Annotated in this window: 54 protein-coding genes (2 of these 54 only partly in view); 31 read left to right on the top strand and 23 right to left on the bottom strand. The window is 71.5% G+C overall.

Going from position 1 to position 55191, the window contains the following annotated elements:
• Nucleotides 1–313 carry the beginning of a DUF4232 domain-containing protein gene (locus ACLQ2N_RS18115; RefSeq protein ID WP_425814147.1) on the bottom strand. 398 nt of this gene lie to the left of the window's left edge, so only the first 313 of its 711 coding nucleotides appear in the window; it begins with the start codon at nt 311–313; its stop codon lies beyond the left edge, outside the window.
• 331 nt (nt 314–644) lie between these two features.
• On the opposite strand from ACLQ2N_RS18115, the gene ACLQ2N_RS18110 reads away from it, so the two are divergent.
• The gene (locus ACLQ2N_RS18110; protein WP_425814145.1) at nt 645–2087 is read left to right on the top strand and encodes a helix-turn-helix domain-containing protein; all 1443 of its coding nucleotides are present in this window, start codon (nt 645–647) and stop codon (nt 2085–2087) included.
• Nucleotides 2088–2129: 42 nt separating this feature from the next.
• Here ACLQ2N_RS18110 and ACLQ2N_RS18105 read toward each other — a convergent pair whose 3' ends face one another.
• A complete protein-coding gene (locus tag ACLQ2N_RS18105) occupies nt 2130–3386 on the bottom strand; it encodes a choice-of-anchor A family protein (protein ID WP_425814143.1) in 1257 nt (418 codons plus the stop codon).
• A gap of 261 nt (nt 3387–3647) precedes the next feature.
• On the opposite strand from ACLQ2N_RS18105, the gene ACLQ2N_RS18100 reads away from it, so the two are divergent.
• Nucleotides 3648–4868, top strand: coding sequence for a phospholipase D-like domain-containing protein (locus ACLQ2N_RS18100; RefSeq protein ID WP_425814141.1), 1221 nt, complete (start codon nt 3648–3650; stop codon nt 4866–4868).
• A gap of 11 nt (nt 4869–4879) precedes the next feature.
• On the opposite strand, the gene ACLQ2N_RS18095 is transcribed toward ACLQ2N_RS18100, so the two are convergent.
• Nucleotides 4880–5296 carry an ATP-binding protein gene (locus ACLQ2N_RS18095; RefSeq protein WP_425814139.1) on the bottom strand — a complete coding sequence of 139 codons (417 nt, stop codon included), beginning with the start codon at nt 5294–5296 and terminating at the stop codon, nt 4880–4882.
• Between the two features lie 186 nt (nt 5297–5482).
• On the opposite strand from ACLQ2N_RS18095, the gene ACLQ2N_RS18090 reads away from it, so the two are divergent.
• Complete coding sequence (locus ACLQ2N_RS18090; RefSeq protein ID WP_425814137.1) at nt 5483–5899, top strand: hypothetical protein; 417 nt, start codon at nt 5483–5485, stop codon at nt 5897–5899.
• Between the two features lie 44 nt (nt 5900–5943).
• On the opposite strand, the gene argS is transcribed toward ACLQ2N_RS18090, so the two are convergent.
• The gene (argS, locus tag ACLQ2N_RS18085; protein WP_425814135.1) at nt 5944–7713 is read right to left on the bottom strand and encodes an arginine--tRNA ligase; all 1770 of its coding nucleotides are present in this window, start codon (nt 7711–7713) and stop codon (nt 5944–5946) included.
• Between the two features lie 131 nt (nt 7714–7844).
• Here argS and lysS point away from each other — a divergent pair, with 131 nt between their 5' ends.
• Complete coding sequence (gene lysS, locus ACLQ2N_RS18080) at nt 7845–9605, top strand: lysine--tRNA ligase (protein WP_425814133.1); 1761 nt, start codon at nt 7845–7847, stop codon at nt 9603–9605.
• A gap of 56 nt (nt 9606–9661) precedes the next feature.
• On the opposite strand, the gene ACLQ2N_RS18075 is transcribed toward lysS, so the two are convergent.
• The 3 genes from ACLQ2N_RS18075 to ACLQ2N_RS18065 all read right to left on the bottom strand — a co-directional run bounded on the left by ACLQ2N_RS18075 (nt 9662) and on the right by ACLQ2N_RS18065 (nt 13041).
• Nucleotides 9662–10975: a DUF2637 domain-containing protein gene (locus ACLQ2N_RS18075; RefSeq protein ID WP_425814227.1), complete on the bottom strand. Its 1314-nt coding sequence runs from the start codon at nt 10973–10975 to the stop codon at nt 9662–9664.
• Between the two features lie 126 nt (nt 10976–11101).
• Complete coding sequence (locus tag ACLQ2N_RS18070; RefSeq protein WP_425814131.1) at nt 11102–11977, bottom strand: DUF3558 family protein; 876 nt, start codon at nt 11975–11977, stop codon at nt 11102–11104.
• Nucleotides 11978–12156: 179 nt separating this feature from the next.
• Nucleotides 12157–13041 (bottom strand): DUF3558 domain-containing protein, encoded by an 885-nt coding sequence (locus tag ACLQ2N_RS18065; protein WP_425814129.1) that lies wholly within the window; start codon nt 13039–13041, stop codon nt 12157–12159.
• 171 nt (nt 13042–13212) lie between these two features.
• Between ACLQ2N_RS18065 and ACLQ2N_RS18060 the strand changes: the two genes are divergently transcribed.
• Nucleotides 13213–14406 (top strand): RtcB family protein, encoded by a 1194-nt coding sequence (locus ACLQ2N_RS18060; RefSeq protein ID WP_425814127.1) that lies wholly within the window; start codon nt 13213–13215, stop codon nt 14404–14406.
• Between the two features lie 33 nt (nt 14407–14439).
• On the opposite strand, the gene ACLQ2N_RS18055 is transcribed toward ACLQ2N_RS18060, so the two are convergent.
• Both ACLQ2N_RS18055 and ACLQ2N_RS18050 read right to left on the bottom strand, forming a co-directional pair.
• Entirely contained in the window at nt 14440–15198 is a 759-nt protein-coding gene (locus ACLQ2N_RS18055; RefSeq protein ID WP_425814125.1) for an SDR family NAD(P)-dependent oxidoreductase, read from the bottom strand.
• A gap of 69 nt (nt 15199–15267) precedes the next feature.
• On the bottom strand, nt 15268–15603 hold the full coding sequence (locus tag ACLQ2N_RS18050) for a YnfA family protein (protein ID WP_425814123.1): 336 nt from the start codon (nt 15601–15603) through the stop codon (nt 15268–15270).
• Nucleotides 15604–15666: 63 nt separating this feature from the next.
• On the opposite strand from ACLQ2N_RS18050, the gene ACLQ2N_RS18045 reads away from it, so the two are divergent.
• Complete coding sequence (locus ACLQ2N_RS18045) at nt 15667–16149, top strand: MarR family winged helix-turn-helix transcriptional regulator (protein WP_425814121.1); 483 nt, start codon at nt 15667–15669, stop codon at nt 16147–16149.
• An 11-nt stretch (nt 16150–16160) separates the two neighbouring features.
• On the opposite strand, the gene ACLQ2N_RS18040 is transcribed toward ACLQ2N_RS18045, so the two are convergent.
• The 5 genes from ACLQ2N_RS18040 to ACLQ2N_RS18020 form a co-directional block, all read right to left on the bottom strand.
• Nucleotides 16161–16895, bottom strand: a complete 735-nt coding sequence (locus ACLQ2N_RS18040; RefSeq protein ID WP_425814119.1) for a Mut7-C RNAse domain-containing protein — start codon at nt 16893–16895, stop codon at nt 16161–16163.
• Nucleotides 16896–16937: 42 nt separating this feature from the next.
• Nucleotides 16938–17777 (bottom strand): NAD(P)H-binding protein, encoded by an 840-nt coding sequence (locus tag ACLQ2N_RS18035; RefSeq protein ID WP_425814117.1) that lies wholly within the window; start codon nt 17775–17777, stop codon nt 16938–16940.
• Between the two features lie 97 nt (nt 17778–17874).
• Complete coding sequence (locus ACLQ2N_RS18030; protein WP_425814115.1) at nt 17875–18414, bottom strand: GNAT family N-acetyltransferase; 540 nt, start codon at nt 18412–18414, stop codon at nt 17875–17877.
• A 40-nt stretch (nt 18415–18454) separates the two neighbouring features.
• Complete coding sequence (locus ACLQ2N_RS18025; protein WP_425814113.1) at nt 18455–19279, bottom strand: AraC family transcriptional regulator; 825 nt, start codon at nt 19277–19279, stop codon at nt 18455–18457.
• Nucleotides 19280–19503: 224 nt separating this feature from the next.
• The gene (locus ACLQ2N_RS18020; protein ID WP_425814111.1) at nt 19504–19662 is read right to left on the bottom strand and encodes a hypothetical protein; all 159 of its coding nucleotides are present in this window, start codon (nt 19660–19662) and stop codon (nt 19504–19506) included.
• A gap of 241 nt (nt 19663–19903) precedes the next feature.
• On the opposite strand from ACLQ2N_RS18020, the gene ACLQ2N_RS18015 reads away from it, so the two are divergent.
• On the top strand, nt 19904–23587 hold the full coding sequence (locus tag ACLQ2N_RS18015; RefSeq protein WP_425814109.1) for a S8 family peptidase: 3684 nt from the start codon (nt 19904–19906) through the stop codon (nt 23585–23587).
• A 58-nt stretch (nt 23588–23645) separates the two neighbouring features.
• Here ACLQ2N_RS18015 and ACLQ2N_RS18010 read toward each other — a convergent pair whose 3' ends face one another.
• Nucleotides 23646–24593 carry a helix-turn-helix domain-containing protein gene (locus tag ACLQ2N_RS18010; RefSeq protein WP_425814107.1) on the bottom strand — a complete coding sequence of 316 codons (948 nt, stop codon included), beginning with the start codon at nt 24591–24593 and terminating at the stop codon, nt 23646–23648.
• A gap of 81 nt (nt 24594–24674) precedes the next feature.
• Nucleotides 24675–25271: a hypothetical protein gene (locus ACLQ2N_RS18005; RefSeq protein WP_073865012.1), complete on the bottom strand. Its 597-nt coding sequence runs from the start codon at nt 25269–25271 to the stop codon at nt 24675–24677.
• Between the two features lie 130 nt (nt 25272–25401).
• Between ACLQ2N_RS18005 and hemL the strand changes: the two genes are divergently transcribed.
• From hemL to ACLQ2N_RS17965, 8 genes are all read left to right on the top strand, one after another.
• Nucleotides 25402–26718 (top strand): glutamate-1-semialdehyde 2,1-aminomutase, encoded by a 1317-nt coding sequence (hemL, locus tag ACLQ2N_RS18000; RefSeq protein ID WP_425814105.1) that lies wholly within the window; start codon nt 25402–25404, stop codon nt 26716–26718.
• The gene (locus ACLQ2N_RS17995) at nt 26715–27404 is read left to right on the top strand and encodes a histidine phosphatase family protein (RefSeq protein ID WP_161211123.1); all 690 of its coding nucleotides are present in this window, start codon (nt 26715–26717) and stop codon (nt 27402–27404) included. The genes hemL and ACLQ2N_RS17995 overlap by 4 nt, the downstream gene beginning before the upstream one ends.
• A gap of 163 nt (nt 27405–27567) precedes the next feature.
• Nucleotides 27568–28839: a hypothetical protein gene (locus ACLQ2N_RS17990; RefSeq protein WP_425814103.1), complete on the top strand. Its 1272-nt coding sequence runs from the start codon at nt 27568–27570 to the stop codon at nt 28837–28839.
• Nucleotides 28840–28906: 67 nt separating this feature from the next.
• Nucleotides 28907–29515 carry a TlpA family protein disulfide reductase gene (locus ACLQ2N_RS17985; protein WP_425814101.1) on the top strand — a complete coding sequence of 203 codons (609 nt, stop codon included), beginning with the start codon at nt 28907–28909 and terminating at the stop codon, nt 29513–29515.
• Between the two features lie 25 nt (nt 29516–29540).
• The gene (locus ACLQ2N_RS17980) at nt 29541–30281 is read left to right on the top strand and encodes a cytochrome c biogenesis CcdA family protein (protein ID WP_425814225.1); all 741 of its coding nucleotides are present in this window, start codon (nt 29541–29543) and stop codon (nt 30279–30281) included.
• Between the two features lie 6 nt (nt 30282–30287).
• Complete coding sequence (gene resB / locus ACLQ2N_RS17975; protein ID WP_425814099.1) at nt 30288–32009, top strand: cytochrome c biogenesis protein ResB; 1722 nt, start codon at nt 30288–30290, stop codon at nt 32007–32009.
• Entirely contained in the window at nt 32006–33091 is a 1086-nt protein-coding gene (gene ccsB / locus ACLQ2N_RS17970) for a c-type cytochrome biogenesis protein CcsB (protein WP_425814097.1), read from the top strand. Before resB ends, ccsB begins: the two co-directional genes overlap by 4 nt.
• 80 nt (nt 33092–33171) lie before the next feature.
• Entirely contained in the window at nt 33172–34077 is a 906-nt protein-coding gene (locus ACLQ2N_RS17965) for an aminoglycoside phosphotransferase family protein (protein ID WP_425814095.1), read from the top strand.
• A gap of 1 nt (nt 34078) precedes the next feature.
• On the opposite strand, the gene ACLQ2N_RS17960 is transcribed toward ACLQ2N_RS17965, so the two are convergent.
• Nucleotides 34079–34696: a TetR/AcrR family transcriptional regulator C-terminal domain-containing protein gene (locus ACLQ2N_RS17960; protein ID WP_425814093.1), complete on the bottom strand. Its 618-nt coding sequence runs from the start codon at nt 34694–34696 to the stop codon at nt 34079–34081.
• A gap of 66 nt (nt 34697–34762) precedes the next feature.
• Here ACLQ2N_RS17960 and ACLQ2N_RS17955 point away from each other — a divergent pair, with 66 nt between their 5' ends.
• Nucleotides 34763–36046 (top strand): beta-ketoacyl-[acyl-carrier-protein] synthase family protein, encoded by a 1284-nt coding sequence (locus tag ACLQ2N_RS17955; protein WP_425814091.1) that lies wholly within the window; start codon nt 34763–34765, stop codon nt 36044–36046.
• Here ACLQ2N_RS17955 and ACLQ2N_RS17950 read toward each other — a convergent pair.
• Both ACLQ2N_RS17950 and ACLQ2N_RS17945 read right to left on the bottom strand, forming a co-directional pair.
• On the bottom strand, nt 36043–36429 hold the full coding sequence (locus ACLQ2N_RS17950; protein ID WP_425814089.1) for a PLD nuclease N-terminal domain-containing protein: 387 nt from the start codon (nt 36427–36429) through the stop codon (nt 36043–36045). The genes ACLQ2N_RS17955 and ACLQ2N_RS17950 overlap by 4 nt on opposite strands.
• Before the next feature lie 73 nt (nt 36430–36502).
• The gene (locus ACLQ2N_RS17945) at nt 36503–37312 is read right to left on the bottom strand and encodes a class I SAM-dependent methyltransferase (protein WP_425814087.1); all 810 of its coding nucleotides are present in this window, start codon (nt 37310–37312) and stop codon (nt 36503–36505) included.
• A gap of 89 nt (nt 37313–37401) precedes the next feature.
• On the opposite strand from ACLQ2N_RS17945, the gene ACLQ2N_RS17940 reads away from it, so the two are divergent.
• The 5 genes from ACLQ2N_RS17940 to ACLQ2N_RS17920 all read left to right on the top strand — a co-directional run bounded on the left by ACLQ2N_RS17940 (nt 37402) and on the right by ACLQ2N_RS17920 (nt 41800).
• Nucleotides 37402–38136: a GntR family transcriptional regulator gene (locus tag ACLQ2N_RS17940; RefSeq protein ID WP_425814085.1), complete on the top strand. Its 735-nt coding sequence runs from the start codon at nt 37402–37404 to the stop codon at nt 38134–38136.
• A gap of 36 nt (nt 38137–38172) precedes the next feature.
• Nucleotides 38173–38517, top strand: a complete 345-nt coding sequence (locus ACLQ2N_RS17935; RefSeq protein WP_425814083.1) for a hypothetical protein — start codon at nt 38173–38175, stop codon at nt 38515–38517.
• Between the two features lie 203 nt (nt 38518–38720).
• Nucleotides 38721–40178: a menaquinone biosynthesis decarboxylase gene (locus tag ACLQ2N_RS17930; protein ID WP_425814081.1), complete on the top strand. Its 1458-nt coding sequence runs from the start codon at nt 38721–38723 to the stop codon at nt 40176–40178.
• Nucleotides 40175–41092, top strand: coding sequence for a menaquinone biosynthesis prenyltransferase MqnP (mqnP, locus tag ACLQ2N_RS17925; RefSeq protein ID WP_425814079.1), 918 nt, complete (start codon nt 40175–40177; stop codon nt 41090–41092). Before ACLQ2N_RS17930 ends, mqnP begins: the two co-directional genes overlap by 4 nt.
• Before the next feature lie 60 nt (nt 41093–41152).
• The gene (locus ACLQ2N_RS17920) at nt 41153–41800 is read left to right on the top strand and encodes a UbiX family flavin prenyltransferase (protein ID WP_425814077.1); all 648 of its coding nucleotides are present in this window, start codon (nt 41153–41155) and stop codon (nt 41798–41800) included.
• A gap of 11 nt (nt 41801–41811) precedes the next feature.
• On the opposite strand, the gene ACLQ2N_RS17915 is transcribed toward ACLQ2N_RS17920, so the two are convergent.
• Nucleotides 41812–41949, bottom strand: a complete 138-nt coding sequence (locus ACLQ2N_RS17915; protein ID WP_425814075.1) for a hypothetical protein — start codon at nt 41947–41949, stop codon at nt 41812–41814.
• Between the two features lie 132 nt (nt 41950–42081).
• Between ACLQ2N_RS17915 and ACLQ2N_RS17910 the strand changes: the two genes are divergently transcribed.
• From ACLQ2N_RS17910 to ACLQ2N_RS17885, 6 genes are all read left to right on the top strand, one after another.
• Nucleotides 42082–42537 (top strand): Lrp/AsnC family transcriptional regulator, encoded by a 456-nt coding sequence (locus ACLQ2N_RS17910; RefSeq protein ID WP_365682101.1) that lies wholly within the window; start codon nt 42082–42084, stop codon nt 42535–42537.
• Between the two features lie 210 nt (nt 42538–42747).
• On the top strand, nt 42748–43911 hold the full coding sequence (mqnE, locus tag ACLQ2N_RS17905; RefSeq protein ID WP_425814073.1) for an aminofutalosine synthase MqnE: 1164 nt from the start codon (nt 42748–42750) through the stop codon (nt 43909–43911).
• A 123-nt stretch (nt 43912–44034) separates the two neighbouring features.
• Nucleotides 44035–44559: a GNAT family N-acetyltransferase gene (locus tag ACLQ2N_RS17900; RefSeq protein ID WP_425814071.1), complete on the top strand. Its 525-nt coding sequence runs from the start codon at nt 44035–44037 to the stop codon at nt 44557–44559.
• 134 nt (nt 44560–44693) lie between these two features.
• Nucleotides 44694–44948, top strand: coding sequence for a DUF4229 domain-containing protein (locus ACLQ2N_RS17895; protein ID WP_425814069.1), 255 nt, complete (start codon nt 44694–44696; stop codon nt 44946–44948).
• A gap of 413 nt (nt 44949–45361) precedes the next feature.
• Entirely contained in the window at nt 45362–46705 is a 1344-nt protein-coding gene (locus tag ACLQ2N_RS17890) for a dicarboxylate/amino acid:cation symporter (protein WP_425814067.1), read from the top strand.
• Between the two features lie 159 nt (nt 46706–46864).
• Nucleotides 46865–47485, top strand: coding sequence for a TetR/AcrR family transcriptional regulator (locus tag ACLQ2N_RS17885; RefSeq protein WP_164400092.1), 621 nt, complete (start codon nt 46865–46867; stop codon nt 47483–47485).
• On the opposite strand, the gene ACLQ2N_RS17880 is transcribed toward ACLQ2N_RS17885, so the two are convergent.
• The gene (locus ACLQ2N_RS17880) at nt 47475–48293 is read right to left on the bottom strand and encodes a MaoC/PaaZ C-terminal domain-containing protein (protein ID WP_425814065.1); all 819 of its coding nucleotides are present in this window, start codon (nt 48291–48293) and stop codon (nt 47475–47477) included. The genes ACLQ2N_RS17885 and ACLQ2N_RS17880 overlap by 11 nt on opposite strands.
• A 4-nt stretch (nt 48294–48297) precedes the next feature.
• The gene (locus ACLQ2N_RS17875; protein ID WP_425814063.1) at nt 48298–49617 is read right to left on the bottom strand and encodes a 3-oxoacyl-ACP reductase; all 1320 of its coding nucleotides are present in this window, start codon (nt 49615–49617) and stop codon (nt 48298–48300) included.
• Between the two features lie 76 nt (nt 49618–49693).
• On the opposite strand from ACLQ2N_RS17875, the gene ACLQ2N_RS17870 reads away from it, so the two are divergent.
• Entirely contained in the window at nt 49694–50992 is a 1299-nt protein-coding gene (locus ACLQ2N_RS17870) for an acetyl-CoA C-acetyltransferase (RefSeq protein ID WP_425814061.1), read from the top strand.
• Between the two features lie 165 nt (nt 50993–51157).
• On the top strand, nt 51158–53071 hold the full coding sequence (locus tag ACLQ2N_RS17865) for an AMP-dependent synthetase/ligase (RefSeq protein WP_425814059.1): 1914 nt from the start codon (nt 51158–51160) through the stop codon (nt 53069–53071).
• A 28-nt stretch (nt 53072–53099) separates the two neighbouring features.
• Here ACLQ2N_RS17865 and ACLQ2N_RS17860 read toward each other — a convergent pair whose 3' ends face one another.
• Nucleotides 53100–53822, bottom strand: a complete 723-nt coding sequence (locus tag ACLQ2N_RS17860) for a helix-turn-helix domain-containing protein (protein WP_425814223.1) — start codon at nt 53820–53822, stop codon at nt 53100–53102.
• Between the two features lie 264 nt (nt 53823–54086).
• On the opposite strand from ACLQ2N_RS17860, the gene ACLQ2N_RS17855 reads away from it, so the two are divergent.
• Both ACLQ2N_RS17855 and ACLQ2N_RS17850 read left to right on the top strand, forming a co-directional pair.
• A complete protein-coding gene (locus ACLQ2N_RS17855; protein WP_425814057.1) occupies nt 54087–54755 on the top strand; it encodes a hypothetical protein in 669 nt (222 codons plus the stop codon).
• A 57-nt stretch (nt 54756–54812) separates the two neighbouring features.
• Nucleotides 54813–55191, top strand: the 5' portion of a protein-coding gene (locus tag ACLQ2N_RS17850) for an ATP-binding cassette domain-containing protein (RefSeq protein ID WP_425814055.1). 602 nt of this gene lie beyond the right edge of the window; only the first 379 of its 981 coding nucleotides appear in the window; its start codon is at nt 54813–54815; its stop codon lies beyond the right edge, outside the window.

The raw sequence follows: 55191 nt of genomic DNA, 5'->3' as shown, positions 1-55191 counted from the left end.
TCGCCCCGGTGCAGGTGACCGGGGACTTGGGCTTCGGCTTGGGCTGCGGCTTGGAGGCCGGCTTGGCGGCGGACTCCGCGGGCTTGTCGGCGGGCTTCTCGGCGGGCCCGGTGGTCTCGGCGGCCGGTTCGGTGTCCGTGGCGGTCGTCGAGTCCTTCTCCGGCGTGGCCGACGACGCGTCGCCCGTGGCCTGGACGGATGCGGCCGGCTTCTTCGCGTCGGTGCCGTCTTCCCCGCCGCACGCCGTGAGCGAGAGTGCGGCGAGCACGGCGGTCGCTGCGAGGACGGTGGTGCGGATGCGGTTGCTGCGCATGGTGGTACTCCCCGTATGTGTGTTCGGTGGTGAGGTGTGTTCGGTCGTGCCGGCGTGGTCAGTTCCGGCAGATCAGGAGTAGGACGATCGCGGTTGTCACGATCACCACCCCGATTGCCAGCGCATCGGCCAGCTCGATGCGGAAGAGGGTTCGCACTGGTCGGCCCCCGTGGTCGTTGCGGTGTGGTCCGAGCTTGTGGCACGACGGATTCCGGCCGCAACGCCCGACACACCATTGGGGATGCTGGAATGCCTGCGCGTACTGTGACCTGGGCAGATTCCACGTCCCTGGAACGGTGTTCCGGGACGGACCAGGAGGGGGAACGCCGCAGTGGCGACGCCGGAGGCCGAGGAACTAGCGGGCCTGCTGAAGAAACTGAAGGACCGTTCGGGGCGCAGCTACGGGGTCCTGGCGGGCCGGTTGCACGTCAGTACGTCGACGCTCCACCGGTACTGCAACGGGGACGCCGTCCCGGGGGAGTTCGCCCCCGTGGAGCGCTTCGCGCGTCTGTGCGGGGCGACCGCCGACGAGATGGTGGAGGTCCACCGCCGGTGGATCATCGCCGACGCGGCGCGGGGGCGGGGGAAGACGGAAGCGCCGGTTCCGGCGGAGGCTGCGACGCCCGCGCCCGTGCCCGTGGAGCCGGAGGGCGTGGAGCCTGCGCGCGTCGAGCCGGAGGCCGTGGAACCCGTGCCCGCGGAGCCGGAGACCCTGGAGCCTGCGCGCGTCGAGCCGGAGGCCCTGGAGCCTGCGCGCGCGGAGCCGGCGCCCGCGCCCGCGCCGGTGCCTGAGCCCGTGACCCTTGAGCCCGTACGTGAGGAGGGCCCCGTCCCCTCCCGTTGGCGCCGGGCCTCCGCCCGTACGCGGGTGCTCCTCGCCGCCGCGGCCGTCGTCGCGCTCACCGTGCCGACCGCCGTGGTCATCGGCCAGCTCAAGCAGACCGGTTCCGACGCGGCCGGGGGCGCCCCGAGTGCGCGCCGTACGACGGCGGGGAAGGACGCCGACGCCGTCTCCCCGTCCCCGTACAGCCCCTCGCCCTCGCCCTCGGTCAGCGCGTCGAAGCGGCCCAGCGCCTCCGCCACCACGGGCTCGGCCGGCCCCTCCGCACGCACCTCGCCGACCGCCTCGCGCACCACCGGCGCGCCGGGGGGCGGGGTCGCGCGGCCGCCCACGGTGACCATCAGCTCCTACAACTGGGAGGAGCCCTGCGGGCAGTTCTACCTGCTGGGCCAGGATCCGGCGACCGTGCCGCCCCCGCCGTCGCCCAACAGCACCCGGGGCTGGGCGCGGGCGCTCGGCGGGGTGGACGGCGGTTCGATGAAGCTGGAGCTGACCGTGCAGGGCACCTCCGCACAGGCCGTCGTCCTCACCGGGCTCCAGGTGAAGGTGCTGAGCCAGCGGGCGCCCGTGCAGCAGCCGGCGTTCTCGATGGGCGACGGATGCGGCAGCGGCATCGAGCCCCAGTCCTTCGACGTCGACCTGGACGACAGCCGCCCGGCGCTCAAGCCGGTCGCCGGGAAGCAGGGCGACGAGACCGTGCCCGCGAAGGACTTCCCCTTCCGGGTGTCGTCCAGCGATGTGGAGGTCTTCGACCTCGACGCGCACGTGGAGGGCCACGACGTCAGCTGGTACCTGGAGCTGGAGTGGTCCAGCGGCGGCCGTACGGGCACCCTGCGCGTGGACGACGGCGGCAAGCCGTTCCGTACGAGCAGCATCGCGGGGCGCCCTCAGTACTACTACCGCCACGACACCTCGGTCTGGGAAAAGCGCTGAGCGGCACGCGGCCCGGAGCCGGCCGCGTGCCGCTCGGGCGGATCAGGCGCGCTTGCGGCGGCGGGCCATGACCACGAGGCCCGCACCGGCGGCGACGACCACGGCGCCTCCGACGGTGATCGGGATCATGTTGCCGCTACCGGTCGTCGCCAGGTCGCCCTCGGGCTGCGACGGGCTGGCGGACGGGGCCGGGGCGCCCGGGGTCGTCGTGCCCGACGGGGTGGCGGACGGGGCCGTGGTGCCGGACGGCGTCACCGAGGCCGACGGGGTGCCGGTCGCCGGGGGCGTCGTGGAGGGCGTGCCGCTCGGCGTCGTGCCGGGCTTCGGGGTGCCGGGCACCTCGGGCAGGCAGCCGGTGAACGGGAAGTGGTGCGTCTCCGCGCCGCCCGAGCCGTGCAGCGAGGCAACCCACACCGAGCCGTTGACCGGGGCGGCGTTGCCGAGCTCCAGGTGCGCGTACGGGGCGAGCACGCTGCCCGGCCAGGCCGCCTGGCTGTTCTTGACGACCTTCGTGGCGTTCGGGAAGTTCCACAGCAGCTTGGCGCGGATCGCGCCGTCCTGCGCGCTCTGCGACTTGTCGTCCAGGACGAAGTCCTGACCGCCCGACAGGAAGAAGCCCGTCGTGCCGGCCGTCTGCATGTCGTACGTCTGGCCGGTGACGTTGACGATCGTCGTCGCGCCCGCCGGGACCTCGACGAAGACCTCCTTCGCCTTCTCCAGCTGCGCCGCCTCGACCGGGAACACGTTCCGGCCGGTGTCCGTGCCGGTCAGCGTCAGCCGGTTGCCGTCGAGCTTCACCGTGGCGCCGGAGGTCGCCGACTCCTTGGCCAGCGCGTCCGAGTACGACCGGAGCTTCGCGAACTCGCCGTCGAAGTCGATCAGATCGGCCTTCTTGCCGAAGGTGCCGTTGTGCAGATCCACGGGCCGGCCCGTGACCGTCCCGCCGACGACGGCGTTGCCCTTCATCACGACGGTGGCCGAACCGCCGTTCTCCAGGTTGCCCCGGACGACGAGCGACGCCCGGCCCGGCAGCGCGTCCACCTGAGCGGCCGTCAGCTCGTTGCCGACGCTGAACCCGCCCTTGAAGTCGGCGTTCCCGCCGACCGCCACGGCGCCTTCCGCGTCGGGGGAATGGACGTCGTCCCCGAGGACGAACTCGCCGTACTTCCCGGCGACTCCGAAGGCGTCGGTCGTGCAGTCCGCCGAGGCGGGAGCGGCCTGGGCGGCCGGAGCGACGGTGAGCCCGAGAACGAGGGCACCGCCGAGCGCCGCGAGGGCGGCGGAGGTCGGTATGCGCATGGTGCGGTGGTCTCCTGCGGAGCGGTTATGAAGGTTCTGTGGCGACTCCGGTCATGATTCTCATACTTAGGGAAATTGGTCAAGACCAATGGGGGCATCGGCCCCCATTGGTTACGGAGTTCAGCCTCCACGGGCCCGGTGAACGCGGCCCGGCTGGTGATGTGTACGGGCGCCCACTGAGCGATGGCCGCCATATCGCCCCCCATCGCGGGGAAGGTGGTCTCTGCCCCGAGCCACCGACCACCTTCGAGGAGCGACGACATGACCAGCGGCACCGACGACAGACCGGAAGTGCGGACAGCGGACCCCGTTGCCGACACCGCCCTCGTGGAGCGCGCCCACCGCCTCAGACGGCGGCTGGAACGGCTCATCGGAATCGCCGCCACCGAGGGCAACGAGCTCGTCCCGCTGCGGAACGGGGACGCCATCTTCGCCGCGATGCTGGACGGCATCCGCCGCGCCGAGCACACCGTGGACATGATGACGTTCGTCTACTGGCGCGGCGACATCGCGCGGGAGTTCGCCGCCACGCTGGCGGATCGCGCCCGCGCCGGGGTCCGGGTCCGGCTGCTGCTCGACGGGTTCGGCAGCAGGCTCATAGAGAAGGACCAGCTGCGGGCCATGGAGGACGCGGGCGTCCAGGTCGCGTGGTTCCGCAAGCCCCTCTACCTGTCGCCCCTGAAGCAGAACCACCGCTGCCACCGCAAGGTCCTCGTGGTGGACGAGGAGACCGCGTTCACCGGCGGCGTCGGGATAGCCGAGGAATGGTGCGGCGACGCGCGCAACGAGAACGAGTGGCGTGACACGCACGTCCGCGTACGGGGCCCGGCCGTCGACGGACTCGCCGCGGCCTTCGCGCAGAACTGGGCCGAGTGCCACGACGAACTCTTCGACGCGCGCGACCGGTTCCGGAACATTCCGCCGCGGGGCGACGCGGTGGTGCAGGTGGTGCGGGGCTCGGCCAGCATGGGCTGGCAGGACATGCAGACCCTGCTCCGGGTCGTCCTGGAGACCTCCGAGGAACGCGTCAGGATCGCCACGGCCTACTTCGCCCCGGACGCCTTCTTCGTGGAGCTGATGTGCGCGGCGGCGCGGCGCGGGGTCGAGGTGGAGATCCTGCTGCCGGGCCCGCACACCGACAAACGGGTCTGCCAGCTCGCCGGGCAGCTGTACTACGAGCAGCTGACGGCGTGCGGCGTGAAGATCTACCACTACCTGCCGACGATGATGCACGCCAAGGTCGTCACCGTCGACCGGGTCGCCGCGCTCATCGGGTCCACGAACATCAACCGCCGCTCCCTGGACCACGACGAGGAGGTCATGCTCGCGGTCATGGACCGCGAACTCACCGCGACGCTCGACGCCCACTTCTCGGAGGACCTGGAAGTGAGCGAGCGCATCGAGGGCCGGAGGTGGCGGCGCAGGCCCTTCGTGCAACGGCTCCGCGAGGCATCGGTGCGACCGCTGCGCCGTTTTCTCTGAAGCACACCGATTCAGCGGGCCAGCGAAACGAGAATGACTTTGCCGCGGGGGGTGTGGTCGCGAATGTCGGCCTTCTCGGCCAGCTTGAGGATCAGAGGCCAGCCGAAACCCCCCGTACCGCCGCGGAGGTCGGGCGTGCGCTGCCGCGGGCGGGCGGGACTGGGGTCGGCGACCTGCACGTACAGCGTGTCCTCGTCCGCCCCGAACGCCAGCGCGGTCACCGCGCCCGCGTGCCGGAGCGCGTTCGTCACCAGTTCGGACACCAGGAGCAGCAGGTCCTGGATGGTCGTCGCCGCCGGTCGTGGGTCGAGCGTCGCCACGAACGCCTTGGCCGCCGCCCGCGCGTCGGCTGCCTTGGACGGCAGGGGCGCGGCCACCGTCTTCGTGTGCGGTGACGGTGACACCGCGGTGGAGTCGAGGTCAGTCATTTTCGCCCCCGGAGAAATGATCGTCGAGCAGCCTGAATTCTTCTTCTTCCCTCGGGACCCGGGCGTATCCGGCCTTTTTCCCGTACGCGGGGTAGACGATTGAACCCACCTGTCCGCGGGCAGACGGGGCAGAGGAATTCCGGCCCACGGCGCCGGAACGAGGCCGTGGCCGAAGGGAAACAGCCCATGACCGACTCCGCCCGGGACACACTCCTGGTCACCCAGCCGGTTCCCGACCTCCAGCTCCAGCTGCTGATCCAGCTGCTCGACCGTGAGCCCCGGTCCGGCCTGCCACTGACGCTGGCCCTACCCGCCGGGGTACTGCACGGCGAGGTGATCGGCCACGAGGCGTGGAAGGCGGAATGGGCGCGCGGCCTGCGCCAGGTGGAGGGCGGGGGAGCGAATCTCCTGGCGGAGTTCCCCGAGACGGTGGACCAGGGGATCAAGGAGGCGCAGGCGGACGAGGACGCCCCCTTCCTGCCCCGGTGGATCCACCTGCGGGACGCGGCCCTCGTCTGCGGCGGCGCGGCCCCGCTGCGGCTGCCGCTGTGGCGCGGCCGGCTGTCCGACGTCTCGGGCTGGACGCTGGGACGGCCCGAGTAGGAGCCGAAGGGCGGGGCCGCGGAAAGCCCCGCCCTCCCGTGGCCTCAGAGCCGCTCGGGCGTCCGGATGCCGAGCAGCGCCATGCCCCGGTGCAGAGTGCGGGCGGTGAGGTCGCAGAGGAACAGCCGGTTCTCGACCACCTCGGCCGGGTTGTCCTCGCTCAGCACGTGGCACTGGTCGTAGAACGTCGTGTAGAGCGACGCGAGCTGGTAGAGGTACGCGGCCAGCTTGTGCGGCTCGTACTGCGCGGCCACCTCGGCCAGTACCTCGCCGAACTGGTCCAGGTGCAGGCCCAGCGTCCGCTCGGCCGGGGCCAGCTCCAGCTCCGGGTGCGCCACCGGCTTCGCGTCGCCCGCCTTGCGCAGGATCGACTGGATACGCGCGTACGCGTACTGGAGGTACACCGACGTGTCGCCGCTCAGCGACACCATCTGGTCCAGGTCGAACTTGTAGTCCCGCACGGCGGAGGTCGACAGGTCCGCGTACTTCACGGCGCCCACGCCGACGTACCGGCCGTTCTCCACGATCTCCTGCTCGGACAGGCCCACCTTCTCGGCCTTCTCCCGGACCACCGCGGTCGCCCGCTCGACGGCCTCGTCCAGCAGGTCCTCCAGCCGGACCGTGACGCCCTCACGGGTCTTGAACGGCTTGCCGTCCTTGCCGAGCACCGTACCGAAGGGCAGGTGGTGTGCCTTGACGTCCTCGTTCAGCCAGCCGGCCCGCCGGGCCGTCTCGAAGACCATCTTGAAGTGCAGGGACTGCCGTACGTCCACCACGTACACCAGATTGTCCGCCTTCAGGTTCTGCACCCGGTCGCGGATCGCGGAGAGGTCGGTCGCCGCGTAGCCGTAACCGCCGTTCGTCTTCTTGACGATCAGCGGGACCTTGTTGCCGTCGGGGCCCAGCACGTCGTCGAAGAAGACGCACAGCGCACCCTCGGAGCGGACGGCGACGCCCGTCTCCTCCAGGATGCGGCAGGTCTCCTCCAGCATGTCGTTGTAGCCGGACTCGCCGACGATGTCGGGGTCGCTGATCTCCATGTCGAGCTTGTCGAAGACCGAGTAGAAGTAGATCTTCGACTCGTCCACGAACCGCTGCCACATGGCCAGCGTCTCCGCGTCGCCCGCCTGGAGCGCGACCACCCGGTCCCGGGAGCGCGCCTTGAACTCCTCGTCCGAGTCGAACTGGACCCGGGACGCCTTGTAGAGCCGGTTCAGCGACGACTGGGCGGCTTCGCCGTCCTCCTTGCCGCCCTCGTGGTCCAGCTCGTGCGGGTGCTCGATCAGATACTGGATGAGCATGCCGAACTGCGTGCCCCAGTCGCCGATGTGGTGGCGCCGGATCACGGACTCGCCGGTGAACTCCAGGATCCGCACCATCGCGTCACCGATCACCGCGGACCGCAGGTGACCGACGTGCATCTCCTTGGCCACGTTGGGCTGCGCGTAGTCGACGACCGTGGTGCCCGCCGCCTCGTTCGCCGGGACGCCGAGCCGGTCGCCGTCGGCGGCACGCGCGGCCAGGGTCTCCGTGATCGCCCGGTCGGTCAGCGTGACGTTCAGGAAGCCGGGGCCCGAGACCTCGATGTCCTTGATCAGGTCCGAGGCCGGGAGCGCGTCGGTGACCTTGCCGGCCAGCTCGCGCGGGTTGCCCTTGAGCTTCTTGGCGAGCGCCAGGATGCCGTTGGCCTGGAAATCGGCCCGGTCGCTTCGGCGCAGCAGCGGATCGGCGGTGCCGGCTTCCGGCAGTGCTGCCGTCAGGGCGTCCGCCAGCTGCTGCTGGAGCGTGGAAGCGAGGGAATTGACCGAGGCCATGAGCCGGCTGCCGTTTCGGTAGAGGACAAAGGATCGGTCCAGTATCCCACGGGGTGTAAAGCCGTTTTCGTGCTGCGGCCCGCACCTGGGAGAATGGTCGTGCCCCTACGAGTCCTACCCGAGAGAAGGACGTGCCGACCGTGGCTCAGAGTCAGAGCAGCACCGAGACCGACTGGGTCTCCCGCTTCGCGGACGAGGTCATCGCCGAATCGGAGCGTCGTGCGCCTGGCAAACCGGTCGTCGTCGCCTCCGGCCTCTCCCCGTCGGGCCCGATCCACCTGGGCAACCTCCGCGAGGTCATGACCCCGCACCTGGTCGCCGACGAGATCCGCCGCCGCGGGTACACCGTGCGCCACCTGATCTCCTGGGACGACTACGACCGCTACCGCAAGGTGCCGAACGGCGTCCCCGGCATCGACGAGTCCTGGGCCGAGCACATCGGCAAGCCGCTGACCTCGGTGCCCGCCCCGGCCGGGTCCGCGTACCCGAACTGGGCCGAGCACTTCAAGGCCGCCATGACCGCGTCCCTGGCCGAGCTGGGCGTCGAGTACGACCCGATCAGCCAGACGGAGCAGTACCTCGCGGGCACGTACCGCGAGCAGATCCTGCACGCCATGCGCCACCGCGCGGACATCGACGCCATCCTCGACCGCTACCGCACCAAGAAGGACCCGGCGGCCGGCTCCAAGGGCGGCAAGAAGCCGCAGCAGAAGAAGGTGGACGAGGCCGAGCTGGAGGCCGAGGCCGGTTCCGGCGCGGCCGGCGAGGACGACGGCAGCGGCGGCTCCGCCGGCTACTTCCCGTACAAGCCCTACTGCGGCAACTGCGAGAAGGACCTCACCACCGTCACCTCGTACGACGACGACACCACCGAGCTGAACTACACCTGCACCGCCTGCGGCTTCGCCGAGACCGTCCGGCTCAGCGAGTTCAACCGGGGCAAGCTGGTCTGGAAGGTCGACTGGCCCATGCGCTGGGCCTACGAGGGTGTGATCTTCGAGCCCAGCGGCGTCGACCACTCCTCGCCCGGCTCCTCCTTCGTCGTCGGCGGCCAGATCGTCCGCGAGGTCTTCGACGGCGTCCAGCCCATCGGGCCCATGTACGCCTTCGTCGGGATCTCCGGCATGGCCAAGATGTCCTCCAGCAAGGGCGGCGTGCCCACCCCGGCCGACGCCCTGAAGATCATGGAGGCCCCGCTGCTGCGCTGGCTCTACGCCCGCCGCAGGCCCAACCAGTCCTTCAAGATCGCCTTCGACCAGGAGATCCAGCGGCTCTACGACGAGTGGGACTCGCTGGCCCGCAAGGTCGCCGACGGCACGGTCCTCCCGGCCGACGCCGCCGCGTACAGCCGCGCGATCGGCACGGCCGCCGGTGCGCTCCCGAGCACGCCGCGCCCGCTGCCGTACCGCACGCTCGCCTCGGTCGCCGACATCACCGCCGGCGCCGAGGACCAGACGCTGCGCATCCTCAGCGAGCTGGACCCGGCGAACCCGCTCACCTCGCTCGACGAGGCCCGCCCGCGCCTCGACCGCGCCGAGAACTGGATCACCACCCAGGTCCCGGCCGAGGCCCGCACCATCGTGCGCGACGAGCCGGACAAGGAGCTGCTCGGCTCGCTGGACGACGAGGGCCGCGAGTCGCTGCGCCTGCTCCTGGAGGGCCTGGACACGCACTGGTCCCTGGACGGCCTGACCACGCTCGTCTACGGCGTGCCGAAGGTCCTCGCGGGCCTGGAGCCCGACGCCAAGCCGACGCCCGAGCTGAAGACCGCCCAGCGGTCCTTCTTCGCCCTGCTCTACCGGCTGCTCGTCAGCCGCGACACGGGGCCGCGTCTGCCCACGCTGCTGCTCGCGGTGGGGGCGGACCGGGTGCGCCGGCTGCTGGGGGCGTAGCACGGATGCGCCGAGGGGCCGTCTCCCGTCCGGGAGGCGGCCCCTCGGTGCTTCTCCTACGCGATGTGGTCGGCTTCCAGCTCCGCGTGGTAGCGCTGCTTGAAGGCCGGCATCAGCTGCCGGATCAGCGCCTCGCTGCGCGGGTGGCGGACGTTCTGCCCGTCCGTCAGGTGGATGTCCAGCACCGCGACGCTCGGGTAGTCGTTGTTCTCGGCGATGAACGCGGAGAACACCTCGTACGCGATCTCGGCGAACTCCTCGTCCTCCCGCGTCCACTGCTGCGCGGACTCCTGGACGGGCTCCGGTACGGGCACGGGCTCCGGTACGGGCAGCTGCTCGGGCCGCCCACCGGGGACGGTGCCCCCGACCGTGCCCACGTTGCCCAGCGGGCGGGTACGGCCGCCCGGGCCCGAGGGCACCTGGTGCGGGACGGGGACCTCGACCTCGAAGTCCGGGTCGTACGTGCCCTCGTACACCTTGGCGGTCGCCTGCGCCGGGAACCAGGGGTTGTCGTTCTCGTCGGCGGCGGGCTGTGCGGGGACCCCGGGCTGCTGCCACTCCTCCGGGGCCGCCGTCTGCGGCAGCTCCGGGTGCTGCTGGGCCGTCTCCACGGCCGGGGCGGCCTGGGGCAGCGGCTCCGGCACGGGCTCCGGCAGCGGCGCCGGGTCCGGGGCCGGGGGCAGGAGGGCCGGCTCGATGCCGGCGGCGGCCAGGCCGGCCGGGCCGGTCTCGGCCAGCGGGACGCCGTACTTCGCGAGGCGCAGCGGCATCAGGGACTCGACGGGCGCCCTGCGCCGCCAGGCGCGGCCGTAGCGGGCCTGGAGGCGGGCCTGGTAGATGAGCCGGTCCTGCTCCAGCTTGATGACCTGCTCGTAGCTGCGGAGCTCCCACAGCTTCATGCGGCGCCACAGCCGGAAGGTGGGGACCGGGGAGAGCAGCCACCGGGTGAGGCGGACGCCCTCCATGTGCTTGTCGGCCGTGATGTCCGCGATCCGGCCCACGGCGTGGCGGGCGGCCTCGACAGCGACGACGAAGAGGACGGGGATGACCGCGTGCATGCCGACGCCGAGCGGGTCGGGCCAGGCGGCGGCGCCGTTGAACGCGATCGTCGCGGCCGTCAGCAGCCAGGCCGTCTGACGCAGCAGCGGGAAAGGGATGCGCAGCCAGGTGAGCAGCAGGTCCAGGGCCAGCAGGACGCAGATGCCCGCGTCGATGCCGATCGGGAAGACGAGCGAGAAGTCGCCGAACCCCTTGCTCAGGGCCAGCTCGCGCACCGCCGCGTACGAACCGGCGAAGCCGATCGCGGCGATCAGCACCGCGCCGGCCACGACCAGGCCGATCAGCACCCGATGCGTGCGCGTCAGCTGCATCGCAGCCACCCCCCATCCCCTCCCTGTTCCCTTGTCCTCGTCGCCGACGGCTTGTTCCGGCGGGCACAGCCTGGCACATGTGTGCGAGAGGTGTCGCGGGGGGAGGGGCCGGGGCGGCCCTCGGCGTCAGTCCGAGGACTTCGACGTGGCCGACGAACTGGGCTTCCTGGACGGCTTCTTGGAGGAGTCGTCGGACGCCTTGTCAGTCGCCTTGTCAGTCGCCTTGCCGGTCGCCTTGTCAGTCGCCTTGCCGGTCGCCTTGTCGGTCGCCTTCGGGCTTTCGGCGCCACCGGCGTTCGCGTCGGCGACGGCCGCGACCGCGTCCTTCGCGGCCATCGTGGCGCCCTTCAGGATGGTCTCGGCGGACGGCGTCTTCGAACCGGCGTAACCCGCGCCGTTGTAGTTGACGACCACGACGACGTTCCCCGTACGGGCGACGATCGTCGTGAACCGGAAGTCCTCGTCCGTCTTGGACTGGTCGTACGCGATCTTCGTCGCCTGGTCGCCGATGCCGCTGACGGACCCGGTCGCGACGTTCTTCGCGCCATCGGTCGCCTCGCTCTTGCGGACCTGCTTGTCGAACTCCTCGCCCGCCCGGGCGGCCCCGCTGCCCAGGGTCTGGTCGGAGGCGAAGCGGGTGAAGCCGACGTCCAGCCAGCGGTACTGGGAGCCCTTGACACCCTTGTCGGCCAGCCCGTTCCAGGAGCAGCCGGCGCGGACGGACGTGTCGCTGGACTTGCTGCGGGTGCCGTTCTTGCTCTTGGCCGAGGGGACCAGGGACTTCACGGTCTTCGCCTCGACCGCCTTGCAGGGGTCGGGGAGCTCGGCGAACTTCGCCGCCTCGACGGCCGGTTCCGACTTCGTCGCGCTCGGCGAGGCGGAGGCGGCGGAGTCCGCGTCCTTCTTGTCGCCGGAGTCCGACGAGCAGCCGGCGACGACGAGCATCACCGGGACGGCGGCGCAGGCGAGTATGCGGGTGAGTCGCGGGGCTGATCGGTGCATGGTTCCTTCACTCGGATGGCGCGGCGGTCGGGGGACGGTGGTGCGGCGGTAGCCGTGCGGAGACGGGCCGGGGCGCTCGGCCGCCGGTGGCTCCGGAGGGCCACGGTACGACGGACGGCGACCGGATGCCGCCTTCGCCGGCGGGCGCGGGGAGCGGTACGGAAGCGGCCCGGACGGCGTCAGCCGTTGAACGAGTCGACCAGCTGACGGGCCAGTGCCTGGGCCTTCTCCTGGAGTTCCTTGCTGTCGGGAACCTCGGTGGACATGGCCGGCTGTGCGGTGTACTCGACGGTCACGATGACGTTGGATGTGCGGAAGACCACGCTCACGGTGCGGTGGCGGGCGGGGGAGCCGGCCCGGCTGAGCGCGTCGTCCAGGAACGCGCTGTCGCCCAGCTTGTCCAGCAGCCGGGGCTGGAGGCTGTCGGCGGGGCTGCCGGAGGTGGTGCCGTCGGTGTCGCCGGTCGCGTCCTTGCCGTCCGTACCGTGCGCGCTGTCCGTACCGTCCGCGCTGTCCGTACCCGCTGTGCCGTCTGCGTCCTCCGTGCCCTCCGTGCCCTCCGTGCCCTCCGTGGCCGAGTCCGGGTCGCCGGAGCCGGACGGGGAGGCGTCGGGGCTCTCGGGCGCCGTGCCGGAGTCGGGCAGGTCGGCGGCGGTCTCCTTCTTCGCGTACACCTCGCGGGCGCGGTCGTCGTCGCTCACGGCGGTGTCGTAGGAGACGACGCGCTCGAAGTCCAGGTGGATGCTGCGGGTGCCCTCGGGGACGTCGGACTTCCAGCGGCAGCCGATCCGCCGGTCGGTGTCGTACGTGACCGTGGCGGCGCCCTCGAACACCTTGTCCTGCTGGGCCTCCGGCATGTCGGCGGTGCCCGGCAGGAGGTCCTTGAGGGTGGCGCGCGGGATGGCGCGGCAGGCGTCGGGGAGGGTGCGGTACTTGCCCGGGGGAGCGGAGGATTCGGCCGGGGTGCTCGGCTTGCCGTCGGGGGCGGGGTCGCCGCTTCCGGAATCGCTGGTGCAGCCGGCGGCGAGCGCTGCGATGAGCACGGCGCCGGTCGCGTACGCCATTCGTCGCACGGTCCTGGGCTCCCTTCGTGCGAAAAACGGTTGCCGCCCGATGGCGGCCGGTGGACACAATGTGTATCGCACGCGCCGCTGTGAACGCCGGTCGGACCGACTTTTCGCCGATCTTGGCGCCGGTTTTGCGCTTTCAGACTTTTCCGGGGGAATCGAGGGGTTATGTCGTATGTAGAAGTACCGGGTGCGAAGGTTCCGATCCGGATGTGGACCGACCCGGCGTCGGTCGAGGACGTGGCGATGCAGCAGCTGCGCAACGTCGCCACGCTGCCCTGGATCAAGGGCCTGGCCGTCATGCCCGACGTCCACTTCGGCAAGGGCGCCACGGTCGGCTCGGTGATCGCGATGCACGGAGCGGTCTGCCCGGCGGCGGTCGGCGTGGACATCGGCTGCGGCATGTCCGCGGTGAAGACCTCGCTGACCGCGAACGACCTCCCCGGCGACCTGTCCGGCCTCCGCTCGAAGATCGAGCAGGCCATCCCGGTCGGCCGAGGGATGCACGACGACCCGGTCGACCCGTCCGGCCTGTACGGCCTCGCGGCCCGGGGCTGGGACGACTTCTGGCAGCGGTTCGACGGGGTGGCCGAAGCGGTCAAATTCCGTCAGGAACGGGCCACAAAGCAGATGGGAACGCTCGGAAGTGGCAACCACTTCATCGAGTTCTGTCTCGATGAGTCGGGATCGGTCTGGCTGATGCTGCACTCCGGGTCGCGGAACATCGGCAAGGAACTGGCCGACTTCCACATCGGACGGGCGCAGGGGCTGCCGCACAACCAGGGCCTGGTCGACCGTGATCTCGCGGTCTTCCTCGCGGACACGGAGCCGATGCGGGAGTACCGCAACGATCTGTTCTGGGCGCAGGAGTACGCGAAGCACAACCGCGCGGTCATGATGGCGCTGTTCCAGAACGTCGTCCGCAAGGAGTTCAAGAAGGCCAAGGTCACCTTCGAGCCGGTCATCTCCTGCCACCACAACTACGTGGCGGAGGAGCGGTACGACGGGATGGACCTGCTGGTCACCCGCAAGGGCGCGATCCGGGCCGGTTCCGGCGACTACGGGATCATCCCGGGCTCCATGGGCACCGGCTCGTACATCGTGAAGGGCCTCGGCAACGAGAAGTCCTTCAACTCGGCCTCGCACGGCGCCGGCCGCAAGATGAGCCGGAACGCGGCGAAGAAGCGGTTCTCCACGAAGGACCTGGCGGACCAGACGCGGGGCGTCGAGTGCCGCAAGGACTCCGGGGTCGTGGACGAGATCCCGGGCGCCTACAAGCCGATCGAGAAGGTCATCGATCAGCAGCGCGACCTGGTCGAGGTCGTCGCCAAGCTGAAGCAGGTCATCTGTGTGAAGGGCTGAGGCCGGGGCCGGGCCGCCCCGGCCCCGCCGTCCTCACGCCGTGCGGTGCACCTTCGAGTTGGACGCCTGGGCCCGCGGGCGGACCACCAGGAGGTCGATGTTGACGTGGCTGGGGCGGGTGACCGCCCAGTTGATCGTGTCGGCCACGTCGTCGGCGGTGAGGGGGGCCTCCACGCCCGCGTAGACCTTGGCGGCCTTCTCCGTGTCGCCCCGGAAGCGGGTGGTCGCGAACTCCTCGGTCCTGACCATGCCCGGGGCGATCTCGATGACGCGGACCGGGGTGCCGACGATCTCCAGGCGCAGGGTCTCGGCCAGGACGTGTTCGCCGTGCTTGGCGGCCACGTAGCCGCCGCCGCCCTCGTAGGTGGAGAGGCCGGCCGTCGAGGAGAGGATGACCACCGTGCCGTCGCCGCTCGCGGTGAGGGCCGGCAGGAGGGCCTGGGTCACGTTGAGGGTGCCGATGACGTTCGTCTCGTACATCTGCCGCCAGTCCTGCGGGTCACCCGTGGCGACCGGGTCGGCGCCCAGCGCGCCGCCCGCGTTGTTCACCAGGACCGCCAGGGAGCGGAACGCGGTGGCGAACTCGTCCACGGCCGCGCGGTCGGTGACGTCCAGCGCGTAGGCCGTCGCCTGGTGGCCGGCCTCGGTGATCTCGGCGGCCAGGGCCTCGATGCGGTCCTTGCGGCGGGCGGTGAGCACGACGCGGTAGCCGGAGGCCGCCAGCTGCCGGGCGGTCGCGGCGCCGATGCCGCTGCTCGCTCCGGTGACGACGGCGATGGGGGTTGCGGCCATGGTCGGGCTCTCCTCGGACGGCTGAACGATACGGTCGAACGGGGCCAGGATAGGCCGGTCGGACCGGGGTCAGTGGTTGCGGGGGCCGTACATGATCACGGCCATCCCGGCCAGGCAGACCAGCGCGCCGGCCACGTCCCAGCGGTCCGGCCGGTAGCCGTCGGCGGCCATGCCCCAGGCGATCGAGCCCGCCACGAAGACCCCGCCGTACGCGGCGAGCACCCGCCCGAACTCGCCGTCCGGCTGGAGCGTCGCGACGAAGCCGTACGTGCCCAGCGCGATGATCCCCGCGCCGATCCAGGCCCACCCCCGGTGCTCGCGCACGCCCTGCCAGACGAGCCAGGCGCCGCCGATCTCGAAGAGCGCGGCGAGGACGAACAGGGCGACGGAGCGGAGCACGGACATGGGAGCAGGGTGCCACGGCCGCGCGGGCCCGTGCGGTGACCTGGGACTTCGTACACTCTCCGCATGCCGCCGAAGCAGTTCCCCCGCCGCAGCGCCCTGCTGGCCGAGATGTCCGTCGTGTCGCGGCGCTACATGGCCGCGTACGCGCTGTTCAACCAGGCCGTCGCCGACCGGCTGGGGCTGCACCCGACCGACCTCCAGTGCCTGAACCTGCTCAGCCTGGAGGCGGCGCCCGTCACCACGGGCCGCGTCGCCGAGCTGACCGGGCTCACCACCGGCTCGGCGACCCGGCTGGTGGACCGGCTCGTGCGGGCCGGTTACGTGACCCGGGCGCGGGACACCGTGGACCGGCGGCGCGTGCTCGTGGCGGCCGTGCCCGAGCGCATGGCGGAGTTCGGCGCGGTGTGGAAGCGGCTGAACGGCGGCTGGGACGCCCTGTTCGACGCGTACGACGACGACGAGGTCGCCCTGCTCCTCGGCCACATGCGGCGGACGGTGGAGCTGAGCACGACGCAGATCGCGCGGCTGCGGGAGGGCGACGCCTGAGGCCTGCGGCCTCAGCCCGCCACCGGGCCGAAGTCGCGGACCGCTTCCGCGACGATCGCCTCCAGGCGGGCGTGGTGCGCGCCGCGCCAGTAGACCCGCCCGCACTCCGCGCACTGCGCGAACACGTCGTACGTACGGCGCGTCCCGTGTTCCAGGTGCGGGCCGACCGTGTCCTTGTCGGCGGCCGTCAGCGGGCCGTTGCAGGCGGTGCACCGGGTCCACGGGGCGAGCGCCGGGGCGAACCGCTCCAGGACGTCCCGCAGCTGCTCGTCCGGCCGGTCGCTGTAGACGTACGCCCCGGCCCAGAGTTCGCGGCGGTGCAGCAGCCCCCGGTCCCGGGAGAGCAGGACGCGCCGCTCCTTCGCGGAGAGCGCGGCCAGGGCCGGGTCGCCGATGTCCTCGCTCTCGTACGCGGCGTCGACGCCGAGCAGCCGCAGCCGCCGGGCCAGGGTCCCGAGGTGGACGTCGAGCAGGAAGCGCAGGGGCGCCCCCGGCACCTGCTGCGGGCGGGGCACCGGGCGGACCTCGACCAGCTCCCCGGCGGCCGGGATGTGCGAGGCGGGGGCGGGGCGGCCGTCCACGAGGAGTGCGCCGGCCTCGGTGAGCGGGATGCCCAGGGACTCGACGACATGGCCGAGCGTGGACGAGCCGTCGGTGACGACCGGCGTCCGCCCCTGCCGGCGCCCGTGAGCCACGAAAAGCCTGAGTTCGGGGGCGACTTCGAGGTGGATCTCCGGTCCGTTCACCTGGTCAGGATGCCATCGGGGGTCCCGCGGCGCCCGTGGATTTCAGGGTCGGAAGGCGGCGGCGTGTTCGGCGGCCCAGGTGGCGAAGGTGCGGGCCGGGTGGCCGGTCAGCTTCTCCACCCCGTCGGCCACCTCGGCGGGCGTGCCGTCGGTGGTCGCCCAGTAGTCGAGCAGCCCGTCGGCGACCCCGGCCGGCATGAAGGACGCCATGGACTCCTTCCAGGCGGCCGGGGTCACCTCGTTGACGGTGACCGGGGTGCCGGTGGCGGCGGCCAGGATGCGGACCTGCTCGGCGGCGCTGAGGGACGCGGGTCCGGTGAGGTGGTGGGCGGCGCCCTGGAGGGCCGGGTCGGTGAGCGCGGCGAGGGCGGCTTCGGCGATGTCGCTCTCGTGGATCGGGCTGCCCTCGCTGCGGGGGTAGGGCAGGTCGACGGGGCGCCCGGCGCGGAAGGACCCCGCCCAGCCGTACGCGTTGGTGGCGAAGGCGCCGGGGCGCAGCAGGGTCGTGGTGAGCGGTGAGGCGAGCAGCGCCTGCTCCACCGCGTGGTGCGCGGCGGCGATCGGGTTGGCCGCCGGGTCGGGGGCGAGGACGGAGCTGGAGGACAGCAGCACGATGTGGCGTACTCCGGCGGCCCGGGCGGCGGTGACGAAGGCGTCGATGTGCGCGGGTTCCGCGTACAGGAAGACGGAGTCGACGCCCTCCAGTGCGGCGGGGAACGTGCCGGGGTCGCCGAGGTCGCAGGTCACGGCGGGGACGCCGGGCGGCGGGGTCAGCTCGGCGGCGTTGCGCGAGGCGGCGCGTACGGAGTGGCCGCACTGGTGCAGGAGGGCGGTGAGCGTGGTGCCGACGCGGCCGCGGCAGCCGGTGACGAGCGTGAGCATGGGTCTCCTCGACATGGTTGAATGCGTTACACATAGATTGCGTGACGCAGGTAAATATCCGGGAGGCGGCGGCACCCGTCAAACGGGATATCCGCCGTCAGCCGTCCGCGTGCAGGTCGAGTCGCCAGTCGTTGGTGAGAAGCGGGTGGCCGGGCGGGTACTCGATCTCGCACTCGCCGAGCAGCGTAAAGCCGGCCCTGCGGCAGACGCCGTTCGACGGGCCGTTCGCCACGGACGGGTAGGCGTGCAGATAGCGGTGCCTGCGCGCGGCGCGCGCCGCGTCGGCCACCGCGCGCGTCGCGGCCGAGGCGATGCCCCGGCCCTGGAACTCCGGCAGGACCGTCCAGCCCGTTTCGTACACCTCCTGGTCCCGCCAGGTGCGCTCCCAGAAGCCGATGGCGCCCACGGCCTCGGCCTCACCGGCCAGGGCGACGCGGAACATGCGGCCCCGGCCCGTCCGGTCGGCGCTGAGGGCCACGTAACGGGCGTGGCGCGCTGTCAGCTGCTCCTCCGTCTCGGGCCCGCCCAGATGGTCCATCAGCTCCGGCGCGTTGGCCCGGCGGAGCAGGTCCAGGTCGTCGTCGGACCAGGGCTCGATGCGTACGGATGATGCCGCGGCGCGCTGCACAGACGTCATGAGCGCACTGTAGGACGCGGCACCGACAGGGGGGCGGCCTTCAGCGGGCGCCCCCCAGCGCCGTGGGCGGGACGCCGAGCGTCGCGGTGAAGTCCCGGACCAGGTGCGCCTGGTCGCTGTAGCCGAGGTCGGCGGCGAGGGCCGCCCAGTCCACGTCCGGCTCCGTTCCGGCGCGTTCCAGCGCCTCGTGGATGCGGTAGCGCAGGATGACCCACTTCGGGCCGACCCCGACGTACGCGGCGAACAGCCGTTGCAGGGAGCGCGCCGACACGCCCTCGGTGCGGGCGAGTCCGTCCACGCGCAGGATCGTGCGGTCGGTGCGCACCAGGTCCACCAGGGCCATCGCGAGATCGGCGCGCGGGTCGGGTTCGGGTGCGAGCGCCAGCAGGTACGCGTCGAGCGCGGCGATCCGGTCGTCCTCGGCCGCCGGGTCCAGCACGGCGGCGGGCGGCGCCGGCGGCGCGAACACGTCGGCCGCCGGGAGCCGCCGGCCCGTCCACCGCGAGACGGGCGCCGCGGGGGCGAACGGGCGGAAGCCGCCCGGCCGGAACTGCACCCCGCAGACCCGCCCGCGCCCCTCCAGCTTCTGCGTGAACAGCTCCAGGCCGATGCCCGCGACCTCGGCGTACCCCGCGTCCTCGTCGCCGCAGCCCGAGTACCGCTCGAAGACGAGGTTGACGCTCGGGTGCGGGACGAGGTGCGAGGCGTACGGCTGCGCGAGGTCCCAGTCGATCAGCCAGTAGTGCTCCAGATACCGCCGCAGCCCGGGCGCGGGCTCACGGCGCCGGAACTGTACGTGCGCGAACAGCTCGGGCGCGTCGACGATCCCCCGGGTGTCGCGCCGGGGTCCTCCGTGACCGGCCACGACGGCAGATCCTAGGGCTGTCTGACCATTCCCGTCTGCACGGCGGCGCCATGCACGCACTCTCGCCGCACCGGCCCCAGACCCCAGTACATCCAGTACTGGGGTCTGGGGCCGGCATGCCGAGACGTGGGGTCTCCCCTGTTCGAGCGCAGCCGAGAACTTGGGGATGCACCTGACGCCGCCCTGCCCGCCCTCCGGGCGGACGACGGGAATGGTCAGACGCCCTAGGGCTGCTCCCGGCCCTCGGCCAGTCGCGCGGCCTGCTGGGTGTACGGGGACGGCGGCGCGGGATGCCTGCGCCGCCACCAGGTGCGCGCCACCGTGCACAGGCCGCTGGCGAGCAGCAGCGCGGGGATGGACAGGGTCAGGAGTGTGTCGCCCATGGCAGCCTCCTTCGGGAGGGCGGTGCCTCCTGCATCGGCAGGGCGGACGGGGCGGCTGAAGATCATTCTTCGGCCATTGAATGGCCGGATACGGCTGGCCTACATGTGTCCTTCGAGCAGGTGAGCGCAGGTGGGGGCGCGGTCCGGGCCCACCTCGGACGACCGTCCGGTTTCCGCCATGACGACGATCCGACAGCGGCCACCCCTGTGCAGCGGCGGCCCCGCTCGCTAAACCGATGTCATGAGATCCATATCCAGGCGCCGGTACCTGCCGGCCGCCACCGCGCTCACCATGGCGCTCACCGGGTGGGCGGGTGTCCCGGCAGCGGTCGCGGACCCCGTCGCGGCCCCGACGGCGAGCGGTTCCACCGGCACGTCGTACGACATCACCCTGGTCACCGGCGACGTCGTCCACTACACCGATCTGCCCGGCGACCACGACGTCGTGACGGTCGATCCCGTGGACGGCGCCAAGGGCGGTGTGCACGTGCAGACGCAGGGCGGGCACACCTCCGTGGTGCCGGAGCGGGCCATGCCCCTGCTGGCCGCCGACAAGCTGGACCCGCGCCTGTTCGACGTCACCGCTCTGGTGGCGATGGGGTACGACGACGCCCGCTACGGCTCCGTGCCGCTGATCGCGACGGGCTCCGGGCGCGGCCGGTCGGCCCGGCCCCCGGCCACGCCCGAGGGCGCGACCCGGGTGCGCACGCTCGGCTCGATCGACGCGAGCGCGCTGCACGCCGACAAGCGTCACGCCCGGGCCTTCTGGAAGGACGTCGCCCCGGGCGCGGCCCCGGACGCGCTGGCCGGTGGCATCGGCAAGCTCTGGCTCGACGGCCGGGTGACGGCCTCGCTCGCCGACGACACCGCGCAGATCAAGGCGAACGCCGCCTGGCAGAAGGGCTACGACGGAAAGGGCGTCAGGATCGCCGTCCTCGACACCGGCGCCGACCTCGACCACCCGGATCTCGTCGGCCAGGTCGAGGCGTCCCAGAGCTTCGTCGACGGCCAGGCCGTGGATGACGGCAACGGTCACGGTACCCACGTGGCATCCACCATCGCCGGCACCGGCGCCGCCTCCGGCGGCATGGAGAAGGGCGCCGCCCCCGGCGCCCGGCTGCTGGTCGGCAAGGTTCTCGGCAACTCGGGGTCCGGCGCCGACTCCTCGTCGATCGCGGGCATGGAATGGGCGAAGGCCCAGGGCGCGGACATCGTCTCGATGAGCCTGGGATCCTCCACGCCCTCCGACGGCGACGACCCCATGTCGCTGGCTGTGAACGCCCTGTCGGCCGACGGCGGACCCCTCTACGTGATCGCCGCGGGCAACGCCTACGACCCGGGCAGCATCGGCGCCCCGGGCGCCGCGGCCGCCGCGCTGACCGTGGGGGCCGTCGACGGGCGCGACCAGCGCGCCGAGTTCTCCAGCCAGGGGCCGCTGGACGGCAGCCACCGCCTGAAGCCGGACGTCTCGGCGCCGGGCGTGGACGTCACCGCCGCCGCCTCGCAGTCCGTACCCGGCTGGACCGGTGGCCTGTACCGGACCATGAGCGGTACGTCGATGGCCACCCCGCTCGTTTCGGGCGCGGCCGCGATCCTCAAGCAGCGCCACCCCGACTGGAGCGGCGAGCGCATCAAGGCCGCGCTGATGACGACCTCCGAGCGGACCACGCAGAGCCCGTACGAGGTGGGCACCGGCCGCATCGACGCCGCAGCCGCCGTGGACTCCGTGATCGAGGCCACCGGCTCGGTCGAGGCCGCCGCCTACAACTGGCCGAACGCCGACGCGCAGCAGACCGTCCGCACGATCACCTACCGCAACGACGGTGACCGGGACGCCACGCTCGACCTCGCCACCGGCACCGACGACGACGCCTACACGCTGTCGGCGTCCCGGGTCTCGCTCCCCGCCGGAGGCACCGCGTCCGTCACGCTGACCCTCGACCCGTCGAAGGTCCCGGCGGGCACCACGTACTCCGGTCAGGTCGCCGCCACCGACGCCGCCACCGGCACCGTGGTCGCGCACACCGGCTTCGCTCTGTTCAAGGAGCGGGAGATGTACGACTTCACCATCAAGGTGAAGGACCGCGACGGCAAGCCCGCCACGGACTCGGTCGTCCTCTACGACCCGACCTCCGCCACGCCCCAGTACTTCACCGTCGACGGCGAGCGGACCCTGCGCCTGCCGCCGGGCCGCTACACCGCCTCGTCGTACATGGACGTCCCCGGTGACGGCCCCGACTCGCTCGGCAAGGCGTTCCTGATCGCGCCCGAGGTCTCGCTCGGCCCGGACCACCCGGGCGCGACCGTCACCCTCGACGCGAGCGAGGCGCGCAAGGCGTACGCGCTGCCGGAGCGGAAGAGCGGGACGATCGCCGCGGTCTTCGGCCTCGCGCGCGACTACGCCGGTGCTGCGGACCACGACTGGGCCAGCTCCATGCAACTGCCCATCGCCTACGACTCCGTGTACCTGACGCCCACCGCCAAGCCCGCCGACGGTTCCCTGGACGGGTTCCTGCACTGGAGGATGCGGCAGAAGGCCCTGGACGCGCGCACGGGCAGCGGCCAGGACGTCGCCCTGCTCGCCCAGCCGGAGACCGTGTTCCACGACGGAACCCGCACCCTTCCGACCGTGTACGCGGGTCAGGGCGCGGCAGCCGACTACGCGGGGCTCGACGCACGCGGCAAGGCCGTCGTCATCGACCGGAGCGACGCGGTCACGGCCGGCGCGCGGGCGAAGGCCGCCGCCGACGCGGGCGCCGCGATGCTGCTGGTCGTCAACGACGCACCCGGCAGGCTCTACCAGTCCTACACCGGAGGCGGCGACGTCACAGTCGCCTCGGTGGAGCGCACGGCGGGAGCCCGGCTGGTCGCCGAGGCCCGGTCCGGCCACGGCGAGCTGCGCACGACCCAGCGGCAGTACCCCGACTACACCTACGACATGGTGCAGAAGTTCCAGGGCGGCATTCCGGAGAAGGCGCTGGTCTACCGGCCGCACGACCGTGACCTGGCCCGCGTGGACAACAGCTTTTACGCCCCGGCCGGCACGCCGGGCTTCGGAGGCCGGTACTTCGTGCCGGCGTCGGGCGGCCCCGCCCTCGGCGGTGACTTCTACGAGAGCTACGGGCGCACCGTCACCGAGTACGTCACCCCGGGGACGCAGGCCCTGGGCACCTGGTGGGAGCAGCACGAGGGCCTGGGCGCGGCGGCCGGCTACCGCGAGAGCGGCTACACCGGGCCGTACTCCGGCGGACAGCGGTACGACGGCGCGTGGTTCAAGCCGGTCCAGGCCCCGCGCACAGGCCGGGACTACGCCGTCTACCAGACCCGTACCGTGCTGAACTGGAACATCCCCGTCCTCTCGGGCGGCACCGACGGCCACACCGGCTTCGGCGGCACGGCCCGCTCCACCCTCACGCGCGGCTCCACCCAGGTGGCCGCCTTCACCTCCCGGTCCGGCCGCGCGTCGAACCTGCCCGCGGGCTCCTACGAGCTGACGCTGACCGGTGAGCGCTCCTCCGGTTCCGCCTGGTCCACTTCGACCCGTACGACGACCACCTGGGGCTTCGACTACGCGCCGCTGTCCGCCGACGGGCCGGGCCGCGCGGACGTGCCCCTGCTGAACCTCGGCTACGACGTCGACACGGACCTCCAGGGAACGGTCCCGGCGGGCAAGCGCCTCACGGTCGGCCTGAGCGCGGCCACCTTCCCCGGTGACGTGACGGCGCGGACGGCCATGCTCCAGGTGTCGTACGACGACGGGGCGACCTGGCAGGACGCGCAGCTGAAGCGGACCGGCGACGGCCGCTGGACGGCGGCCTTCAACACGCCGCGCGACGCCACCGCGGTCTCGCTTCGCGCCACCGCCACGGCACCCGGCGGCCTCTCGGTCCGGCAGGACGTCATCCGGGCGGTCACCCTGCGCTGACCCGGCAGGAGCCACGGAGGCGGGGGCGGTCCGGCACACCGGGCCGCCCCCGCCTCCGTCACACCCAGCCCCGGTCCCTCGCGTACCAGCCGAGCTGGAGGCGCGTCGTGGCGTCGGCCCGGGCCATGAGCGCCTGGAGCCTGCGCTGCACGGTGCGCACCGACAGCCGTACCTGACCGGCCACCGCCGTGTCCGTGAGGCCGGCGAGCAGAAGCCGCAGGATGTGGGCGTCGACCGCGTCGATGTCGGCGTGCGGCTGCTCCTGGTAGGGGCGGGAACGCTGCCAGACCTGCTCGAACAGCTCCCGCGCCACATGCGCCAGACCGCCGCGCAGCACCACCGCCGGGTCCACATCCGCCTCGCGCCCGTGCAGCGGCAGCATGGCCACCGCGCCGTCGCACAGGATCAGCTTGTACGGGACCTCGGTGACCGTACGCACCTCCACCCCGTCGGCCAGGGACTGCGCGACCTCGTCCGAGGCGCCCGGCTCGCTCAGGAACCCCTGATCGACCACGGCCCGCACCCGTACCCGCCGGGAGATGGCCGTCACCTCCGCGCTGTCCGCCGGGGTGACCGCCTGGGGAGCGCCCGCCGAGAAGATGTCGATGGTGCTGCGCGCAGACAGCTGGAGCTGGAGGTAGCGGGTGCGGATCGCCTCGGTGCCCTCGACGATCTCCACGAGATCGCGCTGCGCCCGGTCGGCGGTCGCCGTCCGGTAGGTCTCCGCGAGCCGCGCCACGGTCAGCTCGGCGCGCTGGAGGCGTTCGCGCCGGGCGGCGAGCTCGACCCCGAGCGCGACGGCCGGCGGGGCGGCCGCGTAGCGCCGCCCGTCGGCGACCCGCAGGACCAGCCCCCGTTCCACCAGGGCGTGCAGGGCCTCACCCGTCCGCTCCTCGCTCAGCCCGGCCGCGGGGGCCAGTTCCGGGCGGGCGGACGAGGGCAGCGCGATCAGCGCCTGGTAGACGGCGGCCTCATCGGCGGTGAGCCCCAGATCCTCCAGCCCCATGGCGGCCCTCACTTCTGCGCTGCGTAGACATGTCGAACCGACGTGGCAGAAGTGTCGCAGGCCGTTTTCGCGGCCGTCCCGTCACGGCCACACCAGGCAGTACGCCTGGTGCCCCGCGTCGTGCAGCCGGTGGCTGAAGTCCTGCCACTCGTGGAGCAGCTGGTAGACGTTGAACGCGTCGCGCGGGCCGCCGCGGTCCGGGACCGTGGACCAGATGAAGGCGGCGGCGCCCACCGACTCCTCGCCGACGCCGCGCAGCGGGTCGACCACGGTCATGGGGAGCTTGACCACCGCGTAGTCGGGGTGCAGGACGACCAGTTCCAGCGGGGGGACCTTGTGCAGAGGTATGCCCTGTATGCCGGTGAGGACCATCGCGGCCACGGTCTCCGGCTTGATCTTGGTGAACATGCCGCCCATGCCGAGCTCGTCGCCGCCGAGTTCCTCGGGGCGCATGGAGATGGGCACGCGTGCCGCGGTGGCTCCGTCGGGAGCACCGAAATATTTGTAGGTCACCCCCACCCGGCCACCACTCCCGCTCCCGGCTCCGCCGCCTGTCCGCGCCTCACCGGCCTGTATGCCCTGCGTGTGCTCAGCCTCGCGCCGCCGGTGCCGCCCACGCCGGGCAGGCTCGGGCCCCGGGCCGTCCGTCCCTTCGCCCACTCCGCCACCGCGATGCATATCTCATCCACCCGACTACTCACTAGGAGGCACAGCCCCCGCCGTGCAACCCGATCATCGTGTCAGTGACCTCCCCCACGGGCGTGCGGTGAAACACCTGTCCGCAAAGACCGTCCGTGGCTCTGACACCATGGCATGTGTGAGCTTTCCCTATGACGCCCCAGTTTCGCAGACGCTTTTCGACCGCGCGTCCCTCGTGACGCCCGGCGGCGTGAACTCTCCTGTCCGTGCCTTCCGGGCCGTGGGCGGTACGCCCCGGTTCATGGTGTCCGGTACCGGTCCGTACCTGACCGACGCCGACGGGCGGGAGTACGTCGACCTCGTGTGCTCGTGGGGGCCGATGATCCTCGGCCACTCCCACCCCGAGGTGATCGCCGCAGTCCAGGAGGCCGTCGCCCGCGGCACCTCGTTCGGTACGCCCGGCGAGGGCGAGGTCGCGCTCGCCGAGGAGATCGTCGCGCGCGTCGAGCCGGTCGAGCAGGTGCGGCTGGTGTCGTCGGGGACCGAGGCGACGATGTCCGCGATCCGCCTCGCCCGCGGGTTCACCGGCCGGGCCAAGGTCGTGAAGTTCGCCGGCTGCTACCACGGCCACGTGGACGCCCTGCTCGCGTCGGCCGGGTCCGGCGTCGCGACCTTCGGGCTGCCGGACACCCCCGGGGTCACCGGCGCGCAGGCGGGCGACACGATCGTGCTGCCGTACAACGACCTGGACGCCGTGCGCGCCGCGTTCGCCGCGCGGCCCGGCGAGATCGCGTGCGTGATCACCGAGGCGTCGCCGGGCAACATGGGCGTCGTCCCGCCGCTGGACGGGTTCAACGCGGGGCTCAAGGAGCTGTGCGCCGCCAACGGGGCGCTGTACATCTCCGACGAGGTGATGACCGGCTTCCGTACGTCGAAGGCCGGCTGGTACGGCGTCGACGGGGTCCGCCCGGACCTGATGACCTTCGGCAAGGTCATGGGCGGCGGCTTCCCGGCCGCGGCGTTCGGCGGGCGCGCCGACGTGATGGCGCACCTGGCGCCGGCCGGCCCGGTCTACCAGGCGGGCACGCTGTCCGGGAACCCGGTCGCCACCGCCGCCGGGCTGGCGCAGCTGCGGCTCCTGGACGACGCCGCGTACGCGAAGGTGAACGCGGTCTCCGCCGAGATCCGGGGTCTGGTGAGCGCCGCCCTGGACAAGGAGGGCGTCGCGCACACCGTGCAGGCGGCGAGCAACATGTTCTCCGTGTTCTTCACGGACGGGCCCGTCCGTGACTACGAGGACGCCAAGCGGCAGGAAGCCTTCCGCTTCACCCCGTTCTTCCACTCGATGCTGGCGCAGGGCGTCTACCTCCCGCCGTCCGCGTTCGAGTCGTGGTTCGTGTCCACCGCCCACGACACGCAGGCCGTCGAGCGCATCGCCGCCGCCCTGCCCGCCGCCGCCCGCGCCGCCTCGGAGGCCACCGCATGAGCGAGAAGAATCCCGACGACATCACCGTGGTCCACCTGATGCGCCACGGCGAGGTCCACAACCCGGAGGGCGTGCTGTACGGGCGCCGGCCCGGGTACCACCTCTCCGAGCTGGGCCGGCAGATGGCCGACCGGGTCGCCGAGCACCTGGAGAAGCGCGACATCACGTACGCCGTCGCCTCCCCGCTGGAGCGCGCCCAGGAGACCGCGACCCCGATCGCCAAGGCGCACGGCCTGGACCTGGCCACGGACGAACGGCTCATCGAGGCCGCCAACGTCTTCGAGGGCAAGACCTTCGGCGTGGGCGACGGCGCGCTGCGCAAGCCGGACAACTGGAAGCACCTGACGAACCCGTTCCGCCCGTCGTGGGGGGAGCCGTACATCGAGCAGGTCGTCCGCATGATGGGCGCGCTCGACGCGGCCCGGGACGCGGCCCGGGGGCACGAGGCGGTCTGCGTCAGCCATCAGCTGCCGATCTGGATCGTCCGCAGCTTCGTGGAGCGGCGGCGGCTCTGGCACGACCCGCGCAAGCGGCAGTGCACGCTCGCCTCGCTGACCAGCTTCACGTACCGGGGCGACAAGATCGTCTCCGTCGGCTACTCGGAGCCGGCCCGCGACCTGGTCCCCGCGCACCTGCGGGCCGGTGCGAAGCCGGTGAAGGGCGCGTCGAAGGGGTTCGGCGCGTAGCAGCCCCGCGGACCGGATTTACGTACCTCTGTTCGGTCACCGTCGGGTCTGGTTTCGTAAAGAATTTTGTGCTATCTGGGGGAACCTCCGTGTGGCTCCTCCCATCTAAGCGATTGCCAGTTTGTATGGACTTAAGGCAAAACGACCGCAGATGGGAAGCCGCATGCGTGAGATCAGCCGAAGGGGATTGCTCGGAGCCGGTCTCGGTGCCGCGGCCGCCGCCGGAATGGCGGGGTGCGGCACCACCGGCTCCCCCGGCCCCGACGCCGGCGACGGAAGCCCGAGTCCGGACAAGGGCGCGACCGGACAGAAGGCGGCCGGCGGCACCTCGAAGGGCACCGGAAACAAGAAGGACGTCCGCGCCATCGGCGACGGTTCCACCGCCTATACCGGGAAGCAGCCGAAGCAGCCGCAGGCCCCCGTGCCCCTGGAACCCGGGCAGAAGCCCCCGCAGTTCGTGATCTTTTCCTGGGACGGGGCCGGCGAGGTCGGCAACGGGCTCTTCCCGCGCTTTCTGGAACTCGCCCGGGAACACGACGCGTCGATGACCTTCTTCCTCTCCGGCCTCTATCTCCTGCCGGAATCGAAGAAAACGCTCTACCGCCCGCCGAACAACCCCGTCGGCGCCTCCGACATCGGCTATCTCACCGACGGCCACCTCAAGGAGACGCTGAGGAACGTCCGGCAGGCATGGCTCGACGGCCACGAGATCGGCACCCACTTCAACGGGCATTTCTGCGCCGGATCCGGATCGGTCGCCCACTGGACCCCCGCCCAGTGGCAGAGCGAAATCGACCAGGCGATCTCCTTCGTCACCCAATGGCGCACCAACACCGGCTGGGACGGCGAGGAATCGCTCCCCTTCGATTACCGCAAGGAACTCGTCGGCGGCCGCACCCCCTGTCTCCTCGGCCAGGACAACCTGCTGCCCGCCGCCAAGAAGCTCGGCTGGCGCTACGACGCCAGCTCGCCCGGCGGCACCCAGGTCTGGCCCGTCAAACGCCAGGGCATCTGGGACCTGCCGCTCCAGGGCATCCCCTTCCCCGGGCACACCTTCGAAGTCCTCTCCATGGACTACAACATCCTCGCCAACCAGTCGCAGAACTCGACCAGGGGAATGCCCTCCCGCTATCCCGGCTGGCGCGAACAGGCCACACAGTCCTACCTCAGCGGATTCAAGCGCGCCTACGAGACGAACCGCGCACCCTTCTACATCGGAAACCACTTCGAGGAGTGGAACGGCGGCATCTATATGGACGCCGTCGAAGAAGCGCTCAAGCACATCGCCGGAAAACCGGATGTGCGCCTCGTCTCGTTCCGGCAGTTCGTCGACTGGCTCGACGTCCAGGACCCGGCGATCCTCGCCAAGCTCCGTACACTCCAGGTCGGCGAAGCACCCGCGGGCGGCTGGAACACCTTCTTTAAACGAGCCTGACAACGGGCTTTACGGGCACCGAGGGGGGTGCCCAAGATCCCCGGAACGGCCATGCGAAACTTTTCACATGAGCCATGGCCGCGCACCCCGACGCCGCTTCACGCTGCTCGCCGCCCCCCTGGCGGCCGCCGCCCTCGCGCTGACGCTGACCGCGTGCGACTCCGGCGACAAGACCAGCGGCGGCGGCGACACCAACTTCGTCACGGGCACCGGCGGAATCGCCACCGCGCCCAAGGGCGAGCGCGCCGACGCACCGGAGCTCGACGGCGAGACCGTGGACGGCAAGCAGCTCGATCTCGCCGACTACAAGGGCAAGGTCATCGTCCTGAACGCCTGGGGCTCCTGGTGCGCCCCCTGCCGGCTCGAAGCGAAGTACTTCAAGCAGGTCGCCGAGGCCACCAAGGACAAGGGCGTGCAGTTCGTGGGCATCAACACCCGCGACAACTCCAAGAGCAACGCCGTCGAGTTCGAGAAGAGCCACGAGACCCCCTACCCCAGCTTCTACGACCGGACCGGGAAGCTCCTCCTCCGCTTCCCTAAGGGCACCTTCAGGCTCCAGTCCATCCCGTCGACCGTCGTGATCGACCGGGACGGCAAGCTCGCCGCCCGCTTCGTGGGCCCGATGGACGACACCGATCTGCACAAGATGCTCGACCCGCTGATCGCGGAGAAGTGATCAGGTGAGCACCCTCGCCGCCGCCATGCAGAACAACACCGTCCTGAACGGTGCCCTGCTGGTCGCCCTGCCCATCGCCCTGCTCGGCGGGCTCGTCTCCTTCTTCTCGCCCTGCGTCCTGCCGCTCGTCCCCGGCTACCTCAGCTACGTCACCGGGGTCAGCGGCGCCGACCTCGCCGAGGCCCGGCGCGGCCGCATGGTCGCCGGCGCCTCGCTCTTCGTCGCCGGCTTCACCGCCGTCTTCGTCTCCGGCGGCGCCCTCTTCGGCTACTTCGGCGACACCCTCCAGGCCAACAGCGGGCCCCTCACCAAGGTGCTCGGCGTGCTGATGATCCTCATGGGCGTCTTCTTCATGGGGCTCATGCCGTGGATGACGCAGCGCGAATTCCGTATCCACAAGAAGCCGGTGACCGGCCTGATCGGCGCCCCGCTGCTCGGCGCCCTCTTCGGCATCGGCTGGACCCCGTGCCTCGGGCCCACGCTCAGCTCGGTGTCCATCCTCGCGATGAACCAGGGCACCGCCGGACGCGGCGCCATACTGACCGTGGCCTACTGCCTGGGCCTGGGCATCCCCTTCGTGCTCGCCGCCGTCGCCTTCCGCAAGGCGCTCGGCGCGTTCGGCTGGGTCAAGCGCCACTACGCCTGGGTGATGCGCATCGGCGGCGGAATGATGATCGTGACCGGGCTGCTCCTCCTCACAGGTGCGTGGGGCAGCATGATGCAGGAACTACAGGGCTGGTCGGCCGGCTTCCAGGTGGGGATCTGAGTACCAATGAGCAACACCACCTCCAACCGCTCCCGGGAGCGGGACCAGGAGAACACAGCTGACCTCGGCGCCGCCGGCTCCCAGCTCTCCACGGCCCCCCGCGAGGAGTCCCTGGCGAACCTCCCCGCGATGGGCGTCATCGGCTGGATCCGCTGGTTCTGGCGCCAGCTCACCTCCATGCGGGTCGCGCTGATCCTGCTCTTCCTGCTCTCGCTCGGCGCCATCCCCGGCTCGCTGATCCCGCAGAACAGCGTGGACGAGCTGAAGGTGCAGACGTTCAAGGACGCGCACACCTTCGTCACGCCGATCTACGAGAAGCTCCAGTTCTTCGACGTCTACAGCTCGGTGTGGTTCTCCGCGATCTACATCCTGCTGTTCGTCTCGCTCATCGGCTGCATCGTCCCGCGCACCGCCACCTTCGTCGGCCAGCTCCGCAGCCGCCCGCCGGGCGCGCCCAAGCGCCTCACCCGGCTCCCCGCGTACACCACCTGGCGCACCGAGGCCGAGCCGGAGCAGGTCCACGAGGCCGCGCTCGCGATCGTCCGCAAGCGCCGCTACCGGGCCCACCTCACCGGGGACGCCGTCGCCGCCGAGAAGGGCTACCTGCGCGAGGCCGGCAACCTGATCTTCCACATCGCGCTCATCGTGATGCTCGTCGCCTTCGCCTGGGGCCAGCTCTTCAAGTACGAGGGCGCCAAGCTGGTCGTCGAGGGCGACGGGTTCTCCAACACGATCACCCAGTACGACAACTTCAAGTCCGGCTCGCTCTACGACGACGACTCGCTGACCCCGTTCAGCTTCACCCTGGACGACTTCATCGGCACCTACGAGCGCAAGGGGCCGCAGATCGGCACCCCGCGCACGTACGAGGCGCGCGTGACCTTCTCCGACGGCGCGTACGGCAAGCCGCAGAAGAAGGTCATCAAGGTCAACGAACCCCTCGTCGTCGACGGCACGAAGGTCTACCTCAACGCCCACGGCTACGCCCCCGTCATCTCCGTCAAGGACGGCCGGGGCAAGGAGGTCTTCAAGTCGGCCGTCCCGCTGCTGCCCCTCGACAACAACGTCACGTCGAGCGGCGCCATCAAGGTGCTCGACGGCTACCGCGACAAGAACGGCAGGACCGAGCAGCTGGGCTTCCAGGCGTTCTTCGTGCCGACCTTCGCGGGCAAGGGCAAGGGCACCATGTGGTCCCAGTTCCCGGCCGCCGACTTCCCCGTCCTCGCGCTCAACGGCTACCACGGCTCCATCGGCGTCGACTCCGGCATCGCGCAGAACGTGTACCAGCTGGACACGAGCAAGATGAAGGAGTTCAAGGACGCCGACGGCAAGCAGCTCAAGCAGCGGCTCCTCGTCGGCGAGACGATGAAGCTGCCCGACGGGGCCGGCTCCATCACCTTCGAGGGCCTCCAGGAGTGGGCGAGCTTCCAGATCTCCGAGCAGCCCGCCAGCGGCTGGGCGCTCACCGGCGCCGTGGCCGCCATCGCCGGCCTCGCCGGCTCCCTGTTCATCCAGCGCCGACGCGTCTGGATCCGGGCCGTGCGCGGCGCCGACGGTGTCACCGTGGTCGAGATGGCCGGGCTCGGCCGCAGCGAGTCCGCGAAGCTTCCCGAGGAGCTGGCCGACCTCGCGGTCACGCTCAACGCCGAGGCGCCCACCGCGCCCGGCACCGACAGCGACGTCGCCGAGGCGTCCTCCGTAGAACCCGCCGAAGGGTCTGAGAAGTGAATCTCGCCGCCGCAACCAACGAGAACCTGGCACACACCAGCAATGTGCTGATCTATTCGTCGATGGCCGTCTACACCCTGGCCTTCTTCGCGCACATCGCGGAATGGGTGTTCGGCAGCCGCAGCAAGGTCGGCCGCACCGCCGCCGCGCTCACCACCGAGGAGGCCGCCGCCGCGCCCGGCACGGTGAAGGTCCAGGTCGCCACCAAGGGCGGCGGCACCGCCGTCCTGGAGAAGCCCAGGGTCATCACCCGGTCCGCCACCGGCTCGCGCGACGTACCGGACGGGCCCGGCGCCGCAGGCGGCACCTTCAAGGGCGACCTCTACGGGCGGATGGCGGTCTCGCTGACCGTCCTCGCGTTCCTGGTCGAGGCCGGCGGCGTCGTCGCCCGCGCGCTGTCCGTGCAGCGCGCGCCCTGGGGCAACATGTACGAGTTCTCCGTCACCTTCTCCACGGTGGCGGTCGGCGCGTACCTGATCCTGCTCGCCCTGAAGAAGAACGTCCGCTGGATGGGCCTGATCCTGGTCACGGCCATCCTGCTGGACCTCGGCCTCGCGACCACGGTGCTCTACACCTCCAGCGACCAGCTGGTGCCCGCGCTGCACTCGTACTGGCTCTGGATCCACGTCTCCACCGCCATCATCTGCGGCGCGGTCTTCTTCATCGGCGGCATCGGCACCCTCATCTACCTCTTCCGCGACAGTTACGAGAACAAGCTCGCGAAGGGCGAGGAGCCGGGCTCCTTCGCCCACTCCGTGCTCTCCCGGATGCCGTCCGCGTCGAGCCTCGACAAGTTCTCGTACCGGATCAACGCCGCCGTCTTCCCGCTGTGGACGTTCACGATCATCGCGGGCGCGATCTGGGCGGGCGACGCCTGGGGCCGCTACTGGGGCTGGGACCCCAAGGAGGTCTGGTCCTTCATCACCTGGGTCGCGTACGCCGCCTACCTGCACGCCCGCGCCACCGCCGGCTGGAAGGGCCGCAAGGCCGCGTACCTGGCCCTGATCGCCTTCGGCTGCTGGATCTTCAACTACTACGGCGTCAACATGTTCGTCGTCGGCAAGCACTCGTACGCCCACTGACGCACATCACGACGACACCGCCTGCCCGCCACCGGTCCGCCGGGGCGGGCAGCGGTCTTTCCCCGGGGGAGGGGCGGCGCATGACCATGCACGACGACCAGGTGGACGCGACCACGGCGACCGTCGCGGCCCTGATCCGCGACCAGTTCCCGCAGTGGGCGGGCGAGGCCGTCCGCCCCCTGGCCTCCACCGGCACGATGAACACCATCTTCCGCATCGGCGACGGCCTCTCCGCGCGCTTCCCGCTGCACCGCGCCGACCCCGCCGAGACGCTGGCGGCCCTCGAACAGGAGGCCCGGGCGGCCGCGGAGCTGGCACGGGCCACCCGCTTCCCCGTCCCGGAACCGGTCGCCCTGGGCGCGCCCGGCCCCGGCTACCCCCTGCCCTGGGCCGTCCAGACCTGGCTCCCGGGGACCAACGCCTTCGACGCCGATCCGGGCGGGTCCGGCGCCTTCGCCCGGGACCTCGCGGACTTCGTCGCCGGCCTCCGGGACGCCGGCACGCGGGGCCGGTCCTTCGGCGGGCAGGGGCGCGGCGGGGTGATCGCCGACCACGACGGCTGGATCGCCACGTGCTTCGAGAGGAGCGAGGGCCTGCTCGACGTGGACCCGCTGCGCGCGCTGTGGAGCGGCTTCCGGGAGCTGCCGCGTACGAGCCCCGACGTGATGAGCCACGGCGACCTGATTCCCGGCAACATCCTGGTCGTGGACGGCCGGCTCGGCGGGGTGCTCGACACCGGGGGCTTCGGCCCGGCCGACCCGGCGCTGGACCTGGTCGGCGCCTGGCACCTGCTGGGCCCGGGCCCGCGCGAGGTGTTCCGGCGGGCGCTGGGCTGCGACGAACTGGAGTGGGAGCGCGGCAGGGCGTGGGCGTTCGAGCAGGCGATGGGCCTGGTCTGGTACTACGCGGACAGCAACCCGGTGATGAGCGCCCTGGGCCGCCGCACGATCGCCCGCCTCCTGGACCTGGCGGGAACCTTCGGCTGAGCTAGCAGGCTTCCGGGTCGTCGTGGATGGTCAACGCCCCGGCGAGGTCGAGGTCGGCGACAGTGCCGTGTGCTCCGGCGCGGACGAGCAGCACCGCGCCGAGTGCGGTGCTCCAGAACGTCTTGGCCTCCACGTCGAGCGGTCGACGCGCCCGCCAGCCGCGACTGTCGATGAGCCGGCTCACGAAGCGCTCGGACTGCCGGAACAGGACCTGGAGGTGCTGGTCGACCACGGGGGCGAGTTCGGGCTTGGAGATTCCGGCGGCGAGTGCTCGCGCGACCGATGGAAGCGAGGGCATGGCCAGTACGGCGCGGGCGATGTTGCGCCGGAAAGCCGTCGCATCGGGGGCTTGGCGACCGATGCGCTCGATGCGTCGGGCGTCGTGCAGCAGGCCGAGAAAGGCGGCGTGCACGAGCAGCGAGTCCTTGGAGCCGAAGTGGTACGTCACCTGGTTGGGGAAGACGCCTGCCGCGTTCGCGATCTCCGCGACGCTCACTTCGGTGCCGGGCCGGTCCTTGCAGAGCTGTGCAGTCGCCTCGATCAGTCGGCGCCTCGTGGCGCGACCGCGGTCACGGGGACGCGCTGACGTCGACCGGGCTTGGTTCCGCTTCTCGTCCACGCCGAAATTGTATGTGATACAACAAGCCCTATCGACTTGTATCGCATACAAGAAAGGCCTGAGGGCATGCACCGGACTGAAGTCGTCGTGACCGGACTCGGCGCGATCACCCCGCTCGGCGGAGATGTGGGCTCCACGTGGACAGCCCTGCTCGCAGGTGACTCCGGCCTCCGCGACGGTGTCCTGCGAGGCCAGGAGGGCGTAGGCCTTCCCGGCGTCGTGGCGGGGACGATGGCGGCCGACCCCGCCGAGTCGCTGCCGCCGGTGCAGGCCAGGCGGCTCGACCGTTCGCAGCAGGCAGCCCTCACCGCGGCCGCGGAGGCCTGGGCCGATGCCGGCGCCCCGCAGGTCGATCCGGACCGGCTCGCATCCTCGATCGGCACGGGCATCGGGGGCGTACAGACGCTGCTGAAGGAGGACGACGTGCTGGAGGCGTCCGGGACGCGGCGCGTCTCGCCGCGTACGGTCCCGATGCTCATGCCCAATGCGGCGGCGGCGCTGATCAGCATCGAATACGGCGCACGGGCCGGGGTCTACACGCCCGTCTCGGCGTGCTCCTCCGGTGCGGAGGCGATCGCCCTGGGCGCCGGACTCATCCGGGCCGGCGAGGCGGACGTGGTCATCGCGGGCGGCACCGACGCCGCGATCGCTCCGATCACCGTCGCCGGCTTCACCCAGGCACAGGCCCTCTCACGCCACACCGCCGAACCCGCTTCAGCCTCCCGGCCGTTCACCGCGGACCGCAGCGGCTTCGTCCTCAGCGAGGGCGCCGCTGTCCTGGTGCTCGAAAGCGCCGAGCACGCCGAGGCCCGGGGCGCGCGCGTCCACGCGGTACTCGCCGGCGCCGGCATCGCCGCCGACGCTCACCACATCACGGCGCCCGCCGCCGACGGCTCGGGCCAGATCGCGGCCATGCGGAAGGCCCTCGCGCAGGCCGGCCTGGCGCCCGAGCAGATCAGCCATATCAACGCCCACGCCACCGGAACTCCGGTCGGCGACGCCGCCGAGGCTCGGGCCATCGGGGCGATCTTCGGCCGTGCCACCGTGACGGCCCCCAAGGCGGCGCTCGGTCATCTCTTCGGTGCCGCGGGCGCGATCGAAGCCCTGATCGCCGTCCTCAGCGTGCGGCAAGGCGTCATCCCGCCGACCCGGAACATCACCGACGCCGGCATCGGTCCCGACATCGATCTCGATGTCGTCGCAGAGCGACGGGACACACCCCAGGAGGCCGTGCTCAGCAACTCCTTCGGCTTCGGAGGGCAGAACGTCTCGCTCGTCGTCACCGGCGCAGGGCGCCACGCCTCCCGGACGGCCTCGACCGTCGGTGATGCCCTGGCCTTCCGCGATTAGGAGGCTTCCTCCGTGCCGTTCTCGCGGCGCTTCAGCTCGTCCTCGCGGCGGCGCAGGTCCGCCTCCCAGTCCTTGAGGAGCGCCTCGTCCTTCTTGTTCTCCTCCTTCAGCGACTTCAGGAAGTCCGGGTTGTCGTCCGGAGCGACCCACTGCTGACGGTGGTTGCGGTGCCACTCGGAGGGCGTACGGCCTCCGGCGGGGGCCTGGCGGACCTTGCCCGCGGCGAGCCAGACGATCGGGCCGACGATCCAGAACAGCAGGATGATGAAGACCCAGGCGATCTTCGGCAGGTGCTTGGCCTCGTCCTCCGGGGTGTTCAGGCAGTCGATGAACGCGAAGATCGTCAGCGCCAGCGGCAGAAGGTAGATCAGGGCCCGGAGCATGATGGAAAGTCCCCCCGAGGAGAGTTGGCGGGGCTTTTGCCCCGCCCCGGTGACGGGCCCAGGGTAGCGGGTGTCATTTGCGTCCCACGGCGAGCAGGTGGGAACTGGCGGCGAGCAGCTCCGGGTACGGTTCGGCCATGCGGGCGGCCGCCAGCGCGGAGGCGAACAGGCGCGATCCGGCCAGGGATTCCCCCGTGTGGCGCTCGGTCGCTTTCAGCAGGGCCCAGGTGGGTCCCTCGACGCCGTACACCTGGGTTTCGGTGAGGCCGGCCTCGCACATTTCGGCGTCCAGCTCGGCGCCCGTGTGGAAGTGGGCTTCGGTGAAACCCTTCTTCCCGTCGTGCGATCCGGTGTCCAGGATCTTGGCGATGCCCTCCTGGAGCGAGTCGCGGTCGAGGTGGGCGAGGGCGGTGTGCTCGAAGAGTGAGGCGTAGCGGTTGATCCCGGCGGCGGCGACCAGCCCGCCGGGCCGGACCACGCGGTACGCCTCCGCCAGGGCCGTCTTCCGGTCGGCGGCCTCCGCGAGGTGGTACAGCGGGCCGAGGACCAGGACCACGTCGTACGCATCATCGGCCGCGCTCAGGTCTCGGGCGTCCCCCAGCTCGACGCTGTACCCGGAGCCCTCGGCTTCGGCGATGTGCCGTTGCACGGGGTCCACGAGATGGACTCGGTAGCCGTCTTCGGACAGCCATCGGGCGTGGGCGCCGGGGCCGCCGCCGACATCCAGTACGGAAGCGGGTGCGGGCGGCAGGTGCCGGCGCAGCAACTCCTGGGTGCGGACCATCTCCAGGACTCCGTCGGCGGGGCCGGAGAGCCGTTCGGACTCGTTGATCGTGGACGTGTAGAACTCGATGATTCCTGGGGGGACTTGGTAAGCCGTCATGAGACCGTCCTGTTCCGGGCCGAAGCCGAGGCGGGTGCAACCCTCGGCTAACCTAACCGGTTGACCTGTCCAGCTACCAGGAGATCACAGTGCCGCAATTGAAGTACGAACAGATCGCGGAGTCCCTGCGCGCGAGGATTTCGGACGGCGAGTTCGGACCGGGTGATCTGCTGCCTTCCGGGCGCGACCTGTGCGAGCAGTGGTCGGTCTCGCGGGCCACCGTCATCAAGGCGATGGACGTATTGCGCGGTGACGGGCTCGTCGTCGCCCGGCAGGGGTCGGGGTTCACGGTGGTGGAGACTCCGGTGGCCCGGCCGGCGGGGCGGCGTTCCGCCGGGTCGACGCGTGTTTCCGGCGGGCGGCCGTTCCGTCGGCTGGGAGTGCCGGAGAAGGAGGAACCGCCCACGCGGGTGGCGGACGCGATGGGACTGGAGGCCGGGGCGCTCGCCCTCCGTCGGGACCGGCTGATGCTGCTCGACGACGGCTCGCCGCTGTCGCTGGTCACGGCCTGGTTCCCGGAGGAGGTGGCGGACGCCTGCCCCAAGCTGGCGCAGAAGGGGCCGATTACGGAAGGGACCACGCACTATGTGGCGCGGATGACCGGCAGGTCACCGGCCCGCGGGACGGACGTGACTTCAGTGCGTCTCGCCTCCGACAGCGAGGCTGGGAGCCTCGGGCTTGACATGCCTGCCGCACTCGCGGTCGTCCTTCACGTGGCGAGCGATGGTGACGGTGATGTCCTCGTGTGCGAGGAGGGTGTGACACCGGCTCACCTCTGGGAGCAGGTGGAGACCTACCCGATGGGTGGAAGCGTCGGCGAATAGCTTGACTGGACCGGTCAACCGGTCCAATCTCGGTCCATGAGCATCTCGGAGCACACGGACTTCCTCCACGCGCGCTTACTTCCGTGGACCAGGCCCGACGGCGGACCTTGCTATCTGCAGACCGACGGCCACGGCTACGTGTCGCGTGTGGCGGACGAGATGGAAGCCGTGCAGCTCAGCATGGGCGCGGAAGTCCTCGACTGCGCCAAGCCGATCATCGCCGCCGCCGGATCGACGGTCGCAGAGCTGCGGTTCGCCGCCGCGAGGCTGGCTGAGTGTCTGACGGACGCGCTGCGCGTTTCGGAAAGCAGGGGCATGCGGCTGCGGTGCGGCGAGGGAGTGGGACCGGAAGCGGAGCCCGACTGTGTTTGCGGGGCGTAAATACCGCGCGGAACTGACAGCAGAGCAGTGATCGCCGCCGTTGAAGGCTACGGCGGAGTCTGCCGGGCCGTCCGGAACACGGCGCTGGTGCAGCGCCAGGCGTCGGCCGGGCCGTCGGCTTTCCGGCGTGCCACCGCGTCGGTCGGCGGCTGACGCGGGGAGCCCCGGCGGGCGCCGCCGGGGAGGATGTCAGACTGGACGGCATGGCTTACGACGATCTTCGATCCCTCCTCCGGGCTCTGGAGCGCGAGGGCGAGCTCAAGCGCATCAAGGCCGAGGTCGACCCCTATCTGGAGGTCGGTGAGATCGTCGACCGGGTGAACAAGGCCGGCGGGCCCGCGCTGCTCTTCGAGAACGTCAAGGGGTCCTCGATGCCCCTGGCCATGAACGTCTTCGGTACCGACAAGCGGCTGCTCAAGGCGCTCGGGCTGAAGTCCTACAGCGAGATCAGCGACAAGATCGGCGGGCTGCTCAGGCCCGAGCTGCCGCACGGCTTCGTCGGGGTGCGGGAGGCCTTCGGGAAGCTCGGGTCGATGGTGCACGTGCCGCCGAAGAAGGTGAAGGGCGAGAACGCGCCCGTCCAGGAGGTCGTCCTCACCGGCGACGACGTGGACCTGGACCGGCTGCCCGCGCTGTTCACCTGGCCCAAGGACGGCGGCTCCTTCTTCAACCTGGGGCTCACCCACACCAAGCACCCCGAGACCGGCATCCGCAACCTCGGGCTCTACCGGCTCCAGCGGCACGACCGGCGCACCATCGGGATGCACTGGCAGATCCACAAGGACAGCCGCAACCACTACCAGGTCGCCGCCCGGCGCGGGGAGCGGCTGCCCGTCGCCATCGCGTTCGGCGCGCCGCCCGCCGTCACGTACGCCTCCACCGCGCCGCTGCCCGAGGACATCGACGAGTACATGTTCGCCGGGTTCCTCCAGGGCAAGCGGATCGAGATGGTCGACTGCAAGACCGTGCCGCTCCAGGTGCCGGCCAACGCCGAGGTGGTCATCGAGGGGTGGCTGGAGCCCGGCAAGACGCTCCCCGAGGGGCCGTTCGGCGACCACACCGGCTTCTACACCCCGCAGGAACCGTTCCCCGCACTGACGATCGACTGCGTCACCATGCGGAAGCGGCCCCTGCTCCAGTCCATCGTGGTCGGCCGGCCGCCGACCGAGGACGGGCCGCTCGGGCGGGCCACCGAGCGGTTCTTCCTGCCGCTCCTCAAGATCATCGTCCCGGACATCGTGGACTACCACCTGCCGGAGTCCGGCGGCTTCCACAACTGCGCGATCGTCTCGATCGACAAGAAGTACCCGAAGCACGCGCAGAAGGTGATGAGCGCGATCTGGGGCGCGCACATGATGTCGCTGACGAAGCTGATCGTCGTCGTGGACTCGGACTGCGACGTCCACGACCTGCACGAGGTGTCCTGGCGGGCCCTCGGCAACACGGACTACGCCCGCGACCTGGTGGTCACCGAGGGCCCCGTCGACCACCTCGACCACGCCTCGTACCAGCAGTTCTGGGGCGGCAAGGCGGGCATCGACGCGACGCGGAAGTGGCCCGAGGAGGGGTACACGCGGGACGGGGGCTGGCCGGACATGGTCGAGTCGGACCCGGATACGGCGGCCCTGGTGGACCGCCGGTGGAAGGAGTACGGGCTGTGAGCGCCGCCGAAGCGACCCTGGGATCGGGGCCCGCACGACCGAACAGCAAGGTGAAAGCCTTCCTGCGGCTCGTGATGATCGAGCACTCCGTCTTCGCGCTGCCCTTCGCGTACATCGCCGCCCTCACCGCGATGTTCCTCGACGGCGGGGAGATCCAGTGGGTCACGCTGCTGCTCGTCACGGTCGCGATGGTCGGGCTGCGGACGTTCGCCATGGCCGCGAACCGGATCATCGACCGCGAGATCGACGCCCGCAACCCGCGCACCGCGAGCCGTGAGCTGGTCACCGGCGCGGTGTCGGTGAAGTCGGCGTGGACGGGCGCGCTCGTCGCCGTCGTCGTGTTCCTCGGGGCCGCCGCCCTGCTGAACCCGCTCTGCCTGGCGCTGGCGCCGGTCGCGGTCGTCCCCATGGTGGTCTACCCGTACGGCAAGCGGTTCACGAACTTCCCGCACGCCATCCTGGGGCTCGCCCAGGCCATGGGCCCGGTCGGTGCCTGGCTCGCGGTCACCGGCAGCTGGTCGGGGGACGCGGTGATCCTGGGGCTCGCCGTCGGCATCTGGATCGGCGGCTTCGACCTGATCTTCGCCTGCCAGGACGTGCAGGCCGACCGGGCGCACGGGGTGCTGTCCTTCCCGGCGCGCTTCGGTATCCCGGCCGCGCTGTGGGGCGCGCGAGTGTGCCACGTGGTGACGACGGGCCTGCTGGTCTGGTTCGGCCTCGCCACCGACGCGGAGGCGTTCTACTGGATCGGCATGGTGATCGTCTCGGTCGCCTTCGTGTACGAGCACCGGGTGGTGCGCCCGCACGACCTGTCCCGGCTGAACCGGGCGTTCTTCTCGGTCAACGGCTTCATCGGCATAGCGCTCTTCGTGTGCGCGCTGCTGGACCTGGTGGTGCGCGGGCTCACGGTGTGAGTGGTGCCGGATAGGCTCGGGGGTGTGGATTCCCGGTCTTCAGTGAGTCAGCAGCCGCGAATGCCTTGGATTGTCGGGGTTTCCGGCGCTTCGGGCACTCCTTTCGCCGCCGCGGTGCTGCGCGGGCTGCTGGCGGCGGGGGAGAGCGTGGACCTGGTCGTGAGCCGGGCGTCGCGGCTGACGCTCCTGGACGAGACGGGGATCTCCTACCGGGACGCGCACTGGCGCGAGGACCTGGCGGCCTGGCTGGCGCGGGGCGCGGACGGGAAGCCGGACACCTTCGACGTGGACCTGTCGGGCGTACGCCACTGGGCGGCCGGCGATCTGGCCGCGGGGCCGTCCTCGGGGTCGTACCCGGCGAAGGGGATGCTGATCGTCCCGGCCTCGACGGCGTGCGTGGCGGGGGTGGCGCTCGGGCTGTCGAAGGACCTGTTGCAGCGGGCGGCGAGCGTGACGCTCAAGGAGCGGCGGAAGCTGGTGGTCGCGGTCCGGGAGACGCCGCTGAGCGGGCAGACGCTGAAGCAGCTGGTGGCCCTGGACGAGGCGGGCGCGGTCGTGCTGCCCGCCTCGCCGGGCTTCTACGCGGGGGCGACGCACATCCAGGATCTGGTGGACTTCGTCGCGGGGCGGGTGCTGGACGCGGCGGGTGTGCCGCACCGGCTGTACCGCCGTTGGGAGGGGGAGCTGGGTGGCGGCTCCCCGGGCTGACGGTGTGGGCGTCAGCGCTTCTTGGGCGCGCGCCGGGGGCCGCGGGTGCGGTCGGTCCGGAGGGCGGCGGTGGGGCGGTGGGCACGCGAGCGGTTGGCCAGGTCCTGAAGCTCGCGCATCCGGGCGTAGGCCATCTCGATCGTGTACACGGTGTCGTCACTCCTGAAGATTCGTCAGCGATTTCTGGTTGTGCGAGAAGATTTGCAGGCTTCAACGCCTGTACGCCTTGGATTCTACACGTAGACTTGCGGTATTGCTGAACAATGGAAGGTTTCAGTCACATGGACGCGGTGGACAGGCAGCTCATCCAGGCCCTCCGGGAGAACGGCAGGGCCTCGTACGCCGAGCTCGGGCGGCTCGTCGGGCTCTCCGGGCCCAGCGTCACGGACCGCATCAACCGGCTGGAATCCGCCGGGGTCATCACGGGCTACCGCGCGACCGTCGACGCGGCCTCGCTCGGCCTCGGGGTCACGGCCCTCATCGGCATCTCGCTCTCCGACGCCGCCGACCACGAGGACGTGGCGCACCGGCTGAAGGACCTCGCGGAGATCGAGGACGCCTGGTTCATCGCGGGCGACGACTCGTACATGCTCAAGGTCCGCGTGGGTGACGTGGACGGGCTGGAGAAGACGATCCGCCGCCTCAGCTCGACCAAGGGCGTCTCGCGCACCCGCACCACGATCGTGCTCTCCACCAAGTGGGAGAACCGGGTCGGAGACCTCCCCGAGGAGAGCTAGCGCCCCTCCCGGCAAGCTTTGCCCCGTCGCGCCGCCCAGCACGCACGCTCGCCGCGTTGGCCAAAAGCCCTGGTAGCGGAGCTACCAGGGCTTTTGGCCGCCTTGCGATCGCACGCACCGGACGACGCTCCTCGCGGGGCAGACATCGCCGGTCGCGACGCTAGGCGTACGGTGGGCGGGTTCGGTACGGCGAGGAATTGAGGAGCACTGGTGGACGCGGGACTCAAGCGCGAACTGGAGCAGAAGGTCGAAGCCGGTGAGCGGCTGACCCGCGAGGACGGGATCGCGCTCTACGAGTCCGACGACCTGGCGTGGCTGGGCGGTCTGGCCCACCAGGTGCGTACGCGCAAGAACGGCGACGTCGTCCACTTCAACGTCAACCGTCATCTCAACATGACGAACGTGTGCACCGCCTCGTGCGCGTACTGCTCCTTCCAGCGCAAGCCGGGGGAGAAGGACGCGTACACCATGCGCATCGAGGAGGCGGTGAAGCTCGCCAAGGCGATGGAGGGCGAGAACCTCACCGAGCTGCACATCGTCAACGGGCTGCACCCGTCCCTGCCGTGGCGCTACTACCCGCGCTCGCTGAGCGCGCTCAAGGAGGCGCTGCCGCAGGTCTCCCTGAAGGCGTTCACCGCCACCGAGATCCACCACTTCGAGACCATCTCCAAGCTCTCCGCCTCGGAGATCCTGGACGAGCTGATCGAGGCGGGTCTGGAGTCGCTGACCGGTGGCGGCGCGGAGATCTTCGACTGGGAGGTCCGCCAGCACATCGTGGACCACAACACCCACTGGGAGGACTGGTCGCGCATCCACCGGCTCGCCCACGAGAAGGGGCTGAAGACGCCGGCGACCATGCTGTACGGGCACATCGAGGAGCCCCGGCACCGCGTCGACCACGTGCTGCGGCTGCGTGAGCTCCAGGACGAGACCGGCGGCTTCCAGGTCTTCATCCCGCTGCGCTACCAGCACGACTTCGTGGACATGAAGGACGGCAAGGTCCGCAACAAGCTCCAGGCGCGGACCACGATGGCGACCGGCGCCGAGGCGCTGAAGACCTTCGCCGTCTCCCGGCTGCTGTTCGACAACGTCCCGCACGTCAAGGTGTTCTGGGTGATGCACGGCGTGCAGACCGCCCAGCTCGCCCTCCAGCACGGTGCGGACGACATGGACGGCTCGGTCGTGGAGTACAAGATCACGCACGACGCGGACAACTACGGCACGCCGAACAAGCTGACCCGCGAGGACCTGCTCGACCTGATCCGCGACGCCGGCTTCCGGCCGGTGGAGCGCAACACCCGGTACGAGATCCTCCGCGAGTACCCGGGCCCGGACGCGGAGCGGCGCGAGTCGCCGCAGCCGATGCGGGTCTGACCCGGCGCGCGCCGCGCGCGCGGCGCCGCACGTACGAAAGCTCCGGCCACCGTCCCCGGCCGGAGCTTTCTCGCGTTCCGGGCGCGGCTTGAGCGGGCATCCTGTAATGGGTAATCTGCACCTATGGCTCTTACATTCGAGGTGGACCCGGCGTTCGGCCGCCCCCTGCGCGACGGCATCGTCACGCTCTGGGTCGATGTCTCCAACGCGGGCGGTGCGGTCGGCTTCGTGCCGCCCGTGTCGGAGGGCGACATCCGGCCGGAACTGCTCAAGCACCAGGTGGCCCTGACCGAGGGGCGGACCCGGCTGGTCGTCGGCTACGACGAGGAGGGGCGCGTCGCCGCCACCGCCTTCCTCACGCTCAACACGCACCGGCTGATGCGGCACTGGCTGTGGGCGTACACCGTGATGGTCCACCCCCGCCACCAGGGCAAGGGGTACGGCCGCGACCTGATGGCCGTCGTCGCGGACACGGCGCGCGCGACCGAGGGCATCGAGGCGATCCGGCTCACCTGCCGGGGCGGGACCGGCGCCGAGCGCTTCTACGCCGCCTGCGGCTACAAGGAGGTCGGGCGCGTGCCCGGGGCGATCCGGGTGGCCGAGGGCGACGACCGGGACGACGTCTTCATGCTGCTGCCGCTGGGCTGATCCCTCCCGGGACGCGGCCCAGCGAATCGATCGATTGCGGGGCATGCTTCACTGGTCGGGCAGGACTGTCGTACGTAGAGAGAAGGCCAGCTGTGTCCGCTGCCAAGCCGAGCGCAACGATCCGGTACACCGCGATGCGTCTCAGCATCTTCGTCGGCTGCTTCGTCGTCGCCGCCATCGCCGTCAACCTCGGAGTCGTGCCGTCCGGGGTCGGGGGATCCAATGTCGTCTGGGTCATCCTGCTCGCCCTGGTGCTGTCCGCGCCGCTCAGCTTCGTCCTGCTGCGCAAGCAGCGCGACGAGATGTCCGAGCAGATCGTCTCCTCGGTCGACCGCGCCAAGGCCCGACTGGAGGCCAACCGCACGCGCGAGGACGGCGTGACCCCGTAAGGGGAACGTAAGCTTCCTCACACTCCGCACCTTTCTCCGTCGAACCCCAGCGCAGGAGCAGTCGCTCCTGTACTGGGGTTTTCCGTGTCTCCGGGCGGAGTTGGGGATTCCGGGGCGACCGGGGGCGGGAGTGGAGCGCTCTCTCGTACCAAAGAAGACCTTTGAGGTTCTCAAAGTTCAAGTGTTAACGTGTTCGGCATGAAGACTGATGTGCGCCTCCGATCTGCCACGAGCGTCCCGCTCGTGGAGCGCCTTCACGTCGATCTCTGCCGCTGTATGTCCGCGGTCTGTTGCCGCAACGTCTGATACCGGCACCATGCAGCGGCGCCGCCCCCTGACGCGGGCGCCGCACCCCCGTCCCCCCCCGCACACCGTCCCCGTGCGTCCCGATGCGTCACATCTGGAGTGTGTCCGTGTCCGCGAATCCCGCGTCCACCGCCGAGAAGCCCGCAGGCTCCGGCTTCCGCATACCCAAGGTCCCGTTCTGGGCCCAGATCGTCGCCGGTCTGGTCCTCGGCGTCCTGCTCGGCTGGCTCGCCCGCAGCCAGGACATCGACTGGCTCTACACCACGCTCGACAAGGTCGGCCACATCTTCGTCCAGCTGCTGAAGCTGGCCGTCGCGCCCCTCGTCTTCTTCGCGATCCTGGTGTCGATCACCAACCTGCGCAAGGTCAACAACGCCGCCCGGCTGGCCGGGCGCACCGTGCTCTGGTTCATGATCACCTCGCTGATCGCCGTCGCCATCGGCCTCGCAATCGGCCTGATCACCAACCCGGGCTCCGGCACCGGCCTCACCCCGAAGGACGGCAAGCTCCCCGAGCACGCCGGCTCCTGGCTCGACTTCCTGACCGGCATCATCCCGGAGAACGTGATCACCCCGTTCACCGAGCTGAACGTCCTCCAGATCGTCTTCATGGCCGCCGTCGCCGGGATCGCCGCCCTCCAGCTCGGTGAGAAGGCGCAGCCGATCCTCACCCTCAGCGAAGCCGTCCTGGAACTCCTCCAGAAGGCCCTGTGGTGGGTCATCCGCCTCGCCCCGCTCGGCACCGTCGGCCTCATCGGCTACGCGATCGCCGACTACGGCTGGGACCTGATCGGCAAGTACGCGACGTTCACCGCCGACGTCTACATCGGCTGCGCCCTGGTGCTGTTCGTCGTCTACCCCGTGCTGCTCGCCACCGTCGCCAAGCTGAGCCCGCTCCAGTTCTTCAAGGGCGCCTGGCCCGCGATCCAGCTGGCGTTCGTCTCGCGCTCCTCGGTCGGCACCATGCCCGTCACCCAGAAGGTCACCGAGCGCCTGGGCGTCCCGAAGGAGTACGCCTCCTTCTCGGTCCCGTTCGGCGCCACCACCAAGATGGACGGCTGCGCCGCGATCTACCCGGCGCTCGCCGCGATCTTCATCGCGCAGATCTTCGACGTGCAGCTGGATGTCGGTGACTACATCCTGATCGCGTTCGTCTCGGTCATCGGTTCGGCGGCCACCGCCGGTCTGACCGGCGCCACGGTCATGCTGACGCTGACCCTGTCCACCCTGGGCCTCCCGCTGGAGGGCGTCGGCCTGCTGATGGCCATCGACCCGATCCTGGACATGATGCGCACCGCCACGAACGTGGCCGGCCAGGCGCTCATCCCGGTGATCGTCTCGGCCCGCGAGAAGATCCTGGACCACGACGCGTACAACTCGGCATCGGCCTCCCCGGTGGACGAGGACGAGGTCCGCGACACCGAGCCGGAGCGCGTTCCGGTCGCGGCCTGACCGCCCGGTTCGACGCCCGAGGGCCCCTTCTCCACGCGGAGGAGGGGCCCTCGGCCGTGCGGTGTACGACGGGGGCGGGGCGCGGCCCCGTACCCTTACCGGGGAGTAGTGCTGCGGGGGCGGGAGGGAGTCGACGTGGGTGCTGTGCGGAACAAGCGGATGCCGCGCGCCGTGCGCGAGCAGCAGATGATGGACGCCGCGGTGCAGACGTTCGGGCAGCGGGGGTACCGGGCCGCCTCGATGGACGAGATCGCCGAGCTGGCCGGGGTGTCCAAGCCCCTGGTCTACCTGTATCTGAATTCGAAGGACGAGCTGTTCACCGCGTGCATCCGGCGCGAGGCGCGGGCGCTGCTCGCCGCCGTGCAGGGGGGCGTCGAGCCCGGCCTCCCGGCCGACCGGCAACTCTGGGAGGGGCTGCGGGCGTTCTTCACGCACACCGCGGAGAACCCGGACGGCTGGGCGGTGCTGTACCGGCAGGCGCGGACGCACGGGGAGCCGTTCGCCACCGAGGTCAACGTGATGCGCGAGGAGATCGTCGCGTTCGTGACCGGTCTGATCGGCGCCGCCGCCCGCGAGGCGCACCACGACCCGGCGCTCCCGGACCGGGACGTGGCGGGCCTCGCGCAGGCCCTGGTGGGCGCGGCGGAGGCGCTGGCCGGCTGGGCCAACGAGACCCCGGGCGTCTCGGCCCGGGAGGCGGCGGCGACGATGATGAACTTCTCCTGGGCGGGCCTGGAGAACCTGATGAACGGCCGCCCGTGGCAGGCGCCTAGCCCGTAGTCCCGGTCCCGGTCAGGTGCACCCGCTCGCCGTCCTCGCCGCCGCGCAGCTCGAACGCCGTGCCGTCGGTGGCGTACGTGACCGTGCCGGGCAGCAGGACCGGGGCCCGGAACTCGGTCCGTACGGTGCGGAGCGCGGCCGGGTCGGGGGTCTCGGCCAGGCAGCGGGCGACGGTCCACATGCCGTGGGCGATGGCCCGGGGAAAGCCGAAGAGGCGGGCGGTCAGCGGGTGGAGGTGGATCGGGTTGCGGTCGCCGGAGGCCGCCCCGTACCGCCGCCCGAGGTTGCCGGGCAGGTGCCATTCGGCGACGGCGGGGAGAGGCGCGGCGGCCGCCGCCGGTGCCGCCGTTTCCGTACGCGTCGCGTGCCGGGACAGATAGCCGCTGCGGGACTCCCACACCAGCGCGCCCGCGAGCCGCGCCTCGGTCACCACGGTGACCTCCGTGCCGCGCCGGTGCGGGCTCAGCTCCTGCGCGTACACCGTGAGTTCGAGCAGGTCCTCCGGCCGGAGGGTGCGGTGGGCGGCGATCTCGATCCAGGTGTGGACGAGACCGGTGACCGGGAGCGGGAAGTCGCGTCGGGTCATCAGCCGCATGGCCAGCGGGAACGCCAGGACGTGCGGGTACGTCACCGGCAGCGGCCCGGTCGCCGGGAAGCCGCAGATCGTGCGGTACGCGGCGAGGCGTCCGGGAGCGAGGGGCGCGGCGGGCAGGCGGAGGCGGCCGGCGGGCAGGGTGGCGCCGGGGCGTCCGGCGCGCTTGAAGGGCGAGGTGACGGCGCCCCGGGCCAGTGAGAGGGCCAGGCTCATCGGGTCAGGCCCCCAGCAGGCTCTGGCCGCAGACCCGGACGACCTGGCCGTTGACGGCGGCGGACGCGGGCTGGGCGAACCAGGCGGTGGTCTCGGCGACGTCGACCGGGAGGCCGCCCTGCGCGAGGGAGTTCATCCGGCGGCCCGCCTCGCGGATGAGGAGCGGGACGGCCGCGGTCATCTTCGTCTCGATGAAGCCGGGGGCGACCGCGTTGACCGTGACGCCGTGGTCGGCGGCGGCGCGCGGGGCCAGGGAGCGGACGAGGCCGATGACGCCCGCCTTGCTGGCCGCGTAGTTGGTCTGGCCGTTGTTGCCGGCGATGCCCGCGATGGAGGCGGTGGCGACGATCCGGCCGCCCCGGTTGACGGTGCCCGCCTTCAGCAGCGCGTCGGTGGTGCGCAGGACGCTGTCCAGGTTGACGTCGATGACCTGGGCCCAGCGGTCGGCGGCCATGTTGGCCAGCCGGCGGTCGCGGGTGATGCCGGCGTTGTGGACAAGGATGTCGAGGCCGTCGGGCGCGGCGGCGGCGATGCGGTCGGCGGCGTCCTCGGCGGTGATGTCGAGGGGGAGCGCGGTGGCGCCGAGGCGGTCGGCGGTGCGGACCAGGTCCTCCTGGGCCTGCGGCACGTCCAGGCAGATCACCTGGGCGCCGTCGCGGGCCAGGACCGAGGCGACGGAGGCCCCGATGCCGCGGGCGGCGCCGGTGACGAGGGCGGTCCGGCCGGCCAGCGGGGCGGCCCAGTCGCGGACCGGGCCGGGGGCGGCGTCGGTGACCTCGATGACCTGGCCGCTGACGTACGCGGACCGGGGCGAGAGCAGGAAGCGCAGGGTGGACTCGGCGGAGGCGACGGCGGACGGGGCGATCCGGACCAGCTGCACGGTGGCGCCCTTGCCGATCTCCTTGCCGAGCGAGCGCGTGAAGCCCTCCAGGGCCTGCTGGGCGGCGGCCTGGTGGTGGTCCTCCGGTGAGGGCCGCACCCCGATGACGACGACCCGGCCGCCGGGGGCGAGCGAGCGGACGACCGGGTGGAGGGCGGCGTGCACGGCCCCGAGCCCGGCGGCGGTGTCCACGGCGGTCGCGTCGAGCACGAGCGCGGCGGGCCGGTCCGCGCGCGGGACGACCTCCAGGCCGGTGGCGGTGAGGACCGCCGCCAGCTCCTCGGTGACGGCGGACGCGCCCGCGGTGAGGTGGAGGACGGGGCCGGTGAGCGTCGGCGTCTCCAGGGTCCAGCGGCGCAGCCGGGCGGGCTGCGGGAGACCGAGTTTCCGGGTGAGGAACTTGCCGGGTGCCGTGCCGGTCAGGTGCAGATAGCGGTCGGCCATTGTCCAGACTCCCTGCTCGGTCGTAGATTTACTCTGGAGTAAGGTTACTCAAGAGTCAGGAGCTGGTCGAGATGAGTTGGTCGAGTTGATTCCCCTCGCACTCCCGCGGCCCCGCCGGGTCGCGGTCATCGGCGGCAGCCGCATCCCGTTCGCCCGGTCCGACGGGCCCTACGCCCAGGTCTCCAACCAGCAGATGCTGACCGCCGCGCTCGACGGCCTGGTCGACCGCTTCGGTCTCCACGGCGAGCGCGTGGGCGAGTTCGCGGCGGGCGCGGTCCTCAAGCACAGCCGCGACTTCAACCTGGCCCGCGAGACGGTCCTCGGCTCGCGGCTCGACCCGCGCACCCCCGCGTACGACGTCCAGCAGGCGTGCGGCACCGGCCTCCAGGCGGTGATCGCCGCCGCGAACAAGATCATGCTCGGGGCGATCGACTCGGCCATCGCGGGCGGCACGGACACCACCAGCGACGCCCCGCTCGGCGTCAACGACGAACTGCGCCGGCTGCTGCTCTCCGTCCGGCGCGCCACGTCGGCGGGCGCCCGCGCCAAGGCCCTGACGGGCGTACGGCCCCGGCACCTCGTCCCGGACATCCCGCGCAACGCCGAACCCCGCACCGGGCTCTCGATGGGCGACCACGCGGCGCTCACCGCCCGGCAGTGGGACATCGGCCGCGCCGAGCAGGACCGCCTCGCCGCCACCAGCCACCAGCGGCTCGCCGCCGCGTACGAACGGGGCTTCCTGGACGACCTCGTCGTCCCGTACCAGGGCCTGGAACGCGACCAGAACCTGCGCCCCGGCTCCACGGTGGAGAAACTCGCCACGCTGAAACCGGTGTTCGGCACGGACCACCCCGACGCGACGATGACCGCGGGAAACTCGACGCCGCTCACCGACGGGGCCGCGACCGTGCTCCTGGCGAGCGAGGAGTGGGCCGAGGCGCACGGGCTCGCACCGCAGGCGTACCTCTCGCTGTACGAGACCGCCGCGGTGGACTACGTGAACGGCGAGGACGGGCTGCTGATGGCGCCCGCGTACGCCGTGCCCCGGCTGCTGGAGCGGGCCGGGCTCGGGACCGAGGACTTCGATTTCTTCGAGATCCACGAGGCGTTCGCCTCCCAGGTGCTGGCCACGCTGGCCGCCTGGGAGAAGCAGGGGCTCGCGCCCGTCGACCGGGACCGGCTGAACGTCGCGGGCTCCTCGCTCGCCACCGGCCACCCGTTCGCCGCGACGGGCGCCCGCATCGTCGCCACCCTGGCCAAGCTCCTCGCGGAGCGGGACGCCCCGGGCCGCGGGCTGATCTCGATCTGCGCGGCGGGCGGCCAGGGGGTCACGGCGATCCTCGAACGCGGCGCCTCGTCGTCCGACGGGGCATAGGGGGCCGCTGCGCGGGGCCTTCTCCCCTTTCCGGAACCGGGGGCTCCGCCCCGGATTCCGCGCCTCGAACGCCGGCGGGGCCGGATGTGCCGCCGTCCGCCCCCGCCTCGCACGCCCGGTCGTCCCCCAGTGAACCCGCCCGTCCCCCTTGCCGAGGAGCCGCACGTGTCCACGCCACCCGCCCCTTCCCCCGCACCCACCGCCCCCGCCCTGGTCGAGCCCACGTTGGAGCGGGACGCCCACGGCACCGTCCGGCAGGTCTCCGTACCGGCGTTCGCCCCGGCCGTCCGGCGCGGATCGCTCGCCGAGATCCCGTTCGACAACGCCCGCGAGGCCCCCGCCGAAGCCGTCCTCAGCCGCAAGCAGCCGGACGGCAGCTGGCAGGACGTGACGGCCGCCGACTTCGCCGCCGAGGTGCTGGCCGTCGCCAAGGGCCTCATCGCGGAGGGGCTGCGGGCCGGCGACCGGATCGCGATCATGGCGCGTACGACGTACGAGTGGACGCTGCTCGACTTCGCGGCCTGGGCGGCGGGCCTGGTCACCGTGCCCATCTACCCGACCTCGTCCGCCTTCCAGGCCCGCTGGATCCTCCAGGACTCCGGGGCGGTGGCCTGCGCGGTCGAGTCCGCCGACCAGGGCCGGATCATCAGCCAGGAGCGCAAGCAGCTCGCCGGGCTCGCGCACCTCTGGCAGTTCGACACGGGAGCGCTCGGCCGGCTGAAGAAGCTCGGCAGGGACCTCCCGGACGACGCCGTCGCCGAGCGCCGCGCGACGCTGGAGCCGCAGACCCCGGCCACCCTGATCTACACCTCCGGCACCACGGGCCGCCCGAAGGGGTGCGTGCTGACCCACGGCAACTTCTTCGCCGAGGTCGACAACGCCATCGAGCTGCTGCACCCGGTCTTCAAGTCGGTGAGCAAGTACCCCGCGTCGACCCTGCTGTTCCTGCCGCTCTCGCACGTCTTCGGCCGGATGGTCGCGATCGGCTGCCTGCGCGCCCGGGTCCGCCTCGGCCACGCGCCGTCGATCGCGACGGATGACCTGCTCGCGGACCTGGCCGGTTTCAAGCCGTCGTTCCTGCTGGCGATCCCGTACGTCCTGGAGAAGGTCTACAACACGGGCCGGGCCACCGCCGAGAAGATGGGCCGCGCCTCCTCCTTCGACCGGGCCGCCCGCATCGCCCAGCGCTACGGCCAGGCCGTCGAGGCCGCGGAACACGGCACGGGCCCGGGCCCCGGCCTCGGACTGCGCGCCGCGCGGGCGCTGTACGACCCGCTGGTCTACCGCCGCATCCGGGCGGCGCTCGGCGGGCACGTCCGGTACGCGATCTGCGGCGGCTCCCCGCTGGGGCGGCGGCTCGCGGCGTTCTACGCGGGCGCCGGCATCGAGATCTTCGAGGGCTACGGCCTCACCGAGACGACCGCCGCCGCCACGGTCACCCCGCCGCTCAAGCCCCGCCTGGGCACGGTCGGGTGGCCGATGCCCGGCACCGCCGTACGCATAGCCGGTGACGGGGAGGTGCTGCTCAGCGGCGGGCAGGTGTTCCAGGGCTACTGGGACGCGCAGCGCGGGACCGCCGTCCCCGTGCTCGACGGCGGCTGGTTCGCGACGGGGGACCTGGGCGCCCTCGACGAGGACGGCTACCTCACGATCACCGGGCGCAAGAAGGACATCATCATCACGTCGGGCGGCAAGAACGTCACCCCCGCCCCGCTGGAGGACTGGCTGCGCGCCCACCCTCTGGTCAGCCAGTGCATGGTGGTCGGCGACAACCGCTCCTTCATCACGGCCCTGATCACGCTGGAGGCGGACGGGCTCGCGCACTGGTGCCGGATGCGCAAGAAGCAGGACGTCCCGATGCGGGACCTCGTCCACGACGAGGAGCTGCGCGCCACGCTCCAGCGCGCGGTGGACGAGGCCAACCGCCTGGTCTCCCGCGCCGAGTCGATCCGCAAGTTCACCGTGCTGCCGGGGGACTTCACCGAGGAGGGCGGCCACCTCACGCCGTCGCTGAAGCTGAAGCGGGACGCGATCGCGCGGGACTTCTCGGGCGAGATCGAGGACCTGTACCGGAAGTGAGGCGCGCCCCGGATGCCCTGAGGCCGCGTCAGGCCGGGGTGTCCGGGGCCTTCGTGTGCAGGATGGCGCGGGCCTGTTCGGCGGCGCGCGCTATCGACTCGGAGACGAAGTCCAGGTAGCGGGCCATGCTCTCCAGGCGGGTGCCCGCCGGGGTGGCCGCGCCGAAGACGGGGACGCCCTCGCGCGCGGTCTCGGCGAGCTGGGCGGTGGACTCGGCGCTCGCCATCATCGACTGGTGCATGATGTCGTCGTCGACGACGTACCGTTCGCGGCGCCCCTCGCGCTCGCGGCGGACCAGGCTCTGGCTCTCCAGGAACGCGACCGCCTTGGAGACGGAGGCCGGGCTGACCTTCAGGCGCGCGGCGAGTTCGCCGGCGGTGAGGCTGCCGGTGTCGCTGAGGGTCAGGGCGGCCAGCACCCTGGCCATCATCGGGGGCGTGCCCGAGGCCATCAGGACGGTCGTGAACACCTCCTCGTACGCGCGCACCTCGCCGGCGTCGCGTCCGTAGGGCTGCGGTTCGGGGCTCGCGTCGCGGGACGCGGCCTTCCCGCGGCGGTGGGTGCGGTGCTCCGTGGCCCGGTGGGCGACGTCCGCGCGGTAGCCGACGGGTCCGCCGTTGCGGGTCACCTCGCGGGTGACCGTCGAGGTGGGGCGGTCCAGTTTCCGGGCGATCTCCGCGTAGGCGAGGCCGTCGGCCAGCCCCTGGGCGATCTGCCGGCGTTCCTGCTGGGTGAGCCTGCCTCCCGGCATCGCGGTCTCCTTCGTGGGCGCGGGTGCGGCCGTGCGGCGGCCGATGGCCCCCACTATAGCCTTCACGCTCATCCCATTGCAACGCCATGGCTCGATAGTCGTTGCGTTCCTTGCAGGCCCATTGCACCAACTTCCCTGTATTGACGTGCTGTTATTGGCTTCTGGTGCAACGAGTGTGTTGCCAGAACTGTGAATGCAACGTAGCGTTTCTTTCATCGGAAAGCGCGAGTCGCTCGGACTCGCACACCGGACAAGGAGCGCACCATGCCGCAGTTCAGCACCCCCGCCGCCGTCACCGCCCACGTCGACATCTCGGCCGGCCACATCCGGTTCATCGCCGCCGACCGCACCGACACCGTGGTCGAGGTCCTGCCCGCCGACGCCACCAAGAGCCGCGACGCGAAGGCCGCCGGCCGCGTCGAGGTCGCGTACGCCGACGGCGTCCTGGACATCCGGACCCCCAAGGAGGGGCGCGGCCGGCTCCTCGGCGAGACCGGCTCCGTGGAGATCACCGTCCAGCTGCCCGCCGGATCGCACGTCGAGGCGAAGGCCGGCGCCGCCGAGTTCCGGGGCGTCGGGCGCCTCGGGGACATCGTCTTCGAGGGCGGCTACCGCTCCGTCAAGGTGGACGAGGCCGCCAGCGCCCGGATCTCGGCGCACGACGGCGCCGTCATCGTCCGCCGCCTCACCGGGCCCGGCGAACTCAGCACCCAGCGCGGCGACGTGACCGTCGAGGAGGCCACCCGCGGCGAGCTGACCCTCAGCACCCAGGTCGGCGACATCAAGGTCGGCGCGGCGCGCGGTGTCCCGGCCGTGCTCGACGCGGGCACCGTCGTCGGCCGTATCGACAACGCCCTGAGGAACGACGGCGCGCCCGGCCTGACCATCCGGGCCACCACCACCAAGGGCGACATCACCGCCCGCAGCCTCTGACCCCCGCCCACCTCGTAGAACTCCCCCCACCTCGTAGAAGCAGAAGGAGCCACACCCATGACGAACCCGGCCATCACGGCGAACGGACTGCGCAAGGCGTACGGCGACAAGACCGTGCTCGACGGCATCGACCTCAGCATCCCGGCCGGAACGGTGTTCGCGCTGCTCGGTCCGAACGGCGCCGGCAAGACGACCGCCGTCAAGATCCTCTCCACACTCATCCCACCCGGTGAAGGGTCCGGCGCGATCAGCGTCGGCGGCCACGACCTGGCCACCGACGCCCAGGCGGTACGCGCCGCCATCGGTGTCACCGGGCAGTTCTCCGCCGTCGACGGGCTGATCACCGGCGAGGAGAACCTGCTCCTGATGGCGGACCTGCACCACCTCTCCAAGGCCGAGGGGCGGCGGGTCACCGCGGAGCTCCTGGAGCGCTTCG

The organism is Streptomyces sp. DT224 (assembly GCF_049844595.1).
In the GTDB taxonomy this organism is placed as follows: domain Bacteria; phylum Actinomycetota; class Actinomycetes; order Streptomycetales; family Streptomycetaceae; genus Streptomyces.
This window is presented reverse-complemented; position numbering and strand designations above follow the sequence as displayed.

Bases quoted from the DNA above. Each gene is read 5' to 3' on its own strand.
- ACLQ2N_RS18105 (WP_425814143.1), bottom strand. From the start codon at position 3,386: ATGCGCATACCGACCTCCGCCGCCCTCGCGGCGCTCGGCGGTGCCCTC.
- ACLQ2N_RS18100 (WP_425814141.1), top strand. From the start codon at position 3,648: ATGACCAGCGGCACCGACGACAGACCGGAAGTGCGGACAGCGGACCCC.
- ACLQ2N_RS18095 (WP_425814139.1), bottom strand. From the start codon at position 5,296: ATGACTGACCTCGACTCCACCGCGGTGTCACCGTCACCGCACACGAAG.
- ACLQ2N_RS18090 (WP_425814137.1), top strand. From the start codon at position 5,483: ATGACCGACTCCGCCCGGGACACACTCCTGGTCACCCAGCCGGTTCCC.
- argS (WP_425814135.1), bottom strand. From the start codon at position 7,713: ATGGCCTCGGTCAATTCCCTCGCTTCCACGCTCCAGCAGCAGCTGGCG.
- ACLQ2N_RS18075 (WP_425814227.1), bottom strand. From the start codon at position 10,975: ATGCAGCTGACGCGCACGCATCGGGTGCTGATCGGCCTGGTCGTGGCC.
- ACLQ2N_RS18070 (WP_425814131.1), bottom strand. From the start codon at position 11,977: ATGCACCGATCAGCCCCGCGACTCACCCGCATACTCGCCTGCGCCGCC.
- ACLQ2N_RS18065 (WP_425814129.1), bottom strand. From the start codon at position 13,041: ATGGCGTACGCGACCGGCGCCGTGCTCATCGCAGCGCTCGCCGCCGGC.
- ACLQ2N_RS18060 (WP_425814127.1), top strand. From the start codon at position 13,213: ATGTCGTATGTAGAAGTACCGGGTGCGAAGGTTCCGATCCGGATGTGG.
- ACLQ2N_RS18055 (WP_425814125.1), bottom strand. From the start codon at position 15,198: ATGGCCGCAACCCCCATCGCCGTCGTCACCGGAGCGAGCAGCGGCATC.
- ACLQ2N_RS18050 (WP_425814123.1), bottom strand. From the start codon at position 15,603: ATGTCCGTGCTCCGCTCCGTCGCCCTGTTCGTCCTCGCCGCGCTCTTC.
- ACLQ2N_RS18045 (WP_425814121.1), top strand. From the start codon at position 15,667: ATGCCGCCGAAGCAGTTCCCCCGCCGCAGCGCCCTGCTGGCCGAGATG.
- ACLQ2N_RS18035 (WP_425814117.1), bottom strand. From the start codon at position 17,777: ATGCTCACGCTCGTCACCGGCTGCCGCGGCCGCGTCGGCACCACGCTC.
- ACLQ2N_RS18030 (WP_425814115.1), bottom strand. From the start codon at position 18,414: ATGACGTCTGTGCAGCGCGCCGCGGCATCATCCGTACGCATCGAGCCC.
- ACLQ2N_RS18020 (WP_425814111.1), bottom strand. From the start codon at position 19,662: ATGGGCGACACACTCCTGACCCTGTCCATCCCCGCGCTGCTGCTCGCC.
- ACLQ2N_RS18015 (WP_425814109.1), top strand. From the start codon at position 19,904: ATGAGATCCATATCCAGGCGCCGGTACCTGCCGGCCGCCACCGCGCTC.
- ACLQ2N_RS18010 (WP_425814107.1), bottom strand. From the start codon at position 24,593: ATGGGGCTGGAGGATCTGGGGCTCACCGCCGATGAGGCCGCCGTCTAC.
- ACLQ2N_RS18005 (WP_073865012.1), bottom strand. From the start codon at position 25,271: ATGCATCGCGGTGGCGGAGTGGGCGAAGGGACGGACGGCCCGGGGCCC.
- hemL (WP_425814105.1), top strand. From the start codon at position 25,402: ATGGCATGTGTGAGCTTTCCCTATGACGCCCCAGTTTCGCAGACGCTT.
- ACLQ2N_RS17995 (WP_161211123.1), top strand. From the start codon at position 26,715: ATGAGCGAGAAGAATCCCGACGACATCACCGTGGTCCACCTGATGCGC.
- ACLQ2N_RS17990 (WP_425814103.1), top strand. From the start codon at position 27,568: ATGCGTGAGATCAGCCGAAGGGGATTGCTCGGAGCCGGTCTCGGTGCC.
- ACLQ2N_RS17985 (WP_425814101.1), top strand. From the start codon at position 28,907: ATGAGCCATGGCCGCGCACCCCGACGCCGCTTCACGCTGCTCGCCGCC.
- ACLQ2N_RS17980 (WP_425814225.1), top strand. From the start codon at position 29,541: ATGCAGAACAACACCGTCCTGAACGGTGCCCTGCTGGTCGCCCTGCCC.
- resB (WP_425814099.1), top strand. From the start codon at position 30,288: ATGAGCAACACCACCTCCAACCGCTCCCGGGAGCGGGACCAGGAGAAC.
- ACLQ2N_RS17965 (WP_425814095.1), top strand. From the start codon at position 33,172: ATGACCATGCACGACGACCAGGTGGACGCGACCACGGCGACCGTCGCG.
- ACLQ2N_RS17955 (WP_425814091.1), top strand. From the start codon at position 34,763: ATGCACCGGACTGAAGTCGTCGTGACCGGACTCGGCGCGATCACCCCG.
- ACLQ2N_RS17950 (WP_425814089.1), bottom strand. From the start codon at position 36,429: ATGCTCCGGGCCCTGATCTACCTTCTGCCGCTGGCGCTGACGATCTTC.
- ACLQ2N_RS17945 (WP_425814087.1), bottom strand. From the start codon at position 37,312: ATGACGGCTTACCAAGTCCCCCCAGGAATCATCGAGTTCTACACGTCC.
- ACLQ2N_RS17935 (WP_425814083.1), top strand. From the start codon at position 38,173: ATGAGCATCTCGGAGCACACGGACTTCCTCCACGCGCGCTTACTTCCG.
- ACLQ2N_RS17930 (WP_425814081.1), top strand. From the start codon at position 38,721: ATGGCTTACGACGATCTTCGATCCCTCCTCCGGGCTCTGGAGCGCGAG.
- ACLQ2N_RS17920 (WP_425814077.1), top strand. From the start codon at position 41,153: ATGCCTTGGATTGTCGGGGTTTCCGGCGCTTCGGGCACTCCTTTCGCC.
- ACLQ2N_RS17910 (WP_365682101.1), top strand. From the start codon at position 42,082: ATGGACGCGGTGGACAGGCAGCTCATCCAGGCCCTCCGGGAGAACGGC.
- ACLQ2N_RS17900 (WP_425814071.1), top strand. From the start codon at position 44,035: ATGGCTCTTACATTCGAGGTGGACCCGGCGTTCGGCCGCCCCCTGCGC.
- ACLQ2N_RS17895 (WP_425814069.1), top strand. From the start codon at position 44,694: ATGCGTCTCAGCATCTTCGTCGGCTGCTTCGTCGTCGCCGCCATCGCC.
- ACLQ2N_RS17885 (WP_164400092.1), top strand. From the start codon at position 46,865: ATGCCGCGCGCCGTGCGCGAGCAGCAGATGATGGACGCCGCGGTGCAG.
- ACLQ2N_RS17880 (WP_425814065.1), bottom strand. From the start codon at position 48,293: ATGAGCCTGGCCCTCTCACTGGCCCGGGGCGCCGTCACCTCGCCCTTC.
- ACLQ2N_RS17875 (WP_425814063.1), bottom strand. From the start codon at position 49,617: ATGGCCGACCGCTATCTGCACCTGACCGGCACGGCACCCGGCAAGTTC.
- ACLQ2N_RS17860 (WP_425814223.1), bottom strand. From the start codon at position 53,822: ATGCCGGGAGGCAGGCTCACCCAGCAGGAACGCCGGCAGATCGCCCAG.
- ACLQ2N_RS17855 (WP_425814057.1), top strand. From the start codon at position 54,087: ATGCCGCAGTTCAGCACCCCCGCCGCCGTCACCGCCCACGTCGACATC.